Source organism: Shewanella sp. (assembly GCF_047975355.1).
GTDB lineage: Bacteria > Pseudomonadota > Gammaproteobacteria > Enterobacterales > Shewanellaceae > Shewanella.
The window spans coordinates 1-57,671 of sequence record NZ_JBKEDJ010000026.1 but is presented as its reverse complement, the minus strand read 5'-3'; the positions used below and the strand labels follow the sequence as shown (position 1 = coordinate 57,671).

General features: G+C 47.5%; 52 protein-coding genes and 1 pseudogene. 25 read left to right on the top strand and 28 right to left on the bottom strand.

Annotated elements, in window-relative coordinates; all coding sequences use genetic code 11:
* The first annotated feature begins 76 nt into the window (after window positions 1-76).
* The 8 genes from speA to ACK5NH_RS09355 all read left to right on the top strand — a co-directional run bounded on the left by speA (window position 77) and on the right by ACK5NH_RS09355 (window position 7,660).
* Complete coding sequence (gene speA / locus ACK5NH_RS09390) at window positions 77-1,990, top strand: biosynthetic arginine decarboxylase (RefSeq protein WP_416919495.1); 1,914 nt, start codon at window positions 77-79, stop codon at window positions 1,988-1,990.
* A gap of 248 nt (window positions 1,991-2,238) precedes the next feature.
* On the top strand, window positions 2,239-3,192 hold the full coding sequence (locus ACK5NH_RS09385) for an adenosylmethionine decarboxylase (RefSeq protein ID WP_416919507.1): 954 nt from the start codon (window positions 2,239-2,241) through the stop codon (window positions 3,190-3,192).
* A 218-nt stretch (window positions 3,193-3,410) separates the two neighbouring features.
* A complete protein-coding gene (pdxH, locus tag ACK5NH_RS09380) occupies window positions 3,411-4,049 on the top strand; it encodes a pyridoxamine 5'-phosphate oxidase (protein WP_416919493.1) in 639 nt (212 codons plus the stop codon).
* Between the two features lie 20 nt (window positions 4,050-4,069).
* The gene (locus ACK5NH_RS09375) at window positions 4,070-4,522 is read left to right on the top strand and encodes a YaiI/YqxD family protein (protein ID WP_416919491.1); all 453 of its coding nucleotides are present in this window, start codon (window positions 4,070-4,072) and stop codon (window positions 4,520-4,522) included.
* A gap of 152 nt (window positions 4,523-4,674) precedes the next feature.
* Window positions 4,675-5,250 (top strand): YceI family protein, encoded by a 576-nt coding sequence (locus ACK5NH_RS09370; RefSeq protein WP_416919489.1) that lies wholly within the window; start codon window positions 4,675-4,677, stop codon window positions 5,248-5,250.
* A 160-nt stretch (window positions 5,251-5,410) separates the two neighbouring features.
* Window positions 5,411-5,767 (top strand): DUF3802 family protein, encoded by a 357-nt coding sequence (locus ACK5NH_RS09365; protein ID WP_416919487.1) that lies wholly within the window; start codon window positions 5,411-5,413, stop codon window positions 5,765-5,767.
* A gap of 349 nt (window positions 5,768-6,116) precedes the next feature.
* Window positions 6,117-6,497 carry an STAS/SEC14 domain-containing protein gene (locus ACK5NH_RS09360; protein WP_416919505.1) on the top strand — a complete coding sequence of 127 codons (381 nt, stop codon included), beginning with the start codon at window positions 6,117-6,119 and terminating at the stop codon, window positions 6,495-6,497.
* Window positions 6,498-6,694: 197 nt separating this feature from the next.
* Window positions 6,695-7,660: a RimK/LysX family protein gene (locus ACK5NH_RS09355; protein ID WP_416919485.1), complete on the top strand. Its 966-nt coding sequence runs from the start codon at window positions 6,695-6,697 to the stop codon at window positions 7,658-7,660.
* 37 nt (window positions 7,661-7,697) lie between these two features.
* Here the strand turns inward: ACK5NH_RS09355 and ACK5NH_RS09350 are convergent, their stop codons facing one another.
* The 3 genes from ACK5NH_RS09350 to nhaB all read right to left on the bottom strand — a co-directional run bounded on the left by ACK5NH_RS09350 (window position 7,698) and on the right by nhaB (window position 12,698).
* Window positions 7,698-10,316, bottom strand: a complete 2,619-nt coding sequence (locus tag ACK5NH_RS09350; RefSeq protein ID WP_416919483.1) for a PAS domain-containing protein — start codon at window positions 10,314-10,316, stop codon at window positions 7,698-7,700.
* A gap of 157 nt (window positions 10,317-10,473) precedes the next feature.
* Entirely contained in the window at window positions 10,474-11,001 is a 528-nt protein-coding gene (gene dsbB, locus ACK5NH_RS09345) for a disulfide bond formation protein DsbB (protein ID WP_416919481.1), read from the bottom strand.
* A 95-nt stretch (window positions 11,002-11,096) separates the two neighbouring features.
* Window positions 11,097-12,698 (bottom strand): sodium/proton antiporter NhaB, encoded by a 1,602-nt coding sequence (gene nhaB, locus ACK5NH_RS09340; protein ID WP_416919479.1) that lies wholly within the window; start codon window positions 12,696-12,698, stop codon window positions 11,097-11,099.
* Window positions 12,699-13,002: 304 nt separating this feature from the next.
* Here nhaB and fadR point away from each other — a divergent pair, with 304 nt between their 5' ends.
* Entirely contained in the window at window positions 13,003-13,728 is a 726-nt protein-coding gene (gene fadR, locus ACK5NH_RS09335; protein ID WP_416919477.1) for a fatty acid metabolism transcriptional regulator FadR, read from the top strand.
* Between the two features lie 75 nt (window positions 13,729-13,803).
* On the opposite strand, the gene ACK5NH_RS09330 is transcribed toward fadR, so the two are convergent.
* The 4 genes from ACK5NH_RS09330 to sodB form a co-directional block, all read right to left on the bottom strand.
* Complete coding sequence (locus tag ACK5NH_RS09330) at window positions 13,804-15,330, bottom strand: SpoVR family protein (RefSeq protein ID WP_416919475.1); 1,527 nt, start codon at window positions 15,328-15,330, stop codon at window positions 13,804-13,806.
* Window positions 15,331-15,339: 9 nt separating this feature from the next.
* Window positions 15,340-16,608 carry a YeaH/YhbH family protein gene (locus ACK5NH_RS09325; RefSeq protein ID WP_041408751.1) on the bottom strand — a complete coding sequence of 423 codons (1,269 nt, stop codon included), beginning with the start codon at window positions 16,606-16,608 and terminating at the stop codon, window positions 15,340-15,342.
* 65 nt (window positions 16,609-16,673) lie between these two features.
* Window positions 16,674-18,608 carry a PrkA family serine protein kinase gene (locus tag ACK5NH_RS09320; protein ID WP_011716674.1) on the bottom strand — a complete coding sequence of 645 codons (1,935 nt, stop codon included), beginning with the start codon at window positions 18,606-18,608 and terminating at the stop codon, window positions 16,674-16,676.
* Window positions 18,609-18,859: 251 nt separating this feature from the next.
* On the bottom strand, window positions 18,860-19,444 hold the full coding sequence (gene sodB / locus ACK5NH_RS09315; protein ID WP_416919472.1) for a superoxide dismutase [Fe]: 585 nt from the start codon (window positions 19,442-19,444) through the stop codon (window positions 18,860-18,862).
* Between the two features lie 226 nt (window positions 19,445-19,670).
* On the opposite strand from sodB, the gene ACK5NH_RS09310 reads away from it, so the two are divergent.
* The gene (locus tag ACK5NH_RS09310; RefSeq protein WP_007649079.1) at window positions 19,671-20,003 is read left to right on the top strand and encodes a Grx4 family monothiol glutaredoxin; all 333 of its coding nucleotides are present in this window, start codon (window positions 19,671-19,673) and stop codon (window positions 20,001-20,003) included.
* 165 nt (window positions 20,004-20,168) lie between these two features.
* Here the strand turns inward: ACK5NH_RS09310 and ACK5NH_RS09305 are convergent, their stop codons facing one another.
* Window positions 20,169-21,407, bottom strand: a complete 1,239-nt coding sequence (locus tag ACK5NH_RS09305) for a uracil-xanthine permease family protein (RefSeq protein WP_416919469.1) — start codon at window positions 21,405-21,407, stop codon at window positions 20,169-20,171.
* Between the two features lie 215 nt (window positions 21,408-21,622).
* On the opposite strand from ACK5NH_RS09305, the gene ACK5NH_RS09300 reads away from it, so the two are divergent.
* Both ACK5NH_RS09300 and hda read left to right on the top strand, forming a co-directional pair.
* Window positions 21,623-22,705: a DUF2066 domain-containing protein gene (locus tag ACK5NH_RS09300; protein WP_416919467.1), complete on the top strand. Its 1,083-nt coding sequence runs from the start codon at window positions 21,623-21,625 to the stop codon at window positions 22,703-22,705.
* Between the two features lie 79 nt (window positions 22,706-22,784).
* Window positions 22,785-23,495, top strand: a complete 711-nt coding sequence (gene hda, locus ACK5NH_RS09295; protein ID WP_011622356.1) for a DnaA inactivator Hda — start codon at window positions 22,785-22,787, stop codon at window positions 23,493-23,495.
* Window positions 23,496-23,642: 147 nt separating this feature from the next.
* Here hda and ACK5NH_RS09290 read toward each other — a convergent pair whose 3' ends face one another.
* From ACK5NH_RS09290 to ACK5NH_RS09275, 4 genes are all read right to left on the bottom strand, one after another.
* A complete protein-coding gene (locus tag ACK5NH_RS09290) occupies window positions 23,643-25,595 on the bottom strand; it encodes a hypothetical protein (protein WP_416919465.1) in 1,953 nt (650 codons plus the stop codon).
* A gap of 397 nt (window positions 25,596-25,992) precedes the next feature.
* The gene (locus ACK5NH_RS09285; protein WP_416919463.1) at window positions 25,993-26,373 is read right to left on the bottom strand and encodes a DUF2069 domain-containing protein; all 381 of its coding nucleotides are present in this window, start codon (window positions 26,371-26,373) and stop codon (window positions 25,993-25,995) included.
* Between the two features lie 47 nt (window positions 26,374-26,420).
* Complete coding sequence (arsC, locus tag ACK5NH_RS09280) at window positions 26,421-26,771, bottom strand: arsenate reductase (glutaredoxin) (protein WP_416919461.1); 351 nt, start codon at window positions 26,769-26,771, stop codon at window positions 26,421-26,423.
* Between the two features lie 112 nt (window positions 26,772-26,883).
* The gene (locus tag ACK5NH_RS09275) at window positions 26,884-28,353 is read right to left on the bottom strand and encodes a M48 family metalloprotease (protein WP_416919459.1); all 1,470 of its coding nucleotides are present in this window, start codon (window positions 28,351-28,353) and stop codon (window positions 26,884-26,886) included.
* Between the two features lie 112 nt (window positions 28,354-28,465).
* On the opposite strand from ACK5NH_RS09275, the gene ACK5NH_RS09270 reads away from it, so the two are divergent.
* Together ACK5NH_RS09270 and ACK5NH_RS09265 are read left to right on the top strand one after the other, a co-directional pair.
* Entirely contained in the window at window positions 28,466-28,699 is a 234-nt protein-coding gene (locus ACK5NH_RS09270; protein ID WP_109287608.1) for a sulfurtransferase TusA family protein, read from the top strand.
* A 208-nt stretch (window positions 28,700-28,907) separates the two neighbouring features.
* Window positions 28,908-30,008 (top strand): AI-2E family transporter, encoded by a 1,101-nt coding sequence (locus ACK5NH_RS09265; RefSeq protein WP_416919457.1) that lies wholly within the window; start codon window positions 28,908-28,910, stop codon window positions 30,006-30,008.
* 129 nt (window positions 30,009-30,137) lie between these two features.
* Here the strand turns inward: ACK5NH_RS09265 and ACK5NH_RS09260 are convergent, their stop codons facing one another.
* Complete coding sequence (locus tag ACK5NH_RS09260; protein ID WP_416919455.1) at window positions 30,138-31,055, bottom strand: LysR family transcriptional regulator ArgP; 918 nt, start codon at window positions 31,053-31,055, stop codon at window positions 30,138-30,140.
* A 112-nt stretch (window positions 31,056-31,167) separates the two neighbouring features.
* On the opposite strand from ACK5NH_RS09260, the gene ACK5NH_RS09255 reads away from it, so the two are divergent.
* A complete protein-coding gene (locus ACK5NH_RS09255; protein WP_416919453.1) occupies window positions 31,168-31,782 on the top strand; it encodes a LysE/ArgO family amino acid transporter in 615 nt (204 codons plus the stop codon).
* A 180-nt stretch (window positions 31,783-31,962) separates the two neighbouring features.
* Here ACK5NH_RS09255 and bcp read toward each other — a convergent pair whose 3' ends face one another.
* Window positions 31,963-32,430, bottom strand: a complete 468-nt coding sequence (bcp, locus tag ACK5NH_RS09250; protein ID WP_416919451.1) for a thioredoxin-dependent thiol peroxidase — start codon at window positions 32,428-32,430, stop codon at window positions 31,963-31,965.
* A 3-nt stretch (window positions 32,431-32,433) separates the two neighbouring features.
* On the bottom strand, window positions 32,434-32,985 hold the full coding sequence (locus ACK5NH_RS09245) for a glycine cleavage system protein R (RefSeq protein WP_011623102.1): 552 nt from the start codon (window positions 32,983-32,985) through the stop codon (window positions 32,434-32,436).
* A 172-nt stretch (window positions 32,986-33,157) separates the two neighbouring features.
* Here ACK5NH_RS09245 and dapA point away from each other — a divergent pair, with 172 nt between their 5' ends.
* From dapA to ACK5NH_RS09225, 4 genes are all read left to right on the top strand, one after another.
* Complete coding sequence (gene dapA, locus ACK5NH_RS09240; protein WP_416919449.1) at window positions 33,158-34,042, top strand: 4-hydroxy-tetrahydrodipicolinate synthase; 885 nt, start codon at window positions 33,158-33,160, stop codon at window positions 34,040-34,042.
* A 3-nt stretch (window positions 34,043-34,045) separates the two neighbouring features.
* Complete coding sequence (gene bamC / locus ACK5NH_RS09235) at window positions 34,046-35,143, top strand: outer membrane protein assembly factor BamC (RefSeq protein ID WP_416919447.1); 1,098 nt, start codon at window positions 34,046-34,048, stop codon at window positions 35,141-35,143.
* Between the two features lie 372 nt (window positions 35,144-35,515).
* The gene (locus ACK5NH_RS09230; protein WP_416919445.1) at window positions 35,516-36,598 is read left to right on the top strand and encodes an efflux RND transporter periplasmic adaptor subunit; all 1,083 of its coding nucleotides are present in this window, start codon (window positions 35,516-35,518) and stop codon (window positions 36,596-36,598) included.
* Complete coding sequence (locus tag ACK5NH_RS09225) at window positions 36,595-39,690, top strand: efflux RND transporter permease subunit (protein WP_416919443.1); 3,096 nt, start codon at window positions 36,595-36,597, stop codon at window positions 39,688-39,690. Before ACK5NH_RS09230 ends, ACK5NH_RS09225 begins: the two co-directional genes overlap by 4 nt.
* 141 nt (window positions 39,691-39,831) lie before the next feature.
* On the opposite strand, the gene ACK5NH_RS09220 is transcribed toward ACK5NH_RS09225, so the two are convergent.
* From ACK5NH_RS09220 to ACK5NH_RS09210, 3 genes are all read right to left on the bottom strand, one after another.
* Entirely contained in the window at window positions 39,832-40,020 is a 189-nt protein-coding gene (locus tag ACK5NH_RS09220; protein WP_416919441.1) for a hypothetical protein, read from the bottom strand.
* Between the two features lie 135 nt (window positions 40,021-40,155).
* A complete protein-coding gene (locus ACK5NH_RS09215; RefSeq protein ID WP_416919439.1) occupies window positions 40,156-41,661 on the bottom strand; it encodes an EAL domain-containing protein in 1,506 nt (501 codons plus the stop codon).
* Between the two features lie 99 nt (window positions 41,662-41,760).
* The gene (locus tag ACK5NH_RS09210; protein ID WP_416919437.1) at window positions 41,761-42,663 is read right to left on the bottom strand and encodes a LysR family transcriptional regulator; all 903 of its coding nucleotides are present in this window, start codon (window positions 42,661-42,663) and stop codon (window positions 41,761-41,763) included.
* Window positions 42,664-42,769: 106 nt separating this feature from the next.
* Between ACK5NH_RS09210 and ACK5NH_RS09205 the strand changes: the two are divergent.
* From ACK5NH_RS09205 to ACK5NH_RS09195, 3 genes and pseudogenes are all read left to right on the top strand, one after another.
* A pseudogene (locus ACK5NH_RS09205) lies at window positions 42,770-43,193 on the top strand (organic hydroperoxide resistance protein).
* Between the two features lie 52 nt (window positions 43,194-43,245).
* On the top strand, window positions 43,246-44,658 hold the full coding sequence (locus tag ACK5NH_RS09200) for a coniferyl aldehyde dehydrogenase (RefSeq protein ID WP_416919435.1): 1,413 nt from the start codon (window positions 43,246-43,248) through the stop codon (window positions 44,656-44,658).
* A gap of 44 nt (window positions 44,659-44,702) precedes the next feature.
* Entirely contained in the window at window positions 44,703-45,380 is a 678-nt protein-coding gene (locus tag ACK5NH_RS09195) for a type 1 glutamine amidotransferase domain-containing protein (RefSeq protein ID WP_416919433.1), read from the top strand.
* A 180-nt stretch (window positions 45,381-45,560) separates the two neighbouring features.
* Here the strand turns inward: ACK5NH_RS09195 and ACK5NH_RS09190 are convergent, their stop codons facing one another.
* On the bottom strand, window positions 45,561-47,132 hold the full coding sequence (locus ACK5NH_RS09190; protein WP_416919431.1) for a response regulator: 1,572 nt from the start codon (window positions 47,130-47,132) through the stop codon (window positions 45,561-45,563).
* 186 nt (window positions 47,133-47,318) lie between these two features.
* Between ACK5NH_RS09190 and ACK5NH_RS09185 the strand changes: the two genes are divergently transcribed.
* The 3 genes from ACK5NH_RS09185 to ACK5NH_RS09175 all read left to right on the top strand — a co-directional run bounded on the left by ACK5NH_RS09185 (window position 47,319) and on the right by ACK5NH_RS09175 (window position 48,314).
* Window positions 47,319-47,519: a hypothetical protein gene (locus ACK5NH_RS09185; protein ID WP_416919428.1), complete on the top strand. Its 201-nt coding sequence runs from the start codon at window positions 47,319-47,321 to the stop codon at window positions 47,517-47,519.
* A complete protein-coding gene (locus tag ACK5NH_RS09180) occupies window positions 47,516-47,887 on the top strand; it encodes a response regulator (RefSeq protein WP_416919426.1) in 372 nt (123 codons plus the stop codon). Before ACK5NH_RS09185 ends, ACK5NH_RS09180 begins: the two co-directional genes overlap by 4 nt.
* Window positions 47,888-48,074: 187 nt before the next feature.
* On the top strand, window positions 48,075-48,314 hold the full coding sequence (locus tag ACK5NH_RS09175; protein ID WP_416919424.1) for an HD domain-containing phosphohydrolase: 240 nt from the start codon (window positions 48,075-48,077) through the stop codon (window positions 48,312-48,314).
* Window positions 48,315-48,373: 59 nt separating this feature from the next.
* Here the strand turns inward: ACK5NH_RS09175 and ACK5NH_RS09170 are convergent, their stop codons facing one another.
* The 9 genes from ACK5NH_RS09170 to ACK5NH_RS09130 form a co-directional block, all read right to left on the bottom strand.
* Window positions 48,374-49,135: a sulfite exporter TauE/SafE family protein gene (locus tag ACK5NH_RS09170; protein ID WP_416919422.1), complete on the bottom strand. Its 762-nt coding sequence runs from the start codon at window positions 49,133-49,135 to the stop codon at window positions 48,374-48,376.
* A 148-nt stretch (window positions 49,136-49,283) separates the two neighbouring features.
* Window positions 49,284-49,607, bottom strand: a complete 324-nt coding sequence (locus ACK5NH_RS09165) for a cytoplasmic protein (protein ID WP_416919420.1) — start codon at window positions 49,605-49,607, stop codon at window positions 49,284-49,286.
* 193 nt (window positions 49,608-49,800) lie between these two features.
* Window positions 49,801-50,457, bottom strand: coding sequence for a 3-oxoacid CoA-transferase subunit B (locus tag ACK5NH_RS09160; protein WP_188870481.1), 657 nt, complete (start codon window positions 50,455-50,457; stop codon window positions 49,801-49,803).
* Window positions 50,458-50,566: 109 nt separating this feature from the next.
* The gene (locus ACK5NH_RS09155; protein ID WP_133180461.1) at window positions 50,567-51,271 is read right to left on the bottom strand and encodes a CoA transferase subunit A; all 705 of its coding nucleotides are present in this window, start codon (window positions 51,269-51,271) and stop codon (window positions 50,567-50,569) included.
* Window positions 51,272-51,339: 68 nt separating this feature from the next.
* Window positions 51,340-52,287: a hydroxymethylglutaryl-CoA lyase gene (locus ACK5NH_RS09150; protein WP_416919417.1), complete on the bottom strand. Its 948-nt coding sequence runs from the start codon at window positions 52,285-52,287 to the stop codon at window positions 51,340-51,342.
* Window positions 52,288-54,327 (bottom strand): acetyl/propionyl/methylcrotonyl-CoA carboxylase subunit alpha, encoded by a 2,040-nt coding sequence (locus ACK5NH_RS09145; RefSeq protein ID WP_416919415.1) that lies wholly within the window; start codon window positions 54,325-54,327, stop codon window positions 52,288-52,290.
* Window positions 54,327-55,172 carry an enoyl-CoA hydratase-related protein gene (locus tag ACK5NH_RS09140; protein ID WP_416919413.1) on the bottom strand — a complete coding sequence of 282 codons (846 nt, stop codon included), beginning with the start codon at window positions 55,170-55,172 and terminating at the stop codon, window positions 54,327-54,329. The genes ACK5NH_RS09145 and ACK5NH_RS09140 overlap by 1 nt, the downstream gene beginning before the upstream one ends.
* Before the next feature lie 59 nt (window positions 55,173-55,231).
* Entirely contained in the window at window positions 55,232-56,839 is a 1,608-nt protein-coding gene (locus tag ACK5NH_RS09135) for a carboxyl transferase domain-containing protein (RefSeq protein ID WP_126512973.1), read from the bottom strand.
* A gap of 100 nt (window positions 56,840-56,939) precedes the next feature.
* On the bottom strand, window positions 56,940-57,671 hold a 732-nt coding region (locus ACK5NH_RS09130), incomplete at its 5' end, for an acyl-CoA dehydrogenase family protein (RefSeq protein WP_416919410.1).

The following is a 57,671-nucleotide window of genomic DNA, read 5'->3' as shown; positions in this document are numbered from 1 at the left end:
GGGTTTGTCGAACGGGCGGTCGTGCAAGATTGCAATGGCCGTTTAACCCATTTTTTTATAGACGGGCTAAATAAAAATGAATGATTGGTCTATTGATGCTGCTCGTGCTGGGTACAACGTTACCCACTGGAGCCAAGGTTTTTATGGGATCAGCGACCAAGGAGAGGTGACAGTGTCGCCGGATCCTAAGAATCCTGATCACAAGATTGGCTTAAATGAGCTAGCAAAAGACATGGTTAAAGCAGGGGTCGCTTTACCTGTATTAGTTCGTTTCCCGCAAATTCTGCACCACAGAGTGAACAGTTTGTGCCAAGCATTCGACCAAGCGATACAAAAATATGAGTATCAGGCGGACTATTTGCTGGTTTACCCAATTAAAGTAAACCAACAAAAAACTGTAGTAGAAGAGATCCTTGCGAGCCAAGCATCAAAAGAAGTTCCACAATTAGGCCTAGAAGCTGGCAGTAAGCCAGAATTAATGGCAGTACTGGCCATGGCGCAAAAAGCCAGTTCAGTAATCGTATGTAACGGTTATAAAGATAACGAATACATTCGCTTAGCATTAATTGGTGAGAAGTTAGGCCATAAGGTCTACATCGTTTTAGAAAAACTGTCTGAGCTGAAGATGGTGCTGGCCGAGTCTAAGCGTTTAGGGGTGAAACCTCGCTTAGGTCTTCGTGCCCGCCTTGCATTCCAAGGTAAAGGCAAGTGGCAAGCCAGCGGCGGCGAAAAGTCTAAGTTTGGTTTATCTGCGGCACAGATTTTAACTGTAGTAGATCAGTTAAAAGAAAACGATATGTTGGATTCGCTGCAGTTATTGCACTTCCACTTAGGTTCGCAAATCGCCAACATCCGTGATATTCGTCAAGGGGTGAGCGAAGCGGCACGTTTCTACTGTGAATTACGCGAGTTAGGCGCCAGCATCAACTGTTTCGACGTCGGCGGTGGTTTAGCGGTGGATTACGACGGCACACGTAGCCAAAGTAACAACTCGATGAACTATGGCTTAAGCGAATACGCAAACAACATCGTTAACGTGCTTACCGATATCTGTAATGAATACGAGCAACCTATGCCACGTATTATTTCAGAATCTGGCCGTCACTTAACGGCGCACCATGCGGTGTTGATCACCGATGTGATTGGTACTGAAGCCTATCAGGTAGAAGAAATCCAGCCGCCAGAGGAAGAATCGCCACAGCTGCTACATAACATGTGGCAATCTTGGACTGAGTTGAGCGGTCGTGCCGATCAACGTGCCTTGATTGAGATTTACCACGATAGCCAAAGCGACCTGCAAGAAGCGCAATCGCTGTTTGCCTTAGGTCAATTAAGCTTGGCAGAGCGTGCGTGGGCTGAACAGGCTAACCTGCGTGTATGTCACGAAGTGCAAGGCTTGTTAAGCACCAAAAACCGTTACCACAGACCGATCATCGATGAGTTAAACGAAAAGTTAGCCGATAAATTCTTCGTTAACTTCTCGTTATTCCAATCCTTACCGGATGCTTGGGGTATCGATCAGGTGTTCCCTGTGCTGCCACTATCGGGTTTAGACAAAGCGCCAGAGCGCCGCGCTGTCATGCTGGATATTACCTGTGATTCTGATGGTATTGTTGACCAATACGTAGACGGTCAAGGGATTGAAACCACGCTGCCAGTGCCAGCTTGGAGTGCCGAAAGCCCATATTTGATTGGCTTCTTTATGGTGGGCGCATATCAAGAGATTTTAGGCGATATGCACAACCTGTTCGGTGATACCAACTCTGCGGTGGTGAGCATTGAAGAGAACGGTATGACCAACATTGAGTCGGTTCTTGCTGGTGACACAGTAGCTGACGTACTGCGCTATGTTAACTTAGATGCGGTCGACTTTATGCGCACCTACGAAGAGTTAGTGAACCAGCATATTGTTGAAGAAGAACGTGCACAAATTTTAGAAGAATTACAAGTAGGCCTAAAAGGTTACACTTATTTAGAAGATTTTTCTTAATATTGAGTGTGTTGAAAGAATCAGCCTAGGGACACTTAGGCTGATTTTTGTTTTTTTAGCGTTTGGGATTTTCTGCAACCGCTGATACAAAGGAAAGGCTGACGGTTTAATTACGGCGTGAGTCGTGTAAAAATAGCCGAGTTAAATCTTTGGGTTAACCTCAGCCGGTAAAATGCGTCAGTTAACCATTGACGGCTTATATTACCAATGGATGCCCAACATATGGATAAGATGAGGCTAACGGCTTGATGTTTTTTGAAGGCGCAGAAAAAAAACTTGAGATCAGGCTCACTCCCAAGCTGGCATCACTACGCCTGCGGGAGTACGGCTTTTGGTCGACGCTGGTTGCCTGTGCGAATGCAGAAATCCTGTCAACAATCAGTAACGATGTCTGCGATGCCTATCTTCTGAGTGAATCGAGTCTGTTCGTCTGGGACGATAAAATTTTGCTGCTCACCTGCGGCAACAGCACCCTGATTGAGGCAGCCTGCCATTTTATAAACGCCTTAGGTGCTGAACATATCGCTGCGCTCTGCTATCAGCGCAAGAATGAGTACCAAGCCCAGCTACAAAGCACCAGCTTTGCGGACGATATTGCTAAATTGCGGACCTTGATCCCAGGAAAAGCCTTTCGAGTGGGTCATTTAGATTCACACCATCACTATTTGTTTTGTACTGACAATCAGTTTTGCACCGAAAACCAATCGATTTCCTCAAGCGAGACCTGTCTTGAATTGATGATGTACCATATCCATGGCGAGCTTGCCGATTATCTTAAGCTGCCGACACAAACTGAGCAGGGGATTTATCAGCGGCTTGGTTTGCAGCAACTCTTCGGCGATTTTCAGCTGGATATGCACTGTTTTCAGCCTGCGGGATTTTCCTTGAATGCAATACGTGGGGCTGACTATTTTACCTTGCATATCACGCCATCGGTGGAGCAAGGGGATAATTCCTATGTCAGTTTTGAGACTAATCTGGATTTAGCCGTTTATCCCCATCCCGTCGCGGCACGATTGGTGGATTTATTCTCTCCAACCAGTTGGGATTTGATTAGTTTTAATCGGCCCATCAACACAGCGGGATTTCCTGCGCATATTTGCTTAGGTCAAGGTTTAGTGACAACCGAGTCGGGTTGTCAGATTTCTTTCCGTCATTATCAACAGCTTGAAACCCAAGTATTGCAGCCCGAGTATATGTAGTCTTAAGCCTTGGTGGGTCGTTGCCAGCGCCGCTTTAGCCTAAATACGCATTGGTATTTAAGCACTGGATTATCAATAGAAAAGCTAATGTAAATGCCTTGGCTTTTTTATTGGCGGCGCGATAACAGAGCATCGAATTGCCATTAAGGCATGGTAAACTTGCACCATCAGCGGATTGCACCGATGGCAATCATTGTGCGCTTGTAAAAGGAAACCCTATGACAGATCTCAGTGATATTCGCCGCGAATACACCAAAGGCGGCCTAAGACGCGCCGATTTACCCCAAAATCCCATGCAGCTATTCGAGTTATGGATGACACAAGCTCGCGATGCCGAGCTCAGCGACCCCACGGCAATGTGTGTAGCCACGGTGGACGAGCATGGTCAGCCCTATCAGCGGATAGTGTTATTAAAGCGTTTCGATGACTCGGGCTTTGTGTTTTTCACTAACCTAGGCAGTCGTAAGGCGCAGCAGATCGCGGCCAATAATAAGGTGAGTCTGCATTTCCCTTGGCATCCGATTGAACGTCAAGTATCGATTCTGGGTGAGGCGCAGTCGCTATCTACCGCCGAAGTGCTGAAATACTTTATGACCCGCCCAAAGGATAGCCAAATTGCCGCTTGGGTGTCACAGCAGTCGAGTAAACTGAGCGCACGACAAGTACTCGAAGGCAAGTTTTTTGAGATGAAAGCCAAATTTGCCAAGGGCGATGTGCCATTACCAAGTTTTTGGGGTGGCTATTTAGTCAAGCCCTCAAGTATCGAGTTTTGGCAGGGCGGGGAACACAGATTGCATGACCGTTTCCTTTACACTCGCCAAGCGGATGAATGGGTCATTGACCGTTTAGCGCCTTAATGGGCTTTAGGAGCTTAAGCGTGGGACAGTATAAGATTTGGGTTGATGCCGATGCCTGCCCAAACCCAATTAAAGAGATGTTATTTCGTGCGGCTGAGCGTAAGTCTGTGCCGTTAGTGTTAGTGGCCAACCAAATGCTACGGGTACCGCCGTCGGCCTATATCAGTCAAGTGCGGGTGGGCTCAGGCTTTGATGTGGCGGATCAATACATTGTCGACCATGTTGAGGTCACGCATTTAGTGATCACCGCCGATATTCCGTTAGCGGCGCAAGTGATCGAAAAGGGCGCGCTGGCTCTCAATCCCCGCGGCGAACTCTATACCACTGACAATATTCGTCAAAAACTGACAATGCGCGATTTTATGGAAGATTTACGCTCATCGGGCGTACACACAGGTGGCCCTGACGCCTTTTCTGCGGCAGATAAACAAGCTTTTGCCAATAGTTTAGATAAGTGGCTGGTGCGAGTTTAACGATAGTTAACTGGTCACTAATTAAGAAAAAGAGTATCTTTAGCGAGACTTAGGTGATCTTAGTCACAGATTGTCTAAGTGATTACTGCGGTTACTCGAGTGTTTTCGGGTTGCTGCCTTGCCTTTAAACTCACTAATTGAGGATGGATACGATGAAAAAATGGATAGGAATCGCTGCATTATCGACGCTGGTTAGTTTTAGCTGTGCAGCCCAGTGGCAAGTAATGGAGCAGGATTCTCGGGTCAGTTTTGTATCGGTAAAAAAGGGTGATATCGCTGAAGTTCACCACTTTAAGCAACTCAATGGTGTACTTAAAGATAATGGTCAATTTGAATTAACCATTCCACTGATGAGCGTGGCGACCAGTATCGAAGTGCGCGATGAGCGTATGCAAAACCTGTTGTTTGAAGTGTCCTTATATCCTGAGTTGAAATTAAGCTCGCAGGTGGATACTAAGATGCTCAAGGATCTTACCTTGGGCGACTCTAAGGTTGCTGACATAGATGGGAAAATTTCCCTCCATGGAAAACAACAAACGAAAACTTTTTCGGTAATTTTAACCAAAGTATCTGATAATAAACTGATGGTTAGCAGTTTTCAGCCGATAATAGTCAATGCGAATGAGTTTGACTTGGTCTCGGGTGTAGATAAATTGCGTGATATCGCGGGTTTATCTAGTATTAGCCAAGCCGTTCCGGTGTCGTTTGTACTAACCTTAACAAAGTAACAGCGATAAGATTGGCTTAGATCAATACGTCAGCTCTCCAGTTCGAGATATGGTTAGCGAGTGGCTGACGTGCAAATTTCCAGAACGACGACTTTAGATGTGGGTTTTGTTTTTTCAGTGTCGTCTTTGACGATAGATTTTGGTGTGTTAAGGGTAAAAAATGGTCACAGATAAAGACGGTTACATGCATTTGATCCAGTATTTGACTGAGCATCTTGGCTTGTTCGAAACACCCGATACCCAAAATGTGTCCGACGATACTGTGATGGAGTTGTTCGAAGAACAATTATCCGCGCAGATTATTATGGTTTGTGGTCAAAATCCTTCCCTCTCTTTTGCTGAACGCAACACCATCATCCGTGAGGTCGATGCGATTGTGTACGATCTGGAAGAAATCTTAGCCTCAGTCGCGAATCATAAGGCTACGCCAGAACAGACCCTGTTCATCACTGAGTTTTCGGGCTTAATCAAGAATTTATTCGATCAAGAAATCGCCAAAATCCAAGTGCATGTGTAAAACCTTCGCATAGAATTAGCCTTGAGATTAATCTCGTGTCTTGGGTTAATCCTGTTCACTCGTTCGTTGATTCCCACCTTTACTCACAATTCAGTCCGAATCGCTACGACTAGTGAATTGTTCAGCGGGTTGCTGTGTTGCCTGTTGGTGTCAATCGCTCTGGTTTTGGATTTGTGGGGGGGAAATTTGTGTTATGTTAGCGCTCTGCATTATTAGATCTCGCTATCGCATCAGTTTTCACTCATCAAGTTTGACTAAAATCATGCTCGTTTTTCAAGCATCTTCTTTTACAGGGTATATCTTTACTCTATAGCCGCCTTTTTTGCTGCGGTGTAAAGGGAGAAGCATGATGTTAACCATACGTCCAAGCTATGCCGATGATATGCTGACCATTGCAATATCGGGTCAAGTTACCCATGAAGATATCGAAACCTTACTGTTTCCTGCAATCGAGGCCAAGTTACAGGACCATGCGAGTCTTCGCTTGTGGTATGAGTTTAGTCCTGACTTTATTGGCATCACAGTAGGAGCACTCTGGGATGATGCTTTACTCAGTGTGTTCCATTTTAGTGATTTCTCACGAGTGGTGATGATTGCGGACATGCAAAGTCTTGGTGCTATGGTTAATACGCTGGCTTTTATGCTGCCTTGTCCGGTAAAGGTTTTTAGCGAAAATGAGCGTCATTTGGCGATGGCATGGTTGGACGAAGCGAAAGTGGCGGAAGTGTAATGGTTGTAGTTATTGTGTGTTAAATTGTAATTATTCCTTATTTTTTCATTGACTTAAATGCTATTTTTTACCCTCGACTTGGTCTTTTTCGGCTCTTTTCCTTCGCTTTTGTGTTATCACTAGTCCCTACGTCGGCCAAGGTTATGGGTAAAAGGCTCCATTTGGCCAGCCTGTAATCGATTAGATAAGGAGTGAGGATGTTACAACATCAAAGTGTCGGTCGCTGCACCGCGTTATTGCTAAGCGCTATGTTCGTAAGCTTGAGTCTAGCTGGCTGCGGCAAAGTCAGCGAAGAGGCGCAAACGCAAGTGCAGGGCGCTGTATCTTCTGACACTAAAGCGATAATTGGTCAATCGGAAAAGATGCGACTAATCGCAGCGCAATTGGATTTTCAGGCGAGGATTGATACGGGCGCGGCGAACACTTCTTTACATGCCATCGATATGCAAGTTGAAGGTGGCGCATCTGAAAAAATGCAGGATAACATTGGTAAAACACTGCATTTTACCACCGAAAATGAAGCGGGTGAGCAGCGTCGCTTAGCGGCGAAAATCTTAAAGACCACCACAGTGAACAATGCCCAAGGCAGCGAAGTGCGTTATTTGGTGGAGTTAGATATTGGCTTTGAGGACCAGCACCGTCTCGTCGCAGTCAACCTACGTGACAGAAGTCATATGGATTACAAGTTACTGATTGGGCGCAATTGGCTAGCGGGGCGTTATGTGGTCGATGTGGCTGAGAAACGACTGATTGGCCCGACGGCCTTTATCAACGTGAAAGAGGCTGAACTGACTTTTAAAACTCGCATTGATACTGGCGCGGTTGAAAACTCGCTGCATGCCATCGACATCAAGATTGACGATGAAGATCCAACCAATATGGACAACAACATTGGCAAGTGGCTCAATTTTACTACCGAAAATGAGCGTGGTGAGGCCAAGCGTTTACGAGCGCGGATTGTTGATACCTCGCTTATCCGTAATGCGCAGGGGAGTGAAGTCCGTTACATGGTCGAACTGACCTTAGGCGAGCCAGGACGGGAGTATCCCGTCAAAGTGAACCTTAAGGATCGCAGTCAAATGTCCAAGAAACTCTTAATTGGCCGTAATTGGTTACAGGGCCACTATTTGGTGGATGTAACGCTCGATAAGGCGAGCGATTAATTTCACTCAATGGGCCTATTTTTGAGTATGGCAATTGCTATACCGAAGGTAATGGCCAGTGGCACTCAATTAGGGTGCCACGATTGACTTCACTCTCCACCTTCAGCTCACCATTTAACTCTTTTTTTATCCAAAGATTAATGCAAGTCAGTGTGCCAATGCATTGGTTCTGCTGCATTTCCTGTTTGATTTGCTCAAGGTGTGAAGCCGGGATCCCAACGCCATTGTCCTGAAGCTGCATATGCAGCTCACCGCCTTTTTTCTCAAGCGTTATTTCTAACGCTCTGTTTTGATTATGCTCTTTAAAGGCATGGTGCAAGGTATTGTTGATGAGCCGATAAAAAAACTGCAAATATTGCCAAGCATTGCCATCGACTACCAATTGTTCATGACACTGCAGATTGACCTTAACTTGGTTTTTTAGCAGTTGGGGCTGTAATAAACTTAGTAATTGATTGATAAACAGTGCTAAATGCAGCGGGCGAATCTCACTTTGTTGATCGGTAAACAGCTGTGATATGTGCCTGAGTCTGGCGGCTTGCTGGCTCATCAGTTGTACCACTTGGGCTTGGTGGCTGTCATCCTCCTTGTGGCGCACTTGGCAAATCTGGGCGAGAAGTTTGTCCTGCTCTTGCATCATTTGACTCATGACGTCGGCAAGGAAGTTCTGCATCAGTTTCTGACTCTGCTGCTTGCTGAGGTTAACTTGGATCTGCTGATTGATTTCATCATGGATAGCAGCAAGTTGTTCCCTGAGTTGGCTGTTTTCTTGCTGTACTAGTTGGGTCTTGTGTTGCTGCTCTTTAACCTGGGTTAATTGCGATTGCAGCAGTTTTTCTTGTTCTTTTTCTTGGCGCTTTTTGAGATCCACATTAAAACCTATGGCGCCGACTCCGATGGAATTATCCTCATCGTCCCTAATGTCGAATTTACTCATTTGATAGATAAGTTCACCCCTAAGGGATGGAATGGGCTCCTCAAAATGAATCGCATCCTGACTATGGGTGACCCGCTGATCGTTTTGCTGATACAATTGGGCGAGTGAGTTTTGGAACAGATCAAAATCCGTAGCGCCGATGATTTTGCGCCGCTCAATCCCCAAAACTTCACAATATTTGTTGTTAACTAAGGTATATCTGCCATTTAAGTCTTTGATGTAAATGATGGTGGATGAAAAGTCGAGTAATGATCTTAATTGCTCCTTGCGCTGGTTCAGCTCCTGCTGAAAATGTTGTTGGGTCAGTAATTGCTGCTCGAGTGCGAGATTACTGGCGTCTAAACTGGCCATCGCGACTTCAAGTTGCTGGGTGCGGGATAAAAAGCTTTTCGCTAATAGACCAACCTCGTCGTGCCGTTCATTTGCCTTTAACTCGATAGAGGCCGAATCATTGCGTTTGAGTGCCTGCACCATTTCCATAATGGGGGCGATAATCAACCTATGTTGCAGTAAAAACAGCAAGATAAGGCCGAGCATCTGAATTAACACGAGGGAGAGCCCAACTTTTTCGATAAGCTGCTTTGCTGTGTCCTGTAACGGGGCGATGGGCGTGACGACTAGAATTTTCCAGTAGGTGTGCGGCATTAAAAATACCGACACCAGCGAGGGACCCTTGAGGATCGGATCTACTGTTAATGAGACCGAAGCAATTCGCCTTGGGGTTAAAAAATGGTTTTTGGCATTGTCATTGACTATGGCGGAGAGCATCTCCCGCTCACCGTCGTTGCTTAGACGGGTGAGATTGTCCATTTGCTCTTGGGTAAACACGCGCTCAGTCACGGCTTGCTCGATAAAACTACGGTCGGCTAAGTGCAGTGCCGAGGCTATCGGGCTAAAGGCTGTTTCGGTTTTCGCTAGCTCGTCGAAGGTCTGTAGGGCATGGCTAGGATTTTGGGCCGATTGTGGCAGATTATCGCTCTTCGGCGAGGCCAAAATTTGGTTTTGATGGTCGAGGGCTATCACGTAGCCACTCACATCTAACATGGTGTTGCGTAAGAGCTGATTGAGTTTTTCAAGACTGATGTCTGTCGTAGCCGCCCCAATAAACTGATGTTCCATCCACATAGCGCCAGAAGCAGTCACCATAGGTTTATGGGTGGTGGGATCGACATAAGATTTAGACCAAAATATTTTTCCGACGGGAAAATAGCGTGTCGGTCGATACCATTCTTCGGTGTGATAGCTTGGGAAACTGTCATCATTGTAGCTGTTTATTGCGACGAGTTCGCCATGAATATTGTGTGACCAGAACAAACTATCACGAAACTTTTGCCGGTCAAATGCCCCTGGCTCGGGCCAAATCCCACCACCTGAAATGATCGCCTTTTGATTTTCAATTGAGAGTAATACCGGAATGCTTTTACTGAGCTGCTCGGGCTCGTAACGGTATAGCATGGCGATTTGACTGATAGCATTGACCTGATTCTCCACTTGGGAGGTCATTTCCTGCAATTTGGCAATGATAATCTGGCCATGGTTTTGATTAAGTAGGGTTTGTTGCTCGTTGATTTGCTGGGTCTGTATGTTGAGAATGACCCAAACAGTGCTAAAGATCAGTATGCTGGCGATCAACAGTTGGATCAGACTGAGTTTAAACGGCAGGCTCTTTTGCCATTGGGTTAACGGTGCTTGAGGCTCAATAATAGGCCGTTTATCCATGTTCTTTGCATTCCGAATGCCGTTATCATGGAGCCAGTTTAGCGTTTTTTTGCCTATTTGCCATTGGCTTAAATCAAAGTTAGCTAAGAGCTTTCGGTGAGAAATATTGACAGTGACAGCTAAAAATTAGGCAGACCCTAGGTCTGCCTAATAAAGATTACTTATAGAGTGATGGTTTATTCGAACCGCTGAGGATGGGCACAATAAACAGTAACAGGGAGACCAGATAGCCGCTAAAGGCGACTACCATCCACTCGGCCATCGTTACCCCCATAAACTGCCAGGGCACATCGGTACACATGCCCGTTGGCAACATGACCGCAGGAAACCATTCATGGAGCGGCATCCAAGTTGGAAACTCGGGTAAAAATGAGCAAGTCGAGAATGGTGAAGGATTATTTTGCATATCCACTAGGGATAATGCCAGTTTGAGTCCCCAAGTTGCACTGACGGCCCAGCCAAGTGCACCCAAAATGCGAACGATTAGATATTTGGGCGCCGTCATACCAATCAATCCTGCCGCCAAGATGCCGAAGACGGCGAGGCGCTGGTAAATACACATCACGCAGGGATCTAAGTTCATCACGTATTGGAAATACAACGCGGCCGCTTCGAGGGCAATCGCAGAGCCAGTAAGAATTAACCAAGATGCGCGGGAATGGGCAAAGCGAGTGAATGCTGTCAAAAGTGAACTCCGTATCAACAAAAAACGCCCTCGAAGGTAGGGCGTTTTTTTGACTTTACTGAACTCATAAAGTTCAGTCAACTCTGATATTTATGTTAGTGAGCTGCCGCAGGTGCTAACGCTTCTTTAACACTGTGGTGAATGATTGCGTGGGAGTCATAGTAGTACTGGGTCATCTGCTCTAAGAAGCCCGATTGAATTGCCATGACACCCACAATCGATAGCACGATAGTGTAGGGCAATGCCATCCACACCATTCTGCCATAGGATAAACGGATCAGCGGTGCAAGGGCCGAGGTCAGTAAGAACAGGAACGCGGCTTGACCGTTTGGTGTCGCCACCGAAGGCAAGTTAGTACCAGTGTTAATGGCCACAGCTAACAGGTCGAATTGATCGCGGGTAATTTGGCCGTTAATCAAGGCGGCTTTAACTTCGTTAATATAAACCGTGCCGACAAACACGTTATCACTGACCATAGAGAGTAAACCGTTAGCGATATAGAAGATCACTAATTGGGTATTCCCTTCATGATTCAGCGCCCATTGGATCACAGGGCCAAACAGTTGTTGGTCGATGATCACGGCGACGACGGCAAAGAACACCGCTAACAGCGCGGTAAAGGGCAGGGCTTCTTCGAAGGCCTTACCTAGTGCGTGCTCATCGGTAATACCGTTGAAGGCCGTGGTTAAAATGATTACAGACAGACCAATCAAGCCCACTGACGCTAAGTGCAGCGCAAGACCGGCAATTAACCAAACGCCCACAAAAGCTTGTATAACCAGTTTCATCTTGTCTTTATTGGTACGACGCGCATCTTCATAGGCGGCGTAATCGCAAAGGATTTTATGCACGGCTTCCGGTAGCTGGGCACCATAACCGAACCAACGTAATTTTTCGACTAAAAAGCAAGTTAGGATACCAGCGAACAATACAGGCACGGTTACAGGGGACATACGGATCGCAAACTCACCAAATTGCCAGTTAGCCTGCGCCGCGATAATTAAGTTTTGCGGTTCACCCACCATAGTACATACGCCACCTAATGCGGTACCGACACCCGCGTGCATCAATAGGTTACGTAGGAAACCACGGAAAGACTCCAATTCTTCTTCGTTGAGTTGGTTTTCACCATCTTCATTTTTGCCTTCTGAGGTATGGTCATGATCTGCTGAGAAATCTTTACCCGAAGCCACTTTGTGATAGATAGAGTAAAACCCTACTGCCACGGTAATAATCACGGCGATAACGGTTAATGCATCTAGGAAGGCGGATAAGAAGGCTGAAGCCAGACAGAACATCAAAGACACTAAAATTTTCGAGCGTACTTTAGTGATCATCTTAGTGAACACGAATAACAACAGCTGCTTCATGAAGTAAATGCCGGCCACCATAAACACCAGCAATAACAACACTTCAAGGTTGGCTTCAATTTCGTGCAGCACTTGGCTGGCAGAGGTCATACCGATGGCGACCGCTTGAATCGCTAATAGACCACCGGGTTGTAATGGGTAGCATTTCAGCGCCATTGCCAAGGTAAAAATAAACTCAAGCACTAATACCCAACCAGCCACAAAGGGGCTGACATAGAAAAAGAGTATTGGATTGATTATTAAAAACGACAGTATTGCGATCTTGTACCACTTAGGAGAATTCCCTAAGAAGTTCCCAATAAACGCCTGACTCATTGTCATCGGCATGGCATCCTCTCTTCTAATTATCTTTTAAAATTGCACAGGTTATTGTGTTCTGGCATTTGTTTTAGAAATTCAGTCTAGCCTAAAGAGAATGCTAATGTAACGAGATACTGAAACCCAGATTTCAAAAAGCGGAGCTAATCGGCAAAATTGGCATAATATCGGTTGATTTGTGTCGTTTTTTTGAACATTTTTGTGACAATTGTACGGCGAATTTAAGGTGGGCTGCAGTCAATGGTTTCCATTTTTTACCGCTCTGGTATGATCAGTGACCATTATAAAGCACAACAACTGGAAAAGTGGGCTGATGATTATCAATGCCAAAGGACCTGCAAGTTTTGCAGAGAAGTATATTGTAAGATCGATTTGGGAAAACAAGTTTCCCCCAGGGTCCATTTTACCGGCTGAACGTGAGCTTTCTGAATTGATTGGCGTAACACGCACGACACTGCGTGAAGTACTGCAACGGTTAGCCCGTGATGGTTGGTTGAAAATTCAACATGGTAAACCGACTCGGGTAAACAATTTTTGGGAAACCTCGGGCCTTAATATTCTTGAGACCATTGCTGATCTCAATCCAGAAGGTTTCCCTGTGCTGGTGGACCAATTGTTATCGGCTCGAACCAACGTGAGTGCGATTTATTTCCGTGGTGCACTGCGCAACAGTCCCGATACCGCGGTTGAAGTCCTAGGACAAATTCACCAACTAGAAGATACGGCTGAATCCTTCGCCGAGTATGACTACTTATTGCATCATACTTTAGCTTTCTCTTCGGGAAATCCACTTTATGTGTTGATCTTAAACGGTTTTAAAGGTCTATACAGTCGAGTAGGACGGTACTATTTCAGTAGTTCTGAGGCGCGTCTGTTAGCGCTGAACTTCTATAAAGAACTGGAAGTATTAGCCAAAGCCAAAAATTATGTTGATGTGCCCGCACTAATGCGTACTTACGGTATAAACAGTGGCAAAATGTGGCTGCAATTGCGTGATGATATGCCGACCTCGATTGCCCTGCAGGACGCAAACTCTTAAGTTCAAATGCGCCTCGTTAGACTAAAAAGCCGTTTCATTGAGAAACGGCTTTTTGCTTTTCAGTCTGTGGGATGCTTAGTCGGCCTTAGGTTGTTCAGGGCAGGACGCTAGCAGTGTTACACTGGCATCAGCATTCAATTGCTCAAGACTAACGGTAAAGCCCCAGAGTCGATGCAGATGCTTCAATACTTCTTTGTAGGTGTTCGCCAGTGGAATGTCATTACTGGGAACATACCTTAAGGTTAAGGAGCGGTCGCCGTTTATCTCTACGTTATGTACTTGAATATTGGGTTCAATATTCGATAAGTTATACTGCTGAGAGAGAAGGTTGCGAATATCTTGATAGCCCTGTTCATCGTGAATGGCCGACACAGACAGATAGTTTCGTTTTTCATCATCGTGGATGCCAAACAGCTTGAACTGACGGACCACCGTTGGCGACAGGTACTGGCTGATAAAACTCTCGTCCTTAAAGTTTTGCATCGCAAAGTGTAAGGTTTCGAGCCAGTCACTGCCCGCAATATCCGGAAACCAGGCTTTATCTTCCTCTGTGGGAGACTCGCAGATGCGCCGAATATCGGTAAACATTGCAAACCCTAGGGCATAGGGATTGATACCGCTGTAGTAACGGCTGTTATATTCGGGCTGGGCGACAACGCCGGTATGACTCTGCAAAAACTCCATCATAAAGCGGTCGGTGACCACACCATCATCGTACAAATGATTCAAAATAGTGTAATGCCAAAAGGTTGCCCAGCCTTCATTCATCACTTGTGTTTGTTTTTGCGGATAAAAATACTGCGCCATCTTACGTACGATACGGATAATTTCCCGTTGCCATGACTCCAGCAGCGGTGCATTTTTTTCAATAAAATACAGAATATTTTCCTGCGGCTCGGCGGGAAAGCGGCGCTTAGTGGTCGAAGGTTGCTGCTGTTGATGGGTGGGAATAGTGCGCCACAAATCGTTCACTTGGCTTTGCAGGTAGGCTTCGCGATCTTTTTGCCTCGCCTGTTCCTCCCTAAAGGAGATTTCCGATGGGCGTTTATAGCGGTCGACACCGTAATTCATCAGAGCGTGGCAAGAGTCGATGATGCTTTCAACTTGATCGACACCGTATTTTTGCTCGCAATCACTGATGTAGTTTTTGGCAAACACCAAGTAATCGATAATCGAACTTGCATCCGTCCATGTCTTAAATAAGTAATTATTTTTAAAGAAACTATTATGACCAAAACAGGCATGGGCCATCACCAAAGCCTGCATGGTGATGGTGTTTTCTTCCATTAAATAAGCGATACAAGGGTTAGAGTTAATCACAATTTCGTAGGCGAGCCCCATTTGCCCACGCTTGTAGCCCTGTTCGGTTTCGATAAAACGTTTGCCGAAGGACCAATGGGTATAGCCAATGGGCATGCCAATGCCGGCATAGGCGTCCATCATCTGTTCGGCGGTGATGATTTCGATTTGATTGGGATAGGCGTTCAATTTGTAAATGGCCGCCACCCGCTCAATCTCTTTCAGATAACTTTGTAACAGCTCAAAGCTCCAGTCGGGACCGTCGCTCAAGGCTGTACGTGTTTTTGCTTCTTTTATCCCCATAGAGCCCCCTTAAACCGCCTGCTTTTTAAATAATTCTCTAAATACAGGGTAGATATCTTCGGCTTGACGAATATGTTGCACCGCTATGTTGTCGTAGTGTTGTTGTAGGGATTCGTATTCACGCCACAGGGTTTGGTGCGCACGATTGGTGATTTCGATATAGCTAAAATAGCGCACTAGCGGCAGGATTTTTTGCTCCAATAATTGTCGACAGGTGGGAGAGTCATCGGCCCAGTTATCACCGTCAGAGGCTTGTGCGGCATAGATATTCCACTCATCGGCAGGGTAGCGAGCCTGCTGAATTTCGTGCATTAATTTCAATGCGCTTGAGACAATCGTGCCGCCAGTTTCCTGAGAGTAGAAGAACTCATGTTCGTCCACTTCCTTCGCTTGGGTATGATGGCGGATATAGACCACCTCGAGGTTTTTGTAGGTTCGGGTGAGAAACAAGTACAGCAAGATATAGAAACGTTTCGCCATATCTTTTGTCGCTTGATCCATCGAACCTGACACGTCCATTAAGCAGAACATGACCGCTTGGCTCGAGGGCACTTCACGCCTTGCAAAGTTATTGAAACGTAAGTCAAAGGTATCGATAAAGGGGACTTTAGCAATCTTCTGCTTGAGCGCTTCAATTTGGGCTTTTAAATCCAAAATCAGTTCGGCTTTAGTGCCCGGAATATTTTCAAGCTCTGCCAGTTCTTGCTCTAACTCTTTGAGTAATTTCTTTTTACTTGCCGACATGGCAATGCGGCGCGCCAAGGAGGAACGCAGTGAGCGCACAATATTGATATTGGCAGGTACACCATCATTGGTGAAACCCGCACGGTAGATTTGATACTCGACGAGCTTGTTTAAGCGATTCTTCTGCAGATTGGGTAGTTCTAAGTCCTCAAATAACAGCTCCAAGTATTCATCCTTTGAGATTTCAAACACAAAGTCATCATTACCTTCGCCCGAATCCGAGGCATCGCCTTTCCCCGCTCCGCCACCAGCGCCACCTTGGGGTCTATCGATTTTATCGCCGCGGGTGAATTGATCATTGCCTGGGTGGACTCTGTCTCTTACGCCTCCTTTGCCTTGATGGAACATAGGTTCACTGATATCCCGTGTGGGAATACTGATTTTTTCGCCTTTATCTACATCCGTTACACTGCGACGCGTGACGGCATCGCTGACGGCTTTTTTGATTTGTTGCTTATATCGGTTGATAAAGCGTTGGCGGTTGACTGTGCTTTTTCCTTTCGCATTCAACCGTCTATCGATAAAGTTCGCCATACGCACCTCCCAAACCCCAGCGAAGGCTTTGGCAACACCAAAGCCTCGTTTTTAGTGAGCGCAAGTTAAGAGGATTTACGAACCCGTAAATACCACTCAGACAGCAGTCTGACTTGTTTTTTGGTATAGCCTTTCTCCATCATTCGATTAACAAAATCATCGTGTTTACGTTGATCGTCAGTCGAGGTTTTGGCGTTAAAGGAAATTACAGGCAATAAGTCCTCTGTATTTGAGAACATTTTCTTCTCAATCACAGTGCGTAGTTTTTCGTAGCTGGTCCAGAGTGGATTGTTGCCCTCATGGCTTGCGCGGGCGCGCAGGACAAAGTTAACGATCTCATTACGGAAATCTTTAGGGTTGCTGATCCCCGCAGGTTTTTCGATTTTCTCCAGTTCGGCATTCAGTGCCGAGCGGTCAAACAATTGGCCAGTTTCGGGGTCACGGTATTCCTGATCTTGGATCCAGAAATCGGCGTAGGTGACATAACGGTCGAAGATATTTTGGCCGTATTCAGAGTAGGACTCTAAGTACGCTGTTTGGATTTCCTTACCGATAAATTCGACATATTTAGGGATTAAATAGCCTTTTAAGAACTCCAGATAACGTTCGGCGGTATCGCCGGGGAATTGTTCCTGCTCGATTTGGCGTTCGAGTACATAGAACAAATGGACAGGGTTAGCGGCAATCTCTGAGTGGTCAAAGTTAAATACCCGCGACAGGATCTTGAAGGCGAAACGGGTAGAAAGACCGTTCATACCTTCATCAACACCTGCGTAGTCGCGGTACTCTTGGTAGGATTTGGCCTTAGGATCGGTATCTTTAAGGCTTTCACCATCATAGACCCGCATCTTAGAGTAGATGGAGGAGTTTTCAGGTGTTTTTATCCTCGAGAGCACACTAAATTGCGCTAAGGTTTCTAAGGTACCAGGTGCACAAGGGGCTTGGGACAACTCGGAGTTTTGCAGTAATTTTTTGTAAATCTGCAATTCTTCCGATACCCGCAGGCAATAGGGCACTTTGACAATATAAACCCTGTCGAGAAACGCTTCATTGTTCTTATTGTTTTTGAAGGTTGACCATTCTGACTCGTTAGAGTGCGCCAAAATGATACCGCTATAGGGCAGGGCGGATAAGCCTTCGGTGCCGTTATAGTTACCTTCTTGGGTGGCAGTGAGCAGTGGGTGTAGCACCTTAATCGGCGCCTTGAACATTTCCACGAACTCCATCATCCCTTGGTTTGCACGGCAGAGCGCACCCGAGTAGGCGTAAGCATCGGCATCGTCCTGCGAGAAATGCTCTAGCTGACGAATATCGACCTTACCGACCAAGGAGGAAATATCTTGGTTGTTTTCATCCCCAGGCTCGGTTTTGGCAATCGCCAATTGGTCGAGGATAGAGGGATAGACCTTGACCACGCGGAATTTTGAAATATCGCCGCCAAACTCGTGCAGACGTTTCACCGCCCAAGGCGACATAATGGTTTTTAGATAACGGGTGGGAATATTAAACTCATCCCGCAGCAGCTGGCCGTCCTCTTCGACATCGAAGAGACAGAAGGGGTGGTCATTCACCGGGCTTCTCACGCCATTGGCACTGAGAATGTAAATTGGCACTTTTTGCATCAAGGCTTTAAGTTTTTCCGCCAATGATGACTTACCGCCACCCACAGGGCCGAGTAAGTATAAAATCTGCTTCGATTCTTCTAAGCCTTGGGCCGAGTGTTTTAGGTAGGCGACGATTTGTTCAATCGCATCTTCCATACCGTAAAAGTCTTTAAAGGCGGGATAGCGTGAGATGAGACGATTCGAAAAGATACGGCTTAGGGTTGGATTTTTCGCGGTATCAATAATTTCGGCTTCGCCGATGGCAAGCAGTAATCGCTCGGACGCTGACATATAAGCACTGCGATCTTCTTTGCAGATATCGAGGTATTCTTGCAAAGTGTATTCTTCATCGAGTTTTTGTTCGTAGCGCTTTTGGTAATGCTCGAAAATGCCCATATAAACCCCCTGAAACGCCAGTGATGTCATGGATGGATAACTGATTTTTCAGCTTCCTACACTAATCTTAGACACAAACTTGCCAGCTGTGTCAAAAAAATATCAAATAAAAACAATAACAAATGATTGCAATTGCAATTATTGCACTTGTAGCTATTGGGCTACGTTCGGCGAAAGGGCAAAGGTGAATGATTGTTGAGGCCATAAAAAAAGAGCCACTTGGGCTCTTTTTAGGAATGACTTAGCAGCGATTAACCAGCGAAGTTTTGGTTAACGAAGTCCCAGTTAACTAATTGCCAGAAGTGGGCTAAGTAGTCAGGACGTACGTTGCGGTAATCGATGTAGTAAGCGTGTTCCCACACGTCAACAGTCAGGATTGGCGTCACTGTGCTGTCAGTAAGAGGGGTTGCAGCATTGCTAGTGTTAACGATAGCTACAGTGCCATCGGCTTTTTTCACTAACCAAGTCCAAGCGCTACCAAAGTTGTTTACCGCAGAATCGGTAAATTGTGCTTTGAATGCGTCGAATGAACCGAATGCAGCATTGATGGCATCAGCCACAGAACCTGTTGGCTCACCGCCAGCGTTAGGCGCTAAGCAGTTCCAGTAGAAAGTGTGGTTCCAAACTTGAGCTGCGTTGTTAAATACGCCACCAGTAGAAGTCTTGATGATCTCTTCTAAAGATTTACCTGCGAAATCGGTTCCTTCGATTAAACCGTTTAGCTTAACAACGTAGGTGTTGTGATGCTTGCCGTAGTGGTATTCAATGGTTTCTTGAGAAATGTGTGGTTCTAGTGCGTTCTTTGCATATGGTAATGCGGGTAATTCGAAAGCCATTAGTATCTCTCCATGGTCTTAGGTTATCGTTTTTTAAACGTGCTCACTGCGCTCTATTGTACCGATAATATTTGTGATGTGAATCATTGTTTGGCTAATTGATTAGATAGGCGTCATCGAAAAACTAATTGTAGGGCATAACCTTACAAACTGTGGGATTTTGTTCTGTGCCTAGCTGTCGTACAATAGCGGCATTGAGTCAATGTCATCGTACTTAGGAATTAAAATGGAAACAGTAGAGAAAATTAAACAGCAAATCGCTGAAAACCCAATCATCGTATACATGAAGGGTTCTCCTAAATTACCAAGCTGTGGTTTTTCATCTCAGGTAGCACAAATCATGATCAACTGCGGCGAGCAGTTTGCATTTGTGGATATTCTCCAGCACCCAGATATCCGTGCTGAATTACCTAAGTATGCAAACTGGCCAACTTTCCCACAATTGTGGATTGAAGGCGAGCTGATTGGTGGTTGTGATATCGTGGTTGATATGTACCAAAAAGGCGAATTACAGCCGTTAATCAAAGCGACTGCTGAAAAATACAAAACCGCTGAGTAATCACGTCTAAGAGAGTGATGAAATAGTAACAAAAAAGCCGCTAAGTAAATCACTTAGCGGCTTTTTTATCGCCTAATCACTGAGCTAGGACTCGGCAATTAATCATGCTTTAAGCCAAATGACGCAGCGCACTTAGATTCAAACTCAGTGCGAAAACCCACAAGTTTAGTGTGATGCAACGTCACGCTCGTGGTGTTTGCTCGCAGGTAATAGCAGATTCATGGTAATGGCCACAATACCACAGAGGCTGATGCCCGTGAGGCTGAAGGAGCCAATACCAAACGCCATACCACCAATACCGAAGACCAGGGTGACACCCACAATGCTTAAGTTACGTGGTTCGGACAAATCCACATGATTACGGATTAGAGTATTTAAGCCTACCGCGGCGATAGAACCAAATAGCAAACACATAATGCCGCCCATCACAGGGACTGGAATGGTTTGCATTAGGGCGCCTAATTTACCCACGAAGGCCAAGGTAATAGCGGTGATCGCCGTCCAGGTCATGATCCTTGGGTCAAAGTTACGAGTTAAGGTCACCGCGCCAGTGACTTCTGAATAGGTCGTATTGGGTGGACCGCCGAAGGCCGCTGCAGCAATCGTCGCGACGCCGTCACCGGTTAAGGTACGGTGCAGACCGGGTTTTTTCATAAAGTCTTTACCCGTGACATTGGAAATCGCAAGGATGTCACCAATATGTTCAACCGCAGGCGCAATCGCGACTGGGATCATAAAGGCGATTGCATGCCAGTTAAATTCCGGAGCTACAAATTTCGGGATAGCAATCCAGCTTGCCGCTGTGACCACGGCAAAATCAACGATACCAAAAGCAAGACTCAGCCCATAACCCACAACAATACCCGCCAGAATGGGCATGACCTTGAGTAATCCCTTGGCAAAAATAGCGACGGCTATGGTGGTACAAAGTGAGGCGAGGGAAATAACCAAAGCAGTATTGGTTGGGACTAATGTTAAACTGCCATCACCACTTTTACCCAGTGCCATATTCACCGCCACAGGCGCTAAGCCTAAACCAATGATAATAATCACTGGGCCAACCACCACGGGTGGTAGCAGTCGATGGATAAAGTCTGTGCCGCGCACTTTAACTAACGCGCCGAGGAGGATATACACTAGGCCCGCGGCAATGATACCGCCCATGGTTGACGGGATCCCCCAAGTTTGTACTCCGTAGAGAATAGGCGCAATAAAAGCGAAGGAGGACGCAAGGAAGATAGGGACTTGGCGTTTCGTGATTAATTGAAACAGTAGGGTACCAATACCCGCGGTAAACAGGGCGACACTGGTATCCAGCCCTGTAAGTAGTGGCATTAGCACTAGGGCGCCAAATGCAACAAACAGCATTTGTGCGCCCTGAAGTGGAATAGCGAGTCTTTTCATTTATTATTCTCGTGAATTTAGGGTAAACCGCGAGATTATAACAGTTTGTTGTTCTATGTTCCTCATAAAATGCCTCGTTTGTGGGTGAGGATCACTGTTTTATTGCCAAAGCGAGTTGTGGCACTTAATCCGTGGTTGAAACCTCCCCAAGACTCGCTAAAGGCGCTAACTATGGTACAATTTGTACTATCTGACGTTACTTCAACTACTCAAAGATGCTGAAATTCCTATTAAAGCCAAGCTTACTCGCGTTTTTATACTGCCTGTTTACCGTTAATAGCCTGCAAGCTGTTGAAGTGAGTAAATTAGATGAAGCCGATGTGCCAGTGGCTTCCCGCGCAGTGCCTGAGCGGAATAAAGCCCTTAAAACCGCGCTTGAAAAAGTGATCATTAAGAATACCGGGACAGCACGCTCTTTGGATAACGGCGTTATCCAATCGCAACTGGCCAATCCCGATGCACTCCTCAGCCAATATGGTTATCTGGAGCAAAATGGACAACTGCTGCTAAAAGCAAACTTTGAGCATCGCCGCATTATTACCCTGTTACGCCAGGCCCAATTACCAGTGTGGGGCATTCAACGTCCATTGACGCTCTTTTGGGTTGCGATGCCAAGTGAAGGTGACACGATTTTACTGAGTGATTCATCGACCTTAGCTGAGCGTCAGGCATTTAACACTTTCTCTGATGAGCGGGGTATTCCTGTTTTGCTACCCATCCTCGATCTCGATGAGATGATGGGTATCAATCCAAATGATGTTAAAGGTATGTTTGCAGATATAGTTGCAAGCGTGTCTGGTCGCTATCAAGCCGATTTCTTAGCCCTTGTGGCCATAGAACCTGCGGGAAATCAGGTGCGTTATCGCTTAAATCTGTACACCAAAGCCACAATTGACTCGTTAACGCCGCCACTGTTTAGCTTTAATGGCTCGGCAGAAAATAGCGCGCAGGCGATCACTGCCATGATGGGCTCCCTAGGGGATTACTATTTCACTAAATACGCCATCGCCGATTCGGGTGAGCAAGTCGGTGCCAGTGTGACCTTTGTGAACATTGATAAAATGGCGCAACTGGTTGAAGTCGAAAAATACTTAAAGCAACTCAGCGCAGTTAAGAGTGCGACCTTGTCGCGCATCCAAGGCAATACAGCGACGTTTTCCTTGGATTTATTTGGCTCACAGACCGACTTTGAGCGTTTACTGAGTCTAGAGCCGCGAATTTCGGTGGTAGCGCCAGGGGAATTTTCTGCTGGTACTAGCCCTGCGGGTAAAACTGTCTATCAATGGCGGTTACCTTAAACTTCCCTCGCCGTGGCTGGGCATGCCTGTGCTCAGTCCCGTGGGGGAGTCGATAATTTATTGATATTGAGACGTACGAGTGCCATTAAACTCACCGCTACAACTGTCATTACCGGTTTACTTACCGGATGATGAAACCTTTAACAGTTATTATCCGGCAGCGGGTAATGATGAACTTATTCAAAAATTACGTGCCAATGCCGAAGGCCAAGGTGAGGCCGCCATTTATGTATGGGGGCCGGTTAAATCGGGACGTACCCACTTAATGCACGCTGCCTGTGCCCATGCGAATGAACTCGACCGCCGCAGTTTTTACCTTCCCCTTGGGATCCATGCGAGTATCTCAACCGCTTTGTTGGAAGGCTTGGAGCAGCTCGATTTGATCTGCATCGACGATGTGGACGATATTGCGGGTCACCCGATTTGGGAAGAAGCCATATTCGATTTGTACAATCGTGTCGCCGAGAACAAGCGTTGTGCGCTGGTGGTCAGCGGTCGCTCGGCCCCCGCGGATGCTGGTTTCTTACTACCCGATTTAGTCTCTAGAATGCAGTGGGGACTCAATTATCAGCTGCAACCCATGGCTGATGATGAAAAGTTAGCGGCACTGCAACGCCGTGCGGCAATGCGCGGATTACAGTTGCCAGAAGATGTGGGCCGATTCTTACTTAATCGTATGGCCAGAGACCTTCGTACCTTGTTCGATGTATTAGATAAACTGGATAAGGCGTCCCTCGTGCATCAGCGTAAGCTCACTATTCCTTTTGCCAAAGAAATGCTGCACTTGTAATTGCATTTTCTGTGATTAGCTAGGCAGTGTTAACAAAAAGCCCGTTGCATACGACGGGCTTTTTGTCTCTATTTATCTCACTTCATCTCTAAGCTAGGTGTGATAAAGGGCTTTAGCCTAGTCTATCTGCTTGCTTAGCAATCCTGATCACTGTTGTGGATGGCGGTGACGGTCGCCACTGAAACGTAGCTCTGGCTCGGTAAGCGTTTCGCCACTGGGCGCTATAGACTGTGATCCTTTCACTGTGTTGGTATTGGGTGAAATCCCAAGGGTTTGGCGCCAGCTTTGGCCTTGAGTCATGGCAATGGGGTCCGGCAGGCTCGTGAGTAGGCTGATACCGTCAAGCTCTGGCAGCATGCCATCGATCACCAAGGCTGCGCGGTTCGCCAGACTATCATCGCCAATTCGGCCCCTTTGTCCCCACTCAACAATCACTGTATCTGCCGTGATCACTTCGGGCAGGTTAGTGACGGCCACATCGCGCTGGATCTGATAGCGATAACTCATCATGGCTTCTTCGAACAGCATCGCCGTGTCTTCGCGGGTACTGGAATAGTTGTAAAAGTCATTGGCGATGTCACCGGAGAAAAATGTACTCACATCCGAAGGTTGATAGGCTTTTTGAGTCGTTGTCGCTTTTGCGCCTAAGAAGCTCACGGCTGCAAGGCCCGTCATTTCGGTACTGATGAGGGGATAACTGCGACTCACTTGATCGGATATCAAACTCTTATTGGCATTTCTGCGGCTATAATCGTCCAACAATCTTGGGCCTGTGAGCGTGATGTGTATGCTTCTTGGGAAGAAGTCATTGGCGTGGGCGAGCTCATGGTACAAGAGTGAGGCGAGATCGGGATTAATTTGGTTGAGCGTGCGCGTGGCGCGCGTCGTGATTGGGAAGCCCTGGGAAGCATATTGGTTATTTTTAACGTAACGCCATGGCATGATGAAATTGAGTTCACTGCCAAAGTCGCTACGATAATCTGGCGCCTCGTTAATGGTGTCGCGCTGTGCTGGAGTGAGCCATAAATCATTAGGGTCGAGATAAATCGCTCCTGTAACCACCCAATAAAATGAGGGGCGCACATCATAGCTGATCACCACGGCGGTGACCGATTGTAGTAGGCGGGCAAAATCGCTGCTTGGGTCCATTTGACGTAAGAATGCGGCGAAATTGTCTCCCATCCAATCGTGGGACACTAAGACGCGATCGAGAATCGTGTCGACATCGAGCGTATTTGAGACTTGGCCGATTAGCGGCAATTGATTGATAGTACAAGCTTCTTTTAACTGATTTGAGTACACACAGCTCGTTAATGTACTAGCATAGGGAGAGGCGGGATGATAAGCGTGGGTGCGTGCCACAGGTGTATCGAAGTAGGTTGAGCTTATCGTGGGAGTAGCCGTGGTGAGCACATAGGCTTCGTCTGTCACGACATTACCGTTAATCGTGGCCGATGCCCTTAGGCGAGTTAAGGTATCTTGAGCAACAGTGGGCGCGGTAAACAGAGGTCTAAAGCTATCGCTAAGATCGAGTCTGACATCGGGACCCTCGGCGATACACCAATTGATACTTGATGCACTAAGGCCCGCTTGCTGAGCGATTCGTAGGCTCACATCATTACCCTCAACGGCTTGATGATCTTGACGAATATTCAGCATTCCCCCCGCGTTGCTGTCGGCATTGATCGCTATCTCACCCGTCTCATCGATATTGCTGCCGCTGATTTGTAGGCTAAAACGATAGCTGCCTGCTGCGGGAATATCGAAGGCTAATACAGGGCTATTTTGACTCACGAGTTGAATGCTTGGGCCTTCCAACTGCTGCCAGCGGAAGGTGAGATCCTGTGAATCGCGATTACCGAGGCTGGCAATAATGGCACTGGATTGTCCCGCCACATATTGGGGCTCAGTTTTAAAGCGGATGGCGCCTGAGTCTGTGGTGATGAGCGGACTGACGGTGGCGCAGCGTGGCACGTTAGTGGTTGGTGGGGTGACTGTACCACCATCACTATTATCTCCACCTCCGCCACCACAGGCGCTCAGTGCGACGGCTGCCGCGATAATACTTAATCGACGTATTGGAACCCATTTTTCCATCATGACTCACTCCAATTAACGCTATATTATTGTTTTTGTAGTATGACTAGCTTGGTTTGCCGTCATAGCTTGGCATATCGACCGACTATAGCACGCTCTTTTGGTTACAAAAAGTGATGAAAGGTAAGTTAAATGTTGTCAGTTTGCGGAGTTGGAGCCGTACCGACAAGGGATTAATACAGCAGCGTTTTTGGCTGTGAGTGAAGATTTTAAAAGTGGGGCAGCTTTATCGAATCATGATGTTTCGAATCACGGCTTCTCTAATCACAACTACTCGAAATAAAGAGCGCGGAGCGGTATTAAAACCGAACCGCGCTTGTTAATCGGAACTTGCTCATCGGTACTGGCTAATCGTGACTTGCTGTCCGCTGCCAGCGATGAGATTGATTGGATCTGAGTATCAGTCTTGCTTGTCGGACTTTTTCTTAAGACCTAGGCCGAGTTCACGTCCACGGATGCGAGCATAAAACGGGAACGCGACTAACAGCGCACCAATCAGCAGGACTTCAATAATGGCAAAGGCCAATGCATCGGTCGTGACATACAGCAAGGTGAGGGCGTGCAGCATATATAAGCATAAAATAAAGCTGGCCCAAGCGTAGGTGTATGGGTTGCCCTTTAAAATGCCTCTTAGAGGCAACAATAAAGGCACTAGCCAGAGTAGGCTGAATAATAAGGTGTATTCCCCATTGATGCCCTGACCAATAAACCAACCGCCCAGCAGGAGAACGAGGGCAAGATAGCCTAAACGGTTCAGTGTCAGCAGAGTGCTTGAGGTCATGATGTTCCTATCTTAATCGCATCGAATGATGGTGAAATGGCCGAAGATTAGAGAATGTTCAGTACATTTTCCGGTGGACGACCAATGGCAGCCTGTTGATTGGCCAGTACTATTGGGCGCTCAATCAATTTTGGCGTCTTGACCATGGCTTCGATAAGTTGATCTTCGGTTAATGCAGGATTGGCGAGTCCCAGTGCTTGATACTCGTCTTCCTTAGTGCGCATTAACTCTCGGGCGCTGAGTTTGAGTGTGGCTAAAATCCCACGGATATCAGCGGCGCTTGGAGGATTCTTAAGGTATTCCACTACTGTGATATCGCAGCCTCGCTGCTCGAGAAGGGCTAGGGTTTCACGGCTCTTTGAACAACGTGGGTTATGGTAAATCGTTGCTTGTGTCATAGTGCTCATGCTCAATCGGCTAAAACAATGGCGCGGATGATAGCAGAAAAAACAGCGCCCCGTCAGGGTGTTCGGGGCGCGATTATAAGCGATAGAGATAAAATGGCTGATTTTACTTCAGCGCATCCATCTCTTTATCCGCTTGTTTAAATTGGCGGATACGGGCTTCGATTCGTGCTAGCTGTAATTGATTTCCTTCTGAGGCGCGGTAGGCAAAGTTCAGCTGATCGATTGCCCCTTTATAGTTAGCCCCCAGCGCCATTAATTCAGCATTGGAAAAATACTCCATGCCCTGATTACCCAATTTTTTATAGGCAAGATTGAGCAGTTGATAGGGCAGTTGATTTTGCTTATCCAGGAAAATCATATCTTCCAATAGCGGGATAGCCTTAGCTGGCTCACCTGCCTCAATATAAATATTGGCTAAGTTCGCGTTAATCACCTGCGATGTAGGTTTCATCTTACGCTGCGCTTCGAGTAACTTAGTCGCTTGGGCATAATTCTTGCGCTCGTTGAGCAAATCAGTTTTGGTATCAATGTAAAACAAGTTGTTATCATCGATTTTTAATAGATCATCGATAATCTTTTCGGACTCATCAAACTTCTTCAATCTAAACAATGCTAAGGCTTTACCGTAGAGGGCCGCCTCTTTAAAACCGTAGGTTTGCTTATTGAGCTGTTTTTCAAACATGCTCAATACGGCATCATCGCTGTAACTGGAAAAGCGCACCTGAATACGGGCTTTAGCGAGCTGGAAGTTCAGATTATCCGGCACATAGCGGTGCGGATACTGGTGGGCGCGATCCCGCGCCTCGGAGATCCGTGACTCGGGTAATGGGTGAGTCAGCAACATTTGCGGTGGCGTGGTGGTAAAACGGTAGCGACTGGCGAGTTTGCCAAAGAAATCGGCGGCCGCATTGGGGTCAAAGCCCGCATCAACTAAAATTTGCATGCCGATCCGGTCGGCTTCTTTTTCATGCAGACGGGTATAGTTGATTTTTGATTGGGTCGCCATGGCTTGAGTGGTTGCCAGCGCGGCCATCCCTGCCTGAGGAACGGCGATGGTTAATAAAATCGCCCCGAGTAAGCCCGCAACTGTCGCAGGGCCACTTTTTTGCTGGGCTTCGAGTGAGCGCGCCAAGTGACGTTGGGTCACGTGGGTAATTTCGTGGCCGAGTACTGAGGCCAGTTCACTTTCGTTATCGGCGTTAAGGAATAGCCCAGTGTGTACTGCAACGTGGCCGCCGAAGAAGGCGAAGGCGTTGATTTCATCGTTTTGCAGTAAGAAAAAATAAAAGGGCGTTTTGACTCCCGTGGCGTGGGCGACCAATTTGTTGCCCAGTTCAGTTAAATATTGGCTCAATACCGGATCGTTCAGCATTGGGGCCGATGAGCGAATAACGCGCATATAGGCATCACCGTAGACCATTTCTTTTTCTAGGCTGAAGGTATTGACGGCGGCGGTGCCCAAGTCGGGCAAGTCGTTGTTGGCAAAACTCTTTGCGGCTCCACCGAGTAACATTAATGAAAGCACACTCGCCGCAAGGGGTTTACATCGGGTCAAAAACGTCAAGTTACGCAAGTGGATCCTTTAATTCTTTTAAGTGTCTCAACTAAGGCTAGGGTAGCGCTTAGCTTGTAGTTTGAGTTGCAACTTAGGATAATAGCCCAAGTTCCTTCATAGCAAGTTCATTATGATTTTTATTGATTTAACATCATTTCGCTGCCCCGTTCCCTTGGTTAAGGTCAAACTTGCGTTGAAGTCCGTGTCTGCTGGCGACAGCTTACATATCCTACTCTCAGACCCAGGTTCCCGCCGAGATGTTCCCGCGTTTTTTAAAAAACAGGGGCATACAGTCGTGACATTGCAAGATGACGCCAGCCAATTAGGGCTATTAATCACAAAAGTTGATTTATCGCAGGGCTAAGCACGCCCAAAGCATGATTCAATGCCTCAGGAAAAATGGCCAGTTGGCATCGTTGATTGAAACTTCGCCTAGGCGTGTCGGTCATAGGTAGCAGTTAACTGATTTTCAAGCATATACACAGTAAAACGGATGCGATAAGGTTAACCACCAAAGCATAAGCATCTTTCCTGCGTTTTCGGAAAGCCAATCACCTCATTGGAACGAATTCATGTTTAGTTTTTTCTCTCGTTGGTATCAAGAGCGCTTTAGCGATCCTCAGGCGGTGACGTTGCTCGCCATTCTCGTCGGCCTTGCCCTAGTGTTGTATTTTGCGGGTGGCTTATTAGCGCCGTTACTCGTGGCGTTAGTGCTGGCCTTTTTACTCGAATGGCCCGTGGCGCAAATGCTGAAATTGGGGATTAATCGCACGACGGGCGCTTCCTTAGTACTCGTGCTGTTTTTAGGGATAGTGGTGCTGCTGACCTTTGGCCTTATCCCGAGTGTGTGGCGCCAAGGCGTGAGCTTGATGACAGATTTGCCTAGTATGATCGACAAGGGATTACAAACCTTGCAGGGATTAGCGACCCAGTATCCGCAGTTTGTAAGCTCTGAGCAGCTCAATTTAATGGTCGCCGAGCTTAAAAAACTGCTCGATACCCAGCATCTGCTCGATATTGCCAAGCAACTGATAGGTTATTCGGCCTCGTTATTGGTGCTGATGGTGTACGCCATTTTAGTGCCCTTATTAGTGTTTTTCTTTCTGAAGGATAAAGACCAACTGATCAGTGGCAGTAAACGTTTTTTCCCTACTAATCGACAGCTTGCCCGCAAGGTGTGGTTCGAGATGCACCAGCAGATCTTCAACTATATTCGCGGTAAAGTGATTGAGATTGTGATTGTCGGAGTAGCGAGCTACATCTTCTTTGCCTTTATGGGGCTGAGATACTCGGCTTTACTCGGGGTGTTGACCGGTTTGTCTGTGCTCATTCCCTATGTGGGCGCGACCTTAGTCACCTTGCCCATCATGTTGGTGGCCTTCTTCCAGTGGGGCTTTAGCTCTGAGTTTGGATATTTGATGTTAGGTTACGGCATTATTCAGGCGTTAGATGGTAACGTGCTGGTGCCTATTTTGTTTTCCGATGCGGTGGATTTACACCCAGTCATCATCATTGCCGCCGTGTTAGTGTTTGGCGGTTTATGGGGCGTTTGGGGCGTGTTCTTTGCCATCCCATTGGCGTCCTTGGTGAAAGCGGTGATCAATGCTTGGCCGAAAACCGAGATTGAACCTGTAGCGATAACAAAGGTGAAGGCGGATTCGGCAGAAGCCTAAGCCGTTGGCAGTAGATAAAACTGATAGGTAAAAGCTAATAGATAAAAACTGAGCCAGAGTGCTCAGTTTTTTTATCCACTAACTATTTGTACTAATCATTGTTTGTTGTACTAACGATTGCGGCACTCATCATTGCTGTAATAGATGTTGCGCGGTGGCGGCAAGGGCGCGATACACTAAGGTCGTTTGCTTGGCTTTTATATTCCAATGTTGCCAATAGAGGGGCACCCGAATGCGTTTTTCTGGGGTGAGTTCAATCAATAGGCCTTTGTCTATCAAAGGTTTTGCCTGTAAGTGTCCCACTAAACCATAACCCAGACTTAAGTTAATCGCCTCTAAAAAACTCTCCGATGAGGGAATGCTGTGTTGCCACCATTGGCCTGGCAACATTTGGAAATACTGGGCGAGGTACTTTTCATGCATTTTATCTTTAGTAGAAAACACCACGGCCGGGGCTTTCGCGAGCTGCGCTTGGGTAATTTGAGCGCCGACATCATCGCTATTTTCTGCCCATTCAAAATAACGTGCTGCAAATGCCGGGGTGGCGACACACATATATTCCATGGTCCCTAAAAACTCGCTGCTGCAACCGGCCATCGGGTTGGCCGTTGTAGTCACACAACCGACGGCCTCACCGTTTTTCAATAGGTGATGGGTGTAGGACTCATCATCGACAATCAATTCCAGCAGCCAAGCATGGCGGCTGAACATATCGGCCAAGGCGGGCAAAAACCATGTCGCTAAACTGTCGGCATTGACGGCAATCCGCACTGTCGTGGGATGGTTTGGGTCATCGGCATCTAACTCGGCTCTCAACTCGCTCTCGAGCAATTGCACCTGTGAATAGTGGCGCACTAAACGTTTACCCGTGGGAGTTGCCACCACGGGCGTTGAGCGGATTAGTAAGGATTGGCCGACTCGTTCTTCTAATTGCCTGACACGCTGTGACACTGCCGATTGCGTAATATGCAACACCTTGGCGGCGCGCTCGAAGCCGCCTTCGGAGACGACGACCGCAAGCGCTTTAAGATTGGCGTATTCCAACATGATTGCCGTCCTTAAAATTATTAATTTTACTTATGATACATAAAAAACATTAGTTATATTAATTTTGTTGTTTTGTCTATGCTAGCGCCTTCTTCAGACATGAGAGGTAGTTATGCAAACGGCGTTTATACAAGGTATGGGCATTGGTGGTAGTTTGATTATTGCCGTAGGGGCGCAGAATGCCTTTGTGCTAAAGCAGGGGATTAAGCGAGCTTATCCTTTGCCGATTGCGCTGCTTTGTTCAATCATCGATGCCTTAATGATCACTGCGGGTGTGGCGGGGCTTGGGCACATTATCGAAGCCTTCCCGACCATCAAACATGTGGCCAGTTTTGGTGGTGCCGCCTTTTTGATTTGGTACGGTGCTAATGCACTTAAGGCCTCGTTTGTCGCTAAAGGGATGGAGATGGGCAATGCGCAAAATGCCGACACTTTGCGTAAGGCCATGCTGACCACACTTGGGATCAGCCTGCTTAATCCACACCTTTATTTAGATACAGTCGTGCTGCTGGGGAGCATTAGCACTCAGTTCGAAGATGCCCATCGTCCTTGGTTTGGTGCGGGCGCGGTACTGGCTTCATTTATTTGGTTCTTCAGCCTAAGTTTTGGTGCGCGTTTATTGGCGCCGATATTTAGCCGCCCAGCGGCGTGGCGATACTTAGACCGCTTTATTTGGTTGACCATGTGGAGCATCGCCGCGGCAATTATTTGGCCTTATCTGGCATAAGTTTGGGTGATTAAGTAGCATCCGCTTGAATTTATTCCACAAATCAGGTTGATTTTTAGACGCAAGCTGAAAATTTTTCATGAAAAAAGGCCCTGATAAAGGGCCTTTTTGCGTTCAACTGCTAATTTTTTGTGCGCAGTGTTGAGCCGCGAGGGATTAATGCGGCACTAAAGTGCGCAATTAACCAGCAATTTTTGCCAGTACAACTTGGTGATGATCGCTGGTTTTAAACTTATCGAACACATGGGCAATGGTGCCGTCGGTGTTGATGAGGAAGCTCAATCTATGGATACCGTCGTAGATTTTGCCCATAAACTTTTTCTCGCCCCACACGCCAAAGGCATCGGCCACGCTATGGTCTTCATCGCTGAGCAGGGTAAAGTTAAGCGACTGTTTTTCCGCAAACTTAGCTAATTTAGCCACGGGATCTGGGCTAATGCCAAGCACGATCACTTTATGGCTGTCGAGTTCGGCTTTACTGTCACGTAAACCACAGGCTTGCACTGTGCAACCAGGGGTTGAAGCCTTAGGGTAAAAGTAGACTAAAACCGGGCCGCGCGTTAAGCATTCTTGTAGGGAAACAGCATTACCCTGTTGATCTTGAAGGGTAAATCGCGGCGCTTTCGCGCCAGCGGTTAATGTGTTCATCAATTATCCTCTATCGCTTCTTGAGGGGGTGCCTTCCATGCGTCTAATGGTGCAATCCAGTGCCATTTCTTCAGAGAGTTGATAGATACTTTTTTCGAGCTTTTCTAGTTCAACTTTTTCAGGAATATTGATGGTTAACGAAATCGTCTGGGTTTGCTCACCGTTGTCGAGTTCTTCAGAGAAAGAGCGTACTGCGGCTAAGTCTAAGGAACGGTCGGCGAGGAACTGGGTGATAAGCTTCATGGTGCCGCGCTGATCCTTACCGGTAAAGCGCACTTCAAGGCGTGAAAGGTAGTTTTGCGGCGTATGTTTAGAGGTGCGCTTCATCACTGTCATCAGTTCTAATTCAACACTGAGACTCGGGAGCAGGCTTTCAATTTTCGTTATGGATGCCCACGAACCTGACAACATCATGATTAAGGTAAATTCGTTACCAAATAATGCCATACGGCTGTCGACGATATCGCAGTCACAGTCGCTGGCAAGTCGAGCTAGTTTACTTACGAGTCCAGGACGGTCTACGCCCATTGCGGTTACGACCAGGAAATTGGTCATGAATTGTCCTCACTTTTTCGATATCATAGAGCGAAAACTCGAGACTGAGTGCCGAGTTTTTGTGCGGGATATAATGCTACCATAACTAATTCAATTTGAGAGCCCCGTTAGTGCTTGTCATTAATGGTTGGCATCAGTACCATAGCGAATCCTGAAATTTTGGGGAAGTCAGATGATAAACGGAAGCATCGTAGCCTTAATCACGCCAATGAACAGTGATGGCTCAGTAGATTTTGCAAGTCTTGAAAGGTTAGTCGAATTCCATATTGACCAAGGCACAGACGCCATCGTCGCCGTGGGCACTACCGGCGAGTCAGCGACTCTGCCAATGAATGAGCACGTTACTGTGGTCGCGCAAACGGTTAAGTTTGCCGCAGGCCGTATTCCTGTGATTGGTGGCAATGGCGCGAATGCGACATCTGAAGCTATCGAACTCACCAAGTCTTTATCTAAAGTAGGGGTTGCCGCCATGTTAGGCGTGACACCTTACTACAATAAACCCACGCCAAAGGGCTTAGTCGCGCACTATAAAGCGGTCGCGGCGAGCACGGATATTCCTCAAATTCTCTATAACGTTCCTGGCCGCACCGCGGTTGATATGAAGCCCGAAACCGTGGCTGAATTAGTGGGCGTTAGCAATATCATCGGCGTAAAAGAAGCTACGGGTGATGTATCACGAGTGCAGCGTTTACGTGAGCTTTGTGGTAACGACTTTATGTTGTACAGCGGCGATGACGCAACAGCTAGAGAGTTTTTACTCCTTGGCGGTAATGGCGTAATTTCGGTTGCCAACAACATAGTGCCGAAAGCCTTTAAAGCCATGTGCGACGCCGCGCTTGCAGGTAATGCCGAATTAGCGGCGAGCATCGATGAGCCGCTGCGTGGTCTGTATAGCACACTGTTCTGTGAAGCGAACCCAATCCCTGTGAAGTGGGCCGCTCACCGTATGGGACTGATTGAGTGTGGCCATATTCGTTTACCTTTGACTGAACTTTCTGAGCAATGTCATGGTCTGTTGTTAGATGCAATGACTCGTGCCCAGATAGAGGTTAAATAATTAATGTTAAAGAAAGTTACCCCACTGTTCCTAGTTGCTGCCGTTGCAGCTTGTAGTTCGCCATTAGAGCGTCGTCAAGCTAACGGCGGTGAAGACTATGTGCAGGCCGAGCAAGCGCCAATGCTGAAGATCCCCGAGGGATTAAAAGCACCGCCATATAATAAAGAATTTGAAGTGCCTAACTTAGGGCCAAAGGCAAACACTTCGCTGGTTGGTAAAAATCTCGATATCCGTCCTCCACTGCAAGTGCTGCCAATGGCAGAAGGCACACACGTGGAAGAGGGCAGCGATAACATCAAGATCGTCGTTGAATCGATTGATAACAGTGTCGACCTTAAGCAAGAGATCTTCACTAACTTGGATGGCTTCTTTGCTAAGCAAGGTATCAACATCCTCAATCGCGATTTCGATAAAGGCAGCATAGAAACCGATTGGATTGAAAACAGTGAGGTGTTGGAGTCTAGCTTCTGGGGTTCGGATAAAGAATATTTGCTACGCCAACGTTTTCGCTTCGACGTAGAAACTCGTCCGCACGGCCGTACCGCTAACATCGTTATCCACTTGGTTGAACACCAAGAGTTTTACGACGGTAAAGAGCAAGATGTCCTGTTAAGCAGTGAAGATAAACAGCGTTACACCATCGACATGCTCAACAGCTCTATCGCTTACATGAGTGTGAAGCGAGAGCAAGCGATTCAAGCGAACCGTTTGAAGCAGACCTTAGGGATCAATGTGGATTTAGTGACGCCTGAAGAAGGTGCTGCTTACTGGTCCGCGAAAGCGCCATACAAACAAGTGTGGGATCGTCTGCGTATCGTGCTGCCAGAAATGGGCTTTGAAATTGCCGATATGGACAGCGCCAAGGGGCTTTACTTCATTAAGTTTACCGACAACTCTGGTTTCTGGAGTTCGTTGTGGAACGACAAGCAATTGGCCTTGAAGGAAGGCAGTTACCGCATACTGCTTGAAGACGGCGATAGCCCAGAGGAAACCAAAATCCTGCTGCGCGACGGTGAAGACCAACCACTGTCGAATGAAGTCGTGACCAATGTGTATCAGTCACTGTCGAACCTGATGAAAGAAGAGCGCAAACTGCGTTAATCCTACCTCAGTCAACAAAAGGGCGATTTAATCGCCCTTTTTTGTGCCTGCCATTTGAGCGCCGCTATGCTCACCCTGTGCGTTAACTATACAGAATGATGTTTCAGAATATTTCTGGCGTATATCAATATTTAAAGCATGGTTTTAGATAAAGTGTTTTCAATTTTGACTTTTGTTGAAGTAATTCGCTAAAAGTGCCAATTATCCTACTGTATTCTTAATCCTGCTTATCCTTTCTGACTCAAATTGCCATTTATTACATATTTTATGTAGTTGGCGTAATTTGTAAGGAAAAGTAAAACGTATTGATGCAATGATGCGAGTGGGTAAACTAGCCGTCACTAATGCGAGTCATCATCATTTGGAAGCCAGATGAAAAAAATCATAATTATCATCGCCATTTTGGCTGCGGGCTGGTTTGGATACCAAAGTATGCAACCCCAAGCGCCGCAGCAAGCTAAAGTTAAGCTCACCCCTAATGTGGTTATCGCGACTGCCGTTATGGCCCCTGTGCGTGACGAAGTCGAAGCCATAGGCACCAACAAGGCCTTTGAGTCTGTAACTATCACGCCTAAAGTTACCGATGTGGTTACTTCGCTCAAGTTTGATGATGGCGATATCGTCAAAAAGGGCGACTTATTGGTACAACTACAAAATGCTGAGCAGATAGCCAAAGTGAAAGTGGCGCAGGTGAAGGTGAGTGACAATCAGCGCGAGTTAGCGCGGATCAGCTCTCTGGTGACCAGTCGCACTGTGGCGGAGTTAGAACGTGACCGTCTGCAAACCTTAATCGATACCACTCGCGCTGAGTTAGAGCAGGCGCAATCATCCCTCAATGATCGCAGTATAGTGGCGCCCTTTAATGGCCGTTTAGGCCTGCGTCAAGTGAGTGTGGGTAGCCTAGTGACGCCAGGTACTGAGATCACTACACTCGATGATATTTCTAAGATTAAATTAGACTTTTCGGTGCCTGAGCGCTTCATTCAAGACCTACAGCCCGGCAAACAAGTCGAAGCCAAAGCCGTGGCGTTCCCCGATGAAATCTTTAAAGGCAAAGTGATTTCTATCGATAGCCGTGTTAATCCAACCACTCGCGCCGTGATTGTTCGCGCCGAAATCCCAAATCCTGATTTACGTTTACTGCCCGGCATGCTGATGAAGGTCAAACTGATCAAGCGCAGCCGTGAAGCGTTGATGCTGCCTGAGTCGGCGATTATCCCGATCCAAAAAGAGCACTTTGTTTACAGCGTCAATAAAGACAATGTGATTGAGCGTAAGCAAGTCACCATTGGTATTCGTACTCGCGGTTGGGTTGAAATCCTCGGTGGTTTAGAGATTGGTGAAAACGTGGTGATCCGCGGGCTACTTAAAGTGCACCCAGGCGATGTGGTCAAAACCGAATTGGCTGAGAAGTTTAGCTATCTTTCCGATGCTAACGCGGAGCCAAGTGTATGATCCTGACAGATCTTTCCGTTAAACGACCTGTATTTGCCTCGGTTATTAGCTTATTGCTGGTGGCCTTTGGTTTAGTGGCATTCGATAAGTTACCGCTGCGGGAATACCCTAACATCGACCCGCCGATTGTCTCGATTGAAACTAACTATCGCGGTGCCAGTGCTGCTGTGGTCGAGAGCCGTATCACCCAGCTGATTGAAGATAGGATCAGCGGCGTCGAAGGCATTCGCCATGTGAGTTCATCGAGCAGCGATGGCCGCTCACAAGTGACCTTAGAGTTCGATATTAGCCGCAACATTGAAGATGCGGCGAACGATGTGCGCGATAGAATTTCAGGCCTGCTCGATAACTTACCCGAAGAAGCCGATCCCCCAGAGGTACAAAAGGCCAACGGTGGCGATGAAGTGATTATGTGGCTCAACTTAGTGTCGGATCAAATGACCACATTAGAGCTGACCGATTACACCCGCCGCTATTTATCCGACCGTCTGTCCGTGGTGGACGGTGTGTCGATGATCCGTATCGGTGGTGGCAAGGTTTACGCCATGCGAGTATGGCTCGACAGACAAGCCCTAGCATCCAGAAGCTTGACGGTAGCCGATGTCGAAGCCGCGCTTAGGGCTGAAAACGTTGAGTTACCCGCAGGTTCGATTGAGTCTAAGGAGCGTCACTTTACTGTGCGTTTAGAGCGTAGCTATCGCAGCGCCGAGGACTTTGCAAATTTGGTGATTTCCCAAGGGCAAGACGGTTACCTAGTGAAGCTGGGCGATGTGGCTAAGGTGGAGGTTGGCTCGGAAGAAGAGCGCATTATGTTCCGCGGCAACAAGGAGGCCATGATAGGGCTTGGGGTGTCTAAGCAATCGACAGCCAACACCTTGGAAGTGGCCCGCGCCGTTAATGCCTTAGTCGATAAGATCAATCCAACGCTGCCAGCGGGCATGTCGATTAAGCGCAGTTACGACAGTTCTGTGTTTATTGAAGCCTCAATTAAAGAGGTATATCAAACCCTTTTTACGGCAATGGTGCTGGTGATCATCGTTATTTATCTGTTCCTCGGCAGTGTGCGCGCCATGTTAATCCCCGCGATTACTGTGCCCGTGTCTTTGCTCGGTACTTTTATCGTGCTCTATGCCTTGGGATACACAATCAACCTGTTGACACTGCTGGCGATGATCCTCGCCATCGGTATGGTTGTGGACGATGCGATTGTGATGCTGGAAAACATTCACCGCCGTATCGAAGAAGGGGATTCGCCCTTAAAAGCGGCATTTTTGGGCGCCCGTGAAGTGGCCTTTGCGGTCATTGCTACCACTTTAGTATTGGTGGCGGTATTTATGCCGATCACCTTCCTCGAAGGGGACTTAGGTAAACTCTTTAAAGAGTTTGCGGTGGCCATGAGTGCGGCGGTGATCTTCTCCAGTATCGTGGCCTTAACCTTAAGCCCGATGATGTGTTCTAAGTTGCTGAAACCCGCATCGCAGGATTCGTGGTTAGTGCGTAAGGTCGATGGCATTATGACGGGCATTTCCCGCGGCTATCAAAGTTCGCTTGAGAAGGCGATGGCAAGACCTGTGCTGATGTCAGTATTAGTCTTGATTGCGCTTGGGAGCAGTGTGTTGCTGGCCCAAAAAGTGCCGCAAGAATTTGCACCACAGGAAGACCGTGGTTCCTTATTCCTGATGGTTAACGGGCCGCAGGGTGCGAGTTACGAATATATCGAATCCTACATGAACGAAGTGGAAAACCGTTTAATGCCGTTGGTGGACTCGGGCGATATTAAGCGCTTGCTGATCCGTGCTCCTCGTGGCTTTGGCCGCGCCGCCGACTTCTCTAACGGTATGGCGATTATCGTGCTCGAAGATTGGGGGCAACGTCGCCCGATGAAAGAAGTGATAGGCGATATTAACAAGCGCCTCGCGGATTTAGCCGGAGTGCAAGCATTCCCCGTGATGCGCCAAGCCTTTGGCCGTGGCGTGGGTAAACCTGTGCAGTTTGTGATTGGTGGCCCAAGCTACGAAGAGTTGGCCCGCTGGCGCGATATTATGATGGAAAAGGCTGCGGAAAATCCTAAGCTGCTTGGCCTTGACCACGACTATAAAGAGACCAAACCGCAGCTTAGAGTGGTCATCGACAGGGACAGGGCGGCTAGCCTTGGGGTATCGATTTCCAATATCGGCCGCACCTTGGAGTCTATGCTGGGCTCGCGTTTAGTCACAACCTTTATGCGTGATGGCGAAGAGTATGATGTAATTGTGGAAGGGGAACGCAGTAACCAAAATACTGCGGCCGATCTGCAAAATATCTATGTTCGCTCCGAACGGACGAAGGAGCTGATCCCACTGTCGAACTTAGTTACGGTAGAAGAGTTTGCCGATGCCAGTTCCCTTAACCGTTATAACCGTATGCGGGCGATCACCATTGAGGCCAGCTTGGCGGATGGTTATAGCCTAGGTGAAGCACTGGATTACCTCAATCAAGTGGCGCGTGCTTATCTGCCTGCGGAAGCGGTGATCAGCTACAAGGGACAATCCCTTGATTATCAAGAGTCTGGCAGCTCAATGTACTTTGTGTTCCTGCTGGCGCTGGGGATTGTGTTCCTGGTATTAGCGGCGCAGTTCGAAAGCTATATTCACCCAATGGTGATCATGCTGACGGTACCGCTTGCCACGGTTGGCGCCTTGATTGGACTGTGGTTTACGGGCCAGAGTCTTAATATCTACAGCCAAATTGGGATTATTATGCTGGTCGGTTTGGCAGCGAAAAACGGTATTCTGATCGTCGAATTTGCCAACCAGTTGCGGGATAAGGGCGTCGATTTTGACCGCGCCATTATTCAAGCCTCTTGCCAGCGTTTACGCCCCATCCTAATGACGGGGATTACCACTGCCGCGGGCGCCGTACCTCTGGTATTAGCCGCCGGTGCGGGGGCGGAAACCCGTTTCGTGATTGGTGTAGTGGTGCTTTCGGGCATTATGCTGGCGACCTTGTTCACTATCTTTGTGATCCCAACCGCCTACGGTCTCTTTGCCCGTAATAGCGGCTCGCCAGAAGCCATTGCCCAGCAATTAGAGAAGGAACTCGCCGAAGGCTGATGATCACTTAGCTTAGTGCTGATAACTAAAGCGCCTAACCTGCATTAAGGGTTAGGCGCTTTTTTTGCGGTAATTATGATAGTTAACCAAGTTGAATCAGTTTGGTGTTAAAAGACCGCAGAAGGGCCAGGGCCAATAAGCTTATTCATTGCCTTGACCATAGGTCAGTTCGCTTCCCTTGGCATTGTCATTTAAGATAGTTAAGCGGCTATCCAATAGCTGCTTTATCCGATACATGGCGGTTGATGAAAACGGCGATAATCTTATGCTTATCAGGTGCTGCGGTAATATGCAGTTTGCGCCACACTCGGCGCTTACCATCTGTGACATTGTGATGGAACTTGACTGAACAATCATGGACGACCTTTTGGGTTAGGTCGTTTGGCAAGTCAATAAACATTGCTGAGCTCAGCTTCGGCTTTAAAAATTGATGTAGAAACTAAGCCAATCAGGGCTTGCATCCAATTAACCCAATAAATATTGTCGAATGAAATCTTCTAAAGACAATGGCTTCCCCCAAAGATACCCTTGATAGCGCTCTATTTTCTTCGCTTTCAAATAATTAAATTGTGTTTCAGATTCGACACCTTCGGCTAACAAAGGCACATCGAGACTGCGCGCAAGACTAATAATGTTATCGAGAATTTGGGTATTACCACTATCGATGGTTGCGACGTACATCATATCAATTTTGATCATGTCAATTTCGGTATTGTGCAAATACTTCAATGAACAGTGGCCGGTACCGTAATCATCTAGCGCCACCAGTACTCCTTTGCTTCGTAGTTCGTGAATAGAATTGCGGTATTTTTCATTGCTAGAGAATTCTTTACGCTCTGTAATTTCAATCAGTAAACTGACAGGTTTGTCCGCAATGATGGCTTGAAATCGCTCTATATCTTGGCTGAGGGTATTACTATCAAATTGGTTGGGGCAGACGTTAAAACCGATACGAAAATTTTGCTCCATAACCGGAAAATGAGTAGCTGCAATAGCCGCAGCGCATTTTTTCATGAGAATCGAAGTAATGCCGACTATCTGCCCATTTGCTTCAACTTGATCAATGAATAGAGCTGGAGAGATGACGCCTTTATGGGGATGGATCCAACGTACCAATACTTCGCCACCGGTCACTTCACCTAAGTCATTTACAATAGGTTGAATATAGGGGTGAAATTGCTTCTGTTTTATCGCATGGCGTATACGCCAGTAATCGAGGCTGAAGGAGTACAAATAATGCGCCAAACTTTTGGCACTCACCAAGATGATGAATGTCCAACTCAGTAGCAAGGCACTGTAATAATTGTAAATGTAGATTGCAAAAGCACTGAGTGACACATTGCTGCCGACAACAAATAGTTGCTGATCGGGCAGGTTATTTTGCTCTTCAACAATATGTCCGTCGGGATAAAAAGTCGCATTCTCGACCCTTATTGTTGTTTGGATGAATCCCGAATCGCCGAGAATTTTAAAAATTGATTCAGGATAAACGGCAACATACAGACCGTAATAATTATCTTTTTCGAAGTGAAATGAGAGAATACTTTGACGGCTTTTGGTGCTGAATAAATAAGCATAGGGAGTTTGTTTTACATAACGTAATTCAATATTTTTTCCTGATGGTTTCCAATTAGTTATCTTGGTGGGAGCCTTGTACGATATAGTACTACAAATGATCATCTCCCCATGTGAAGCATTAATACTGCGAATAAAAGACGATGCAAGTAGAAGAGGCTGAGAAGCCAGAAGAAAATTATCGCATTGTTCGATTGGAAAAAATTGGGTTAATTTAGATTCGTAAAAATGCTGGATCTCTGTGATCGCATTAAAAAATTGCTGATTGACCCAGAGCTCGCGATCTTTGGCTTCCGAATGTAAGCGCGAATACCCGTAAGTTAATAGCAGCAAAACGCCAACTAAATAGATGACTAAAATCAGGAAATAGCGGAAAAAGATGTTGTTTTTGCACATAGCTATACTGCGCTAAATGAATTCCCACACCCAAGTATATATTATGAGTTGTAGTTTTCTCATAATGTAGTCCTGCTATCAGCTGTGATTTTCATTCCCCTATGAGCAGACCTCGCCATCCCCCTGTAAACTCCCTAACAGGACAGTTCGAGCATGGGCTACTCGGGGTTGGCGTAAAGCACTGGGCAACCAAATGAGGTAGTAGATAATTTCCGTATTAGTGCGGGGTGGTGGGATGAATTTTAGCTCACCGCTATTGAGCTGCTTTTCACATAAAAAATGTGGCAAAACAGACCATCCAATTCCCTGAACTAACAGATTTCTATGGGCTCTAAGGTCTTGTCCAACCATGGCAGGTATCAAGTTCGGTGCATCAATTCGGTTCGCGTTAAGCCAAGCATCCACTAATGATAATTCTAAGTTATAGGCTAACAGCGGCTCGTTTAGTAAAGCTTTGTTAAACTCAGCAGCTTGTTCAATCCGTTCGACCACAGCGGGAGACGCCACTGCAATCACCTTGTCGGTCAGCAGTATCTCACTTTTAAGGCGACTATCTGTCACTGGATGAGCAGAAATGCCTAAGTCACAATGACCTTCCAGCAGCATTTGTGTGACCATCGGACCATCACCAGTGTGCATTCGAACCCGAATACCGGCTTCCAACAATGGGGCTAATTCGGGGGCAAGATTTTCCGCCATAAAATCAGTATGGCCAATCAATTGCAAGGCTCCAGATACATCACGGGAACGTGCTCTTGCAGAGGCTAGGGCTGCTTCTACTGCATCTAATTTGTCCCCAATATCTGCCGCCAATTCATCCGCAGCAGACGTCGGCGATACTCCGTTAACCTGCCGTTCAAATAACGGTCTGCCCACAGCGACTTCAAGCCCTGCGATATGTTGCGATACGGCTGGCTGTGTAAGGTTCAACATGCGCGCGGCAGCGCTAATTGAGCGTTGCCGATATACCTCAATAAAAGTCCTTAGTCTGACTAACGACATACATACCCATAAATTTATTTATACCCTTACCAAAATAGCATTGTTAGCGCCTCACAGACACTTTTAATTATGCTTATCGCAACAGAAATGAGTTCAAACGTATGAAATGAAGGAATTTGTTATGGTGAAGAAAGAACTGTATCGCACAGAAGCTACTGCAACTGGTGGTCGAGATGCTATGTAAGTACGAAGACGGCTCACTACATGTGTGGTTAGGTGCCCCTAAAGAGCTTGGCGGACGTGGATTTGGTAATAATCCTGAACAACTGTTTGCAGCCGGATATGCGGCTTGCTTTTTAAGCGCCATGAAAGCGGTGGCGGTGGGTAATAAAACACAATTTGTCCAAGTGACAGAGGATACAAGCGTTACTGCAGAAGTGGGTATTGGCATGTTAGAAACCCAAGGCTACGGCTTGACTATAGCTCTGAACATCGAAATGCCTAGCGTTGACCAACTCGCGGTTGAAACCTTGGTGAACGCAGCACATCAAGTGTGCCCTTATTCAAACGCCACCCGCACGTGCAATTAAACATTATCTAATCAGCGTCGTTAGTCCTCTTTTATAAGAACAGGATCTCAATATGTCTCAAACAAAAACTGCATTACACAACATTCTCAATGGATTAAAAAGCGCTCAGCTTACACGCGGCCCAGCCGACATAGAATTACGTCGTGACCGTTTACACCGCGCCATCATATTGCTGAGTGAAAATCATCCACAACTGATAGCCGCGATCAGTGCCGACTTTGGTCATCGCAGTGCCTATCAATCACTGCTTACGGATGTGGCAGGCAGTATTCATGCGCTTGAATATGCGCAAGCACATGTCGAACAATGGATGCTGTCCGAGGTGGTGGCGGCTCCCGTTGATGGGATGCAAACTTGGATCCAGCAACAGCCCCTTGGTGTCGTTGGGATTATCAGTCCATGGAATTTTCCGCTCAATCTTGCATTTAGTCCGTTAGCCGGCATTTTCGCGGCCGGTAACACGGCGATGCTGAAACCGTCGGAGCTGACGCCGCATACTTCGGCACTGTTAGCTGAGTTGGTCACGCGTTATTTTGAGCCCCATGAGTTAGTCGTGGTATTGGGCGATGCCGAAGTCGGACAGGCGTTTAGTGCTCTTCCCTTTGACCATCTGGTATTTACGGGGAGCACGGCTGTTGGAAAACATGTCATGCGTGCCGCGGCAGAAAACTTAGTACCAGTAACATTAGAGCTGGGCGGAAAATCTCCCGTGGTGATTGCACCCGACGCAAACATTCAGCAGGTGGCTGAACGTATCATGACGGTAAAAACCTTTAATGCCGGTCAAATTTGTGTTTCACCTGACTATGTACTTATTCCACAGGGGGGTACGGATAATTTTGTCGCAGCGGCACGCCAATTTATGTCTGCAAGCTTGCCTTGTGTGCAGCAAAATGACGACTATACGTCGATAATCAGTCCGCGGCATTATGACCGTTTAATATCACTAATTGCCGATGCGAAAAGTAAAGGGGCTCAAGTGGTCAGCTTAGCACCCGATGGGGAAGTCGACTTTAACGCTGAAACTCGCAAGATAGCACCGCAGATCATTTTAAATGTGACCGAAGAGATGCTGATCATGCAGGAGGAGATTTTTGGCCCAATTCTCCCAGTAAAAACCTATCAACAACTGGATGAAGCTATAGATTACATTAATGTTCATCCTAGGCCGTTAGCCGCTTATTATTTCGGTGACGATTGTCAGCAACAACAATACTTTGCAGCCCGAACAACATCTGGCGCTCTGGTGATTAATGATGTCATGACTCACGTAGCTATCGAAACCATACCCTTTGGCGGCGTTGGCGCTTCAGGTATGGGGGCTTATCATGGTATCCACGGATTTAAACGATTTACCCATGCCAAAGCGGTGGTGATCCAAAGTAAGGACGGCGCTTCAGGTTTGCGTCTACGTGCACCGTATCAGCAAAAACATGCTGCATTAGCTACGCTTTTTAACGCTTAAACTTTATCTATAATCAACTCGCGTTGCGGGACGAGGTATGAACAATGAAAATTTTAATGGTATTAACTTCTCATAGTGATCTAGGCGATACAGGCCACAAAACAGGGTTTTGGTTAGAAGAATTTGCTGCACCTTATTACACCTTTAAAGACGCAGGCGCCCAGTTGGTGTTAGCTTCACCATTGGGCGGGCAACCGCCGCTCGATCCAAAAAGTGCGCTGGAAGATTTTCAAACTGAGTTAACCCGCAGATTTAACCAAGATCAGATTGCGCAGCAAGCGCTGGCGAACACAGTTAAATTAGAGACAGTTAAGGCTGATGATTTTGATGCAGTGTTTTATCCTGGTGGCCATGGCCCACTGTGGGATTTAACCAATTCAGCCGATTCCATCAAATTAATCGAGGCATTTACGGCAGCAAATAAACCAACGGGTTTTGTATGTCATGCTCCAGCAGTGCTACGCCATGTAAGAGCCGCAAATGGAGAGCCATTCGTTAAAGGACGCCATGTGACGGGATTTACTAATGGTGAAGAAGCGGCGGTACAACTTACCGATGTCGTCCCTTTTCTTATTGAAGATGAATTTATTCGTCTTGGGGCACATTATCAAAAAAACCAAGATTGGGTGCCAAATGTGATTGAAGATGGCAAACTTATCACTGGACAAAACCCTGCCAGCTCCGAACCAGTTGCCTTGGCGCTGCTCAAACAATTGTCTTAACGAATAATAGCATTAAAGTGCTCGCCTCCAATCTGTTGGGGGCTTGTCACATTGTGCGCAGCGATTTTAACTCGCTTTGCCCCATCGCCAATTGACTGTCCATTGGGTGAGCATTTCTGTGTGCGAGTAGAGGGGGAATGTCCAAGTGCGAACATTCCATCCAATAATACCGAGCGATATTCAACTCAAATGTTCTAAGGGTAAGGTTACTTTGAAGATAGTGCCATTTTTTTCAGAGGACACAAAATCGATTTCCCCTTTCTGGATATGGGCCATTAATTGGGCTGAATAGGCCCCTAATCCAGTCCCGCCGCGTTTACCGTGGGTGACATGTTTTTCAAAGAGGCTATCGCGGATCTCCTCTGGTACCACGCTATCATTATGTATTTGGATAATCGCATGACCATCTACTTCTTTGAGTTCAGTGTAAACAATTTTATCTGTGCCTGAGGCTTCAATGGCGTTGCGCAGCAGGTTACTTAGCATGGTAAAACATAAGGACTCTTCTCCATTTACCGTTATGTTGTCTGGAGTATTGCAGAGCACTTTAATATGATTTTTCAGCCCATAGGCGCGGCCTTCTTTGACGACTCCTAGCAGGGTATCGACGATGTTGTAGGGGTGAGCTTGTAATTTGTAGGTCCCCATCTCCATTTTGTAGAGATCGAGGGAGCTATTTATCATGCTCAGCACCCTATAGGTTTCGGTGCGCATATCTTCAACTTTCATTCGCTGTTCAATCGCAAGCCAGCGATCATCAATTAACTCATCTGCGATGCCGATAAGTGCCGATAGCGGATTTTTAAGGTCATGGCGCGTCATATGCTCGATTTCTTCCCGCAGTCGGGCGTTATCCAGTACAGTATCGATTCTGTCTAACAATTCATCCCGTGAATGTTTCAAATTAATATGGGTATACACCCTTGCTTTTAACACTTCGGGTTGTGGTGGTTTGGTCACATAGTCAACCGCGCCAAGAGCGAAACCCTGTGTAATATCAACGGTTTCTGTTTTGGCGGTGATAAAAATAATCGGGATATGTTGGGTATTAGGGTCGGCCTTTAGGCGGCGGCAGACTTCGAAACCGTCCATTTCTGGCATCATCACATCGAGTAATATCAAATCGGGTGGGGTATCACTCTGACAAATTTTCAATGCTGCGGCACCACTGCGAGCGGCTTTAATCTTGTAATCATCATGTAAGAGTCCGACCAGAATATCGATGTTACTGCTGATATCATCAACAACCAGAATCAGTCCATTCTTTTTGTTCATTTCGGGTGCGGGTGAGTTAGGTCCTCTATCGGTATTTTCACTGAGTTCTAGCGCGGAGTCCCCATTAGTGATGTCATTCATGGGCGTATTGGCCGGGCGACTCAGCATGATCCGGACTTTTTTCTCAAGGCTGGCAAGATTAAAAGGTTTTACCAGAAATTGGTCGACTCCCTCGACAATTGCTGAGTTGACACTGTTGCGGTCGACAAGGCCTGTAACCAACATGAAGCGGATTTTCTTAAACTTATCGGTAGATCTGACCAATCGCAGTAGCTCAAGACCTGACATTCCCGGCATATTCCAGTCTGAAAGTATGCAGTCGATAGGTTGGCTGTCGAGTATATTGAGCGCCTCTTGACCGTTATCAGTAATAATGACGTTTTTAAAGCCCAGCTTATACAACCCATCCCTGAGCGTTTTTCGTACCAAATCCATGTCATCGACGATAAGAAATTTTTTTGATAAGTAATTATTCATTTTCCACACTTAGAGTAATGAAACTATGCTTAATTTAACTGGTGCTTAATACAAGGTTTGACTAGATGCCGTAGCGTAACTGTAAGAGTTAATAAAGATTTATGAATTGCTATTATTTTAGGACATAAATGAGTTGCCCACGTAAGGAAATAGAAAAATAAGCTTTAACCTAGGGGGACAACCCAGATGACATTGTCAAACGATTTAAGAACAGTGTTAATCGTCGATGATAGAACGGAATATATTGATATTCTTGGGCTGTATTGCAGCCTCAATCGGGTTAAAGCGGTTATCAATGATCAAAGTACGTTGAAAATTGCCGCTAAAATCCCGTCCCCAGATTTGACCTTCCTCGATGTCATGATGCCTGAGATGGATTCGAAGTGATAAATGCGCTTAAACAGGAGCCAAAAAACACGAGTATTCCAGTGATATTTGTGACCGCCAGCGGCGATATTGCCGATGAGCAGCGCGGCGTTGAGTTAGGCGCTATTGATTACATTTCAAAACCCATCAGTCCGCCGATTGTACTTGCTCGGATGCGTACCCATTTAGCGCTTTACGATCAAAAAAGGGAACTGGAAGAAAAGGTCAGAGAATGTACTCAGAACCTCACCGAAACCCGCCTAGAAATCATCAAACGTTTTGGACGCGCGGCCGAATTTCGGGATAATGAAACCGACATGCATGTTATTCGTATGAGCCATTTTGGCAAAAGCTCTGGTAATGCCAAAGGAGTGGTGCCAAAGGCTTGAAGAAGCGGTTCCTATACACGATATCGTACCCGACCGGATCCTGAAACCCGGAAGACTCGATAGTGAAGAATGGGAAATGATGAAACGTAATACCCTCTATGGTCCGAAATTCTGGGTGACCATAGTTCTGATATATTGGGGATGGCTAAGCTGATTGCTGTCAGTCACCATGAAAAATGGGATGGCAGTGGCTACCCTATGGCCTTTTAAGGAGCTGGACATTCCCTTAGAGGCAAGAATTGTGGCGCTTGCGGATGTGTTTGATGCATTAATGAGAGCGCCCTTACAAAAGCCCAGGACTGTCGAGCCGCTTTTAGACTATATCACTGAGCAATCGGGAAAACATTTTGACCCAGATTTAGTCGTGTTATTTAAGCGTATTTTGCCCCAGATATTACAGGTGAAATCTAAGTTTGCTGAGTCCTAAAGGACATTGGAAGCAAGACCGTATTAATCACCGATATATACGAGGCGTATTTTACACACTTAAGCTTCTCGGATAAAAAAGCCTATCGTCATCAATAGACCTATTAAAATAATTAACCCCCTTAATAGGGTATGGGGGATACGATAGGCCAAGGTCGCACCAAGGTAGCCACCAATGATTGCCATAAATGCGAGTAACAACAAATGCTGAGTATCGATAAGCCCGCCCCAGGCGTAAATCACCACGGCAATGGTGGTGAGTAGGGCGGAGAGTAAATTCTTAAGCCCGTTCATGCCATGTAATTGGGTTTGCCCGAGTAACCCGAAGGTTGCGAGTAAAATAATCCCTAATCCCCCGTTAAAATAGCCTCCGTAAATACAGACAATGCAGAGAGCAATCATTGCTGTCTGTGGTTTGACTGTACTAACACGGGTGAGGCTGGCATTGGCTAAACGTTTTTTTAGTAACCAAGGTCCGGCAATAAAGGCGAGTGTAGCCAACAAAATTAACCAAGGGACGAGATAAGCAAATACTTGCTCGCTGGTGCTTAGCAGAATCGCCGCGCCGAGGCATCCGCCAACTATCGTAATCAAGCACAGAGTTTTTAGGTTAAGATTTGCCGGATATTTAATCTCTTTTCGAAAACGCCAAGCACTGGCAAGGTAGCCAGGAAGCAGGGCGGCAGTGCCCGTAGCGTTGGCCATCAGTGGTGGCACGCCCACAAACACAAGGGCAAATAAGGTGATAAAACTGCCGCCGCCCGCCACCGCATTTAACATGCCGCCGAGTAAGCCTGCGAGGGCGATCAGTAACCAATCCATAGTAAATGCTCCGCTGCCATTGTCGTGTTGAACTAGCACGTCAATTGCTTATAAAAACATCACCTTAACAGTAAGTCACTCAGATGAAAAGCCAATAAAATTGCTGTAGTAGGTAAAGAACGATTGAAGGTCGCTTTATCTCTTAGCGTCAGTCTTCCAGTTCTGCGTGAAATAGCCCTGAATCAAAGATTACCGTCGCGGTGGCTAGGTTTTGATCGCTAAACACCTCTTCTCCCCAGCAATTTTGCCCACGCTCTTGATAGTACACATGGTAGCTGGCATTTGATGGCGCAGCGACGCAGTACCAACCATCGAAGGTATTCTTCCTAAAGTTCACCCAATATTGAGCATCTTGGTTTTTTATCCTTTGTCGAAGCAGTTCATCCTGCGACAGTAATGCCGCCAGCTCTTCCTTGGTGGTGATGGCATAGTCGGTTTTTATGCGCTCGATTAGGCGTTTAAGTTCATTCATAGGGAGAATTATTTCGTCAAAAACAGAGGACGTTAATCCATAACTGTATCAATAAAGCAAAGTTTATCAGTTGGATAACAACTTTCGGCGGAGACTCAGGAGCGATTTGTATATTAAAAAGCCCAGAACTAGTCTGGGCTTTATTCACGGGGAAATTAACCGAATTTGACTATCTTCGCATTTTTAAGAAGGTTTAAAACACCATCTCTGGTACATGCTCTGGTACGATTAATTTGCCAGCGGTTTTGCTAACAATTTCTTCAACGCTGACACCGGGGGCGCGCTCTAACAGATGGAAGGCACCATCTTTAATCTCGATAAAGGCTAAATCGGTGACAACACGTTTGATGCAGCCGTAACCTGTGAGGGGCAATTCGCACACGGGTAACAGCTTAGAGTTACCGTACTTATCGGCGTGCATCATAGTCACGATAATATTTTCTGCACCCGCCACTAAATCCATTGCGCCGCCCATGCCCTTGATAAGCTTGCCTGGGATCATCCATGAGGCGATGGAACCATTCACATCGACCTCAAAGGCGCCGAGTACGGTTAAGTCCACATGGCCGCCACGGATCATTGCAAAGCTTTCGGCGGAGGAGAAAAACGAGGCGCCTTTTACCGCGGTGACGGTTTGTTTGCCGGCGTTGATTAAATCCGGATCTATGGTTTCTTCCGTCGGAAACTCACCCATGCCGAGCAGGCCGTTTTCCGATTGCAGCATCACTTCCATACCAGCGGGAATGTAGTTGGCCACGAGCGTGGGAATGCCAATACCGAGGTTGACGTAGTAGCCGTCTTGTAATTCTTTGGCAACGCGCTGTGCCAGTTGTTCTCTTGATAATGCCATGATCTTTATCCTTCCTTTACCTAGAGTCGCTATTGGCCTCAATTTTTCGGTCTTTATTTAGGGCTTAGACTCTGTCGCTTTAGCTTGCGTTGTTAATCGTTAGCGTTTCTTATTTCGCCGCTTTTACCGTGCGCTGCTCGATACGTTTCTCGAACTTGCCTTGGATGACGCGATCAACATAAATGCCGGGAGTATGGATATGATCAGGATCGAGCTCGCCCGGCTCTACAATAAACTCGGCTTCCACTACCGTGATTTTGCCCGCAGTCGCCATCATAGGGTTAAAGTTAGCGGCGGTTTTGCGGAACACTAAGTTACCCATAGTATCGGCTTTCCAAGCGCGAACGAGGGCAAAATCGGCGGTCAGTGATTCTTCTAACACATAGTGACGGCCTTTGATTTCACGGGTTTCTTTACCTTCCGCCACGGGGGTGCCGAAGCCTGTGGCGGTGAAAAACGCCGGAATGCCTGCACCACCCGCGCGGATTTTCTCCGCCAGTGTGCCCTGCGGCGTTAAAATCACATTCAGTTCGCCCGAGAGCATTTGCTGTTCGAAGGTGGCGTTTTCACCCACGTAGGAGGCGATCATGGTCGAAATCTGGCGATGTTTTAACAATAAGCCCAGACCGAAATCATCCACACCAGCGTTGTTTGAAATGGCAGTTAAGCCCTTAACGCCCATCTTAACCATTTGATTGATTAAGCCTTCAGGAATACCGCACAGGCCAAAACCGCCAACCATAATGGTCATATCATCGGATAAACCTGTTAACGCTTCTTCATAGCTGCTGACGACTTTATTGAGTCCTGCCATTTTGATGTCCTTTTACTGTTATTCAGTCCCCAAGGCGCTAGGGATGTTTAGCGCCTCGACGCTTGAGTCTAGGCTTTGGCGCCCTGCAAGATTGCATTGGCGACTTTAGAGCCATTAAGACGATTTAATTGTTTGCTGATCCCAAAACCCGCTAATGCCAGTTTTTCTAAATCGATACCCGTCTTCAAACCGAGTCCGTGGAGCATATAAACCAAGTCTTCACTCGCCAGATTGCCCGACGCGCCTTTTGCATATGGGCAACCACCTAGGCCCGCTACGGAGGCGTCAAAGCTGCGCACGCCTAAGTCGAGGCAGGCGGTAATATTGGCTAATGCTTGGCCATAGGTGTCGTGGAAGTGCAGGGCGAGCTTTTCAACCGGTACTCGCTCCATCACTGCTTGCAGCATTTTACGGGCTTTTAACGGCGTGCCTACACCGATAGTGTCGCCGAGCGAAATTTCGTAACAGCCCATTTTGTAAAGGATTTCAGACACTCTTGCCACTTCGCTCGCCGCGATTTCCCCTTCATAGGGGCAACCTAAAACGCAGGACACATAGCCACGCACTGGGACATTGGCGGCTTTTGCCATGTCCATCAACGGGATAAAGCGTTCTATCGACTCTTCAATCGAACAGTTGATATTGCGTTGACTAAAGCTTTGTGACGCCGCACCAAAGATAGCGACTTCGGAAGCTTTTGCATCCAGCGCCTGCTCTAAGCCTTTGACATTGGGGGTGAGGGCGCTGTAAACCACGCCCGTTTGACGGCGAATTTGGCGCAATACTTCGCCGCTATCGACCATTTGTGGTACCCATTTGGGTGACACAAAACTGCCTGCTTCAATTCGCTTCACACCCGCATCGGCGAGGGATTCAATTAAGGCGACTTTGGCCTGTGTCGGGACGGCGGCCTCATTCTGCAAGCCATCACGGGGCCCCATCTCGAATAGGCTAACCCTATCCGAGCTGGCGCTTAACGAGGTCGCGCTTAAGTTCGAAAGGTCCAGAGCAGACATTTAGGCTTCCTCGCTCTGGGCTTTGGGCTCAACATGGAGCAGCACAGCGCCATCGCTCACTAACTCGCCCGCCTTAAAGTAGAACTCGGTAACGATACCGTCGAAGGGCGCTTCGATGGTGTATTCCATCTTCATCGCTTCCATCACCAGTAGCCCTTGTCCCGCCTTAACCTCAGCACCGACTTCCACTAAGTGTGTCACAACAGTGCCGTTCATTGGGGCTTTGAGCTTATCTTCATTGCTCGATTCTGCCTCAACCACTTGGGTTTTAACCGCCCTGAAGTGATAACTGCCTGAAGGTAAAAACAGCGTAAAATCATCGCCCTGAGCACTGACAGGCACTTTGCTCTTATGGCCGTTGATTTCGGCTAATAGTAGATCCTGCTTAAGCTCACCACTAAGGAACTTGCTGACATGACCTTCTTCCGTTGGCAGAGATAGCTGGTAGTGATCGCCAAAGTCTAACAATACCAATTGTTGTAACTCGTGGGCATCGTCGAGCAGGGCAATAGTATGCTGGCTAACGCTGTTGAGTCTAAAGCCACTGACTTGGCCCCAAGGCGAGTAAGGATCGGCGCTATTAATTGCCTGTGCCTTGGCGGCTTCTTTACGGGCAAGTACTTGATACAGCGCGGCAAAGGCGATAGCCGTATCGGTTTCGCTCGAAGCACTGCCAATTAGCGCATCGCCGTAACGGTTGATAAAGTCGGTGCTAAAATCTGCCTTTGCGAAGGCGGGATGCTCAGCAATATTGGCCAAAAATTCAATATTGTGTTTAAGCCCGCTGATTTGATAGGACTCGAGGGCATGCACTAGGCGTTGCAGCGCACGTGGACGCGACTCATCCCACACGATGAGCTTGGCTATCATAGGATCGTAGAAGTTACTGATCACATCGTTTTCACGGATGCCGGAGTCAATACGCACGTATTTGCTTTGCTCAGGCTCGCGCAGGAAGTTGAGCTTACCGCTGGCGGGTAAGAACTCATTTTGCGGATCTTCGGCGTAAATACGTACCTCAAAGGCGTGTCCATGGATACGCACTTCGTCCTGTTTGAGCGGTAAAGGCTGACCACTTGCGACCATTAACTGCCATTTGACTAAGTCTTGGCCCGTCACCATTTCGGTCACTGGATGCTCTACCTGCAGACGGGTATTCATCTCCATAAAGTAGAAGCTATTGTCTGTATCTAACAGGAATTCAACGGTTCCCGCACCGACATAATCGATGGCCTTAGCGGCAGCTACGGCGGCTTCACCCATTTGGGCGCGCAGCTCATCGCTTAAACCGGGGGCAGGGGCTTCTTCGACCACTTTTTGATGGCGGCGCTGAATCGAGCAGTCGCGATCCGATAAGTAAATCGCATTGCCAAAGGTATCGGCAAACACTTGCACTTCGACATGGCGGGGCTGGCGTAAATAACGCTCCATCAATAACTTATCGTTACCGAAGGAGGAGGCCGCTTCACGGCGCGCCGAGTTGATGGCGTCCATGATTTCGCCTTCGTGCTCAACGATACGCATACCTTTGCCACCGCCACCGTAGGCGGCTTTAATCAGCATGGGGAAGCCGATTTTTAAGGCTTCGGCCTTGAGTGTAGCGTCGGTTTGATCGTCACCATGGTAACCTGGCACTAAAGGCACTTGCGCCGCTGTCATAATGGCTTTGGCCGCGCTCTTGCTGCCCATGGCATCGATGGCATCGCTGCCTGGGCCAACAAATACGATTCCGGCTGCCTCACACTTGCGGGCAAAGTCGGCGTTTTCCGATAAGAAGCCATAGCCAGGGTGAATGGCTTGCGCTTGGGCTTTTTTGGCGATTTCAATAATCAAGTCGCCCTTGAGGTAAGAATCCGCCGGAGCGCTGCCACCTAAGTAAAACGATTCGTCGGCCATGGCAACATGGCGGGCGTTTTTATCGGCATCGGAATATAAGGCTACGGTGCGAACGCCCATTGCCTGCGCGGTTTTGATAATGCGGCAGGCAATTTCACCACGGTTAGCAATTAAAAGCTTAGTGAACATGCTATTAGTCAACATCAAAGAACTCCTTGAGTATCTGTTGGCGTGTGCCAGTTCGGCTGACGTTTCTCAAAAAAGGCGTTTAAACCTTCTTGGCCTTCATCAGATACCCGAATGCGGGCGATGCGCTCGCTGGTGTAATCAATTGTATCTTGGTTTATCACGCCATCTTCGAGGCGGGCGAGTAGGGTCTTTACCCATGCCATTCCCTGCGGACTGTTGGCCAGCAGCGCGGCAATAATGGGTTGGGCAGCGGCCGCTAAATCGTCGTTTATCTCATGGATAACATTGAGTTTGAGCGCCGTTTGCGCATCAAAACGCTCCGCGGTCAGCATATAGCGGCGTGAGGCGCGATTGCCCATGGCGCGGGCAACGTAGGGGCTAATCACCGCAGGGATCAGCCCTAGTTTGACTTCGCTTAAGCAGAAACTGGCGCGCTCGGTGGCGATGGCAATATCACTGGCGCAGATTAACCCAAGCGCGCCGCCAAAGGCTGCCCCTTGGACTAAGGCGATAGTGGGTTTTGGAAAGGTATCTAAATCCTGCATCAGCTTAGCCAGCGCCTTGGCGTCATTCAGATTTTGCTCAAAATCCATCTTGGCTTGTTTGCGCATCCAATTTAAGTCGGCGCCAGCGCTGAAGTTTTTGCCATTGGCTTTTAATACCAGCAGTTTGCAGTCTTTGTGCTCGGCAAAATAACCGAGGACGGCGATCATTTCGCTGATCATCACCTCATCGAAGGCGTTGTGCACTTCAGCGCGGTTAAGAATTAACTCGCCCACGCCGTTATTCAGCGCATAGCTGACGTGCTGCAAATTAGCTAAGGATTGAGTGCTAGTGTTCTGGTGTTGTGTGTCAGTCATTATTATTCCCGTCATAGTGATTCCCTCTATGAGTGATACGTAAGGCATCGCAAGATGCGTTACATACGGAAGACGCCGAAGCGGGTGTCTTCGATAGGGGCATTTAATGCGGCTGACAGGGCAAGGCCCACCACATCACGGGTTTGCGCCGGGTCGATAATGCCGTCATCCCACAGGCGGGCGCTGGCATGGTAGGGATGACCCTCTTTGTCGTACTGGGCAATAATCGGCGCCTTGAAGGCTTTTTCATCCTCAGCAGACCATTCTTCGCCCTTACGGGCTAAACCGTCGCGGCGCACTGTGGCTAATACACCCGCGGCTTGCTCGCCACCCATCACAGATATGCGCGCATTGGGCCACATCCACATCATGGTCGGTTCGAAGGCGCGGCCGCACATACCGTAGTTACCTGCGCCGTAGCTGCCACCGATAATCACAGTGAATTTAGGCACATTGGCACAGGATACTGCGGTCACCATCTTGGCACCGTGCTTAGCAATACCTTCGTGTTCGTACTTTTTACCCACCATAAAGCCGGTAATGTTTTGCAGGAACAGCAGCGGGATCTTGCGCTGGCAACACAGCTCGATAAAGTGCGCGCCTTTTTGCGCCGATTCGGAGAATAAAATGCCGTTGTTGGCCACAATTCCCACGGGATAACCGTGAATGCGGGCAAAACCACAGACCAAAGTCGCGCCATAGTTGGCCTTAAACTCATCGAAATCGGAGTCGTCGACGATGCGAGCGATCACTTCTTTCACATCGAAGGGCTTTTTCAAGTCAGTGCCGACAATGCCATAGAGTTCGTTGATATCAAACTTAGGTGGCTTAACTGGGCTCAGTAGACTGTTGATTTGTTTTTGATGATTCAGACGCAGCACAGCACGGCGGGCAAGCTCCAAGGCATGCTCATCGTTTTGGGCTAAGTGATCCGCTACACCTGAAATTTTAGTGTGTACATCGGCGCCGCCGAGTTCTTCGGCGCTGACTTCTTCACCAGTCGCGGCTTTAACTAACGGCGGCCCCGCTAAGAAGATAGTACCTTGTTCTTTAACGATAATCGATTCATCGGCCATGGCAGGTACATAGGCGCCGCCCGCGGTACACAGACCCATCACTACCGCAATTTGCGGAATGCCCTTGGCGGACATTTGCGCTTGGTTGTAAAAAATCCGGCCGAAATGGTCGCGGTCTGGAAAGACTTCATCCTGACGGGGCAAGTTAGCGCCGCCCGAGTCGACTAAATAGATACAGGGCAGATGGCAGCGGCTGGCAATCTCTTGTGCCCTCAAGTGTTTTTTGACCGTGATAGGGTAGTAAGTCCCGCCTTTGACCGTGGCATCGTTGGCGATAATCATGCACTCTACGCCGCTCACTCGGCCGATACCGGCGATAATCCCTGCGGCGGGCACTTCTTCATCGTAAACGTCGAAGGCCGCGAACTGTGACAGCTCTAAAAAGGGCGAACCTGCGTCGAGGAGTTTCTCAACTCGTTGACGAGGAAGGAGTTTTCCTCGGGCCAAATGGCGCTCAAGGGCAACGGGGCCGCCGCCGAGTTCAATTTTGGCGAGTTTGGTTTTAAGATCGGCCACTAGGGCGGCCATATCGTCGGATTTGGCTTTAAATTCATCGCTACGGGCGTTGATACGACTGCTTAATTGCGTCACTTTGATTGTCCTTATAAAGCGGTAACTCAGCATCAGTTGGCTCGGTGGGCGAAGGGGCATGAAGGCTTAAGCTCGTCATGCGCCGTTCGCCCTTGGCTGCTTATTTCGATTCGTTAAAGAGCTCGCGGCCAATCAGCATACGGCGAATTTCTGAGGTGCCAGCACCGATCTCATAGAGTTTGGCGTCGCGCAGTAAGCGGCCAGTCGCATACTCGTTGACGTAACCGTTACCGCCGAGCAATTGAATGGCATCCAGTGCCATTTTGGTTGCCAGCTCCGCGCTGTAAAGAATGGCGCCGGCGGCGTCTTTACGGGTGGTTTCACCGCGATCGCAGGATTTCGCCACGCTATACACATAGGCTTTAGCGGCGTTCATGCCGGTGTACATATCGGCTAATTTGCCTTGGACTAATTGGAATTCACCGATGGATTTACCAAATTGCTCACGCTCGTGGATATAAGGTACGACGATGTCCATACAGGCGTTCATGATCCCAAGCGGGCCGCCTGACAGCACGACGCGCTCGTAATCTAAGCCACTCATCAGCACTTTGACGCCATTGTTGAGGCCGCCGAGAATGTTTTCCTCTGGCACTTCGACATCTTCAAACACCAGTTCACAGGTGTTTGAACCGCGCATCCCCAGTTTGTCGAGTTTTTGCGCTTGACTGAAACCTTTAAAACCACGCTCAACGATAAAGGCCGTGATGCCGTGAGCGCCTTTGGTTAAGTCGGTTTTGGCATAAATCACATAGGTATTGGCATCGGGACCGTTGGTGATCCACATCTTGTTGCCGTTAAGGATATAACGGTCACCTTCTTTACGGGCATG

What these genes read in the sequence shown, in the direction of transcription:
- ACK5NH_RS09270 (WP_109287608.1), top strand. Translation starts at nt 28,466, where the DNA reads ATGATTTTTATTGATTTAACATCATTTCGCTGCCCCGTTCCCTTGGTT.
- ACK5NH_RS09305 (WP_416919469.1), bottom strand. Translation starts at nt 21,407, where the DNA reads ATGAAAAGACTCGCTATTCCACTTCAGGGCGCACAAATGCTGTTTGTT.
- bamC (WP_416919447.1), top strand. Translation starts at nt 34,046, where the DNA reads ATGTTAAAGAAAGTTACCCCACTGTTCCTAGTTGCTGCCGTTGCAGCT.
- ACK5NH_RS09225 (WP_416919443.1), top strand. Translation starts at nt 36,595, where the DNA reads ATGATCCTGACAGATCTTTCCGTTAAACGACCTGTATTTGCCTCGGTT.
- ACK5NH_RS09155 (WP_133180461.1), bottom strand. Translation starts at nt 51,271, where the DNA reads ATGGCAGGACTCAATAAAGTCGTCAGCAGCTATGAAGAAGCGTTAACA.
- ACK5NH_RS09255 (WP_416919453.1), top strand. Translation starts at nt 31,168, where the DNA reads ATGCAAACGGCGTTTATACAAGGTATGGGCATTGGTGGTAGTTTGATT.
- ACK5NH_RS09290 (WP_416919465.1), bottom strand. Translation starts at nt 25,595, where the DNA reads ATGATGGAAAAATGGGTTCCAATACGTCGATTAAGTATTATCGCGGCA.
- ACK5NH_RS09185 (WP_416919428.1), top strand. Translation starts at nt 47,319, where the DNA reads ATGACATTGTCAAACGATTTAAGAACAGTGTTAATCGTCGATGATAGA.
- ACK5NH_RS09220 (WP_416919441.1), bottom strand. Translation starts at nt 40,020, where the DNA reads ATGTCACAGATGGTAAGCGCCGAGTGTGGCGCAAACTGCATATTACCG.
- ACK5NH_RS09140 (WP_416919413.1), bottom strand. Translation starts at nt 55,172, where the DNA reads ATGACTGACACACAACACCAGAACACTAGCACTCAATCCTTAGCTAAT.
- ACK5NH_RS09160 (WP_188870481.1), bottom strand. Translation starts at nt 50,457, where the DNA reads ATGGCATTATCAAGAGAACAACTGGCACAGCGCGTTGCCAAAGAATTA.
- ACK5NH_RS09165 (WP_416919420.1), bottom strand. Translation starts at nt 49,607, where the DNA reads ATGAATGAACTTAAACGCCTAATCGAGCGCATAAAAACCGACTATGCC.
- ACK5NH_RS09370 (WP_416919489.1), top strand. Translation starts at nt 4,675, where the DNA reads ATGAAAAAATGGATAGGAATCGCTGCATTATCGACGCTGGTTAGTTTT.
- ACK5NH_RS09350 (WP_416919483.1), bottom strand. Translation starts at nt 10,316, where the DNA reads ATGGATAAACGGCCTATTATTGAGCCTCAAGCACCGTTAACCCAATGG.
- ACK5NH_RS09230 (WP_416919445.1), top strand. Translation starts at nt 35,516, where the DNA reads ATGAAAAAAATCATAATTATCATCGCCATTTTGGCTGCGGGCTGGTTT.
- sodB (WP_416919472.1), bottom strand. Translation starts at nt 19,444, where the DNA reads ATGGCTTTCGAATTACCCGCATTACCATATGCAAAGAACGCACTAGAA.
- ACK5NH_RS09330 (WP_416919475.1), bottom strand. Translation starts at nt 15,330, where the DNA reads ATGGGGATAAAAGAAGCAAAAACACGTACAGCCTTGAGCGACGGTCCC.
- nhaB (WP_416919479.1), bottom strand. Translation starts at nt 12,698, where the DNA reads ATGCCGATGACAATGAGTCAGGCGTTTATTGGGAACTTCTTAGGGAAT.
- ACK5NH_RS09265 (WP_416919457.1), top strand. Translation starts at nt 28,908, where the DNA reads ATGTTTAGTTTTTTCTCTCGTTGGTATCAAGAGCGCTTTAGCGATCCT.
- ACK5NH_RS09195 (WP_416919433.1), top strand. Translation starts at nt 44,703, where the DNA reads ATGAAAATTTTAATGGTATTAACTTCTCATAGTGATCTAGGCGATACA.
- ACK5NH_RS09245 (WP_011623102.1), bottom strand. Translation starts at nt 32,985, where the DNA reads ATGACCAATTTCCTGGTCGTAACCGCAATGGGCGTAGACCGTCCTGGA.
- ACK5NH_RS09260 (WP_416919455.1), bottom strand. Translation starts at nt 31,055, where the DNA reads ATGTTGGAATACGCCAATCTTAAAGCGCTTGCGGTCGTCGTCTCCGAA.
- bcp (WP_416919451.1), bottom strand. Translation starts at nt 32,430, where the DNA reads ATGAACACATTAACCGCTGGCGCGAAAGCGCCGCGATTTACCCTTCAA.
- ACK5NH_RS09210 (WP_416919437.1), bottom strand. Translation starts at nt 42,663, where the DNA reads ATGTCGTTAGTCAGACTAAGGACTTTTATTGAGGTATATCGGCAACGC.
- ACK5NH_RS09360 (WP_416919505.1), top strand. Translation starts at nt 6,117, where the DNA reads ATGTTAACCATACGTCCAAGCTATGCCGATGATATGCTGACCATTGCA.
- ACK5NH_RS09285 (WP_416919463.1), bottom strand. Translation starts at nt 26,373, where the DNA reads ATGACCTCAAGCACTCTGCTGACACTGAACCGTTTAGGCTATCTTGCC.
- ACK5NH_RS09310 (WP_007649079.1), top strand. Translation starts at nt 19,671, where the DNA reads ATGGAAACAGTAGAGAAAATTAAACAGCAAATCGCTGAAAACCCAATC.
- ACK5NH_RS09150 (WP_416919417.1), bottom strand. Translation starts at nt 52,287, where the DNA reads ATGTCTGCTCTGGACCTTTCGAACTTAAGCGCGACCTCGTTAAGCGCC.
- ACK5NH_RS09145 (WP_416919415.1), bottom strand. Translation starts at nt 54,327, where the DNA reads ATGTTGACTAATAGCATGTTCACTAAGCTTTTAATTGCTAACCGTGGT.
- ACK5NH_RS09300 (WP_416919467.1), top strand. Translation starts at nt 21,623, where the DNA reads ATGCTGAAATTCCTATTAAAGCCAAGCTTACTCGCGTTTTTATACTGC.
- pdxH (WP_416919493.1), top strand. Translation starts at nt 3,411, where the DNA reads ATGACAGATCTCAGTGATATTCGCCGCGAATACACCAAAGGCGGCCTA.
- ACK5NH_RS09325 (WP_041408751.1), bottom strand. Translation starts at nt 16,608, where the DNA reads ATGGCGAACTTTATCGATAGACGGTTGAATGCGAAAGGAAAAAGCACA.
- ACK5NH_RS09355 (WP_416919485.1), top strand. Translation starts at nt 6,695, where the DNA reads ATGTTACAACATCAAAGTGTCGGTCGCTGCACCGCGTTATTGCTAAGC.
- ACK5NH_RS09320 (WP_011716674.1), bottom strand. Translation starts at nt 18,608, where the DNA reads ATGGGCATTTTCGAGCATTACCAAAAGCGCTACGAACAAAAACTCGAT.
- ACK5NH_RS09385 (WP_416919507.1), top strand. Translation starts at nt 2,239, where the DNA reads ATGTTTTTTGAAGGCGCAGAAAAAAAACTTGAGATCAGGCTCACTCCC.
- ACK5NH_RS09190 (WP_416919431.1), bottom strand. Translation starts at nt 47,132, where the DNA reads ATGAATAATTACTTATCAAAAAAATTTCTTATCGTCGATGACATGGAT.
- speA (WP_416919495.1), top strand. Translation starts at nt 77, where the DNA reads ATGAATGATTGGTCTATTGATGCTGCTCGTGCTGGGTACAACGTTACC.
- dapA (WP_416919449.1), top strand. Translation starts at nt 33,158, where the DNA reads ATGATAAACGGAAGCATCGTAGCCTTAATCACGCCAATGAACAGTGAT.
- ACK5NH_RS09365 (WP_416919487.1), top strand. Translation starts at nt 5,411, where the DNA reads ATGGTCACAGATAAAGACGGTTACATGCATTTGATCCAGTATTTGACT.
- fadR (WP_416919477.1), top strand. Translation starts at nt 13,003, where the DNA reads ATGATTATCAATGCCAAAGGACCTGCAAGTTTTGCAGAGAAGTATATT.
- ACK5NH_RS09215 (WP_416919439.1), bottom strand. Translation starts at nt 41,661, where the DNA reads ATGTGCAAAAACAACATCTTTTTCCGCTATTTCCTGATTTTAGTCATC.
- arsC (WP_416919461.1), bottom strand. Translation starts at nt 26,771, where the DNA reads ATGACACAAGCAACGATTTACCATAACCCACGTTGTTCAAAGAGCCGT.
- ACK5NH_RS09170 (WP_416919422.1), bottom strand. Translation starts at nt 49,135, where the DNA reads ATGGATTGGTTACTGATCGCCCTCGCAGGCTTACTCGGCGGCATGTTA.
- ACK5NH_RS09200 (WP_416919435.1), top strand. Translation starts at nt 43,246, where the DNA reads ATGTCTCAAACAAAAACTGCATTACACAACATTCTCAATGGATTAAAA.